Consider the following 55120-nt stretch of genomic DNA (forward strand, 5'->3'; position numbering starts at 1 on the left):
TTTTGCGACTGCTGCGCAGCCGTACGCAGCCTCGCACGCTCGACAGCGGCTACACGGTTCTCCACGGTTCTCCACGGTTCTCCCCGGCTCTCCACGTTTTGTAGTCGCTGACGAGTAACACGAGGCTGCGATCGAGCGCGAAGCGGTCAATGGTTTACGCGTCAGCCGTTACGGGTCTCAGCGGCTTTTTCCACCAGCCAGTGCATCAGTTCACGCAAGGGCGCGGACGGTTCGCTGCGGGGCGGGCACACCAGGTAATACGCCGCGCCGGTTTTTACCTTCAAATCAAACGGTATGGCCAATCGGCCTGCCTTTACATCGTCCCCCACCAACGACCAGTCGCCAATCGCGACACCATTGCCTTGCGCCGCTACGGTCATGGCCAGGTCCAGGGTGTCGAAATACTGCCCTTTACGCGTTGTCGCAACATCCGCGCCCGCCGCACTCAACCACAGCGCCCAATCGCGTTGGTCCCGGCTGGGGTGCAGTAAGGTGTGTTGCTCCAGGTCACGCAGGCTGTTGAGCGATGCGCTGCCCTCTAACAACTGTGGGGCGCAAACCGGGGTGAGCTGTTCGTCGAACAAGTGTTGGCCTTGGCGCTTTGGCCCCGGTAAAGGGCTGTAGACCACCGCAGCATCAAACGCCTCATGCCGAAAATCTACCCCGTGGTGCACGCTGCTGGTGAGTTCGACGGGTACGTCGGGGCGCAGGGTTTGCCAGTCCTGCAACTTGGGCATCAGCCAGCGCAACAGGCAGCTCGGGGCTTTGAGTTGCAGCGGTGTGCGACGAATGCTGGCGTGTTCGATGGCTTCGTCGATCAGGTTAAAGGCTTGCTCAATACGCGGCAGTAATGCCTGGCCCTGTTCGGTGAGGCTCAAACCTCGCGCCTGACGGTGGAACAGCGCAAACCCTAATTGATCTTCAAGCCCGGCGATTTGTCGACTGACGGCGCCCTGGGTGATGTGCAAGTGCTCGCCCGCCCGGGTGAAGTTGCAGTGGTGGGCCGTGATCAAAAATGTGTGCAATGCGGGAAGAGGCGGTAAGCGTTTCATAGGGGCTGAGCCATGCGTGCAGGACATGGCCAGTATGAGCAGGTTTACGTTGTGCGCGCTACCTGCGCTCGCTTCAATGGTTGCCATCGGGACCCCGTCGTCCAGGCTGCGATGTCCAGTCCCAGGCACAACAAGAGAGGGCGTAATTGATGGCTACCTGCGGCGAAGTGTTGGTCAAGTTATTGGAAGCCTACGGCGTTGAGCACGTTTTCGGTATTCCCGGGGTGCACACCATTGAGCTGTACCGGGGGCTGGCAGGTTCCAGCATCCGGCACATTACCCCGCGTCATGAGCAGGGCGCAGGTTTTATGGCCGACGGCTATGCGCGCAGCAGCGGCAAACCGGGCGTGTGTTTCATCATCACCGGGCCGGGCATGACCAATATCGCCACGGCGATGGGCCAAGCCTACGCGGACTCGATCCCGATGCTGGTGATCTCCAGCGTGCAGTCGCGCAGCCAGTTGGGCGGGGGGCGCGGCAAACTGCATGAGTTGCCCAATCAGGGTGCGCTGGTGGCGGGTGTGGCTGCGTTTTCCCACACCTTGATGTCGGCGGCCGAGTTGCCCGGCGTGCTGGCGCGAGCATTTGCGCTGTTTCAGGCCGCACGGCCAAGGCCGGTGCATATCGAGATCCCGCTGGATGTGCTGGTTGAAAATGCAGACGCGCTGCTCCACAGCCCGCCGATGACCCTTGCGCGCCCCGGCCCTTCAGTTGCTGCTATTGAGCAGATGAGCGAGCGCCTGATGCACGCCAGGCGTCCGCTGATTCTGGCCGGAGGCGGCGCCATTGACGCGGCCCCGGCGCTTACCTTATTGGCTGAACGCTTAGGCGCCCCCGTCGCATTGACCATCAACGCCAAAGGCATGCTGCCCACCGCGCACCCGTTATTGATCGGCTCGGTGCAATCGCTGGCGGCCACCCGGGCATTGGTGGCTGAGGCCGATGTGGTATTGGCCATCGGTACGGAGCTGGCGGAAACCGACTACGACGTATTTTTTGGCGGAGGGTTTGAGATCCCCGGCGCTTTGCTGCGCATCGACATTGATAGCGACCAGACGGTGCGCAACTATCTGCCGACGCTGGCGCTGGTGGCCGATGCGCGGTTGGCCGCCGAGGCGTTACTGGCTGCGCTCAGTCAACGTTCGCTGGCCCCACGCGAAACCGCTTGGGGGGCTGCACGCGCGCAACGCTTGCGGCTTGACGTGGATGCTCAATGGGACGCGCCGACTCGCGCGCAAACGCACTTCATACACTGCGTATTCGACGTCTTGCCAGACGCGGTCTGCGTGGGCGATTCCACCCAACCCGTCTATACCGGCAATTTCACCTTCAACCCTGCGCAGCCACGGCGCTGGTTCAACTCGGCCACCGGCTACGGCACGCTGGGTTATGCGTTGCCTGCCGCTGTTGGCGCCTGGTTGGGGCGGCGTGCCGCAGGCAAGGCGGGTGGCCCGGTGGTGTGTCTGATCGGTGATGGCGGTTTGCAGTTCACCTTGGCGGAGCTGGCCAGCGCGGTGGAAGCGCGCACGCCCATCATCGTGCTGCTGTGGAATAACCAGGGGTATGGCGAAATCAAAAAATACATGCTCAACCGCGGTATCGAGCCAGTCGGTGTCGACATCTACACTCCCGACCTGGTGGGTGTCGCCAGAGCGTTGGGCTGCGCGGCGGAATCTGTGGCGGATGAAGCGCAATTACGCACGGCGCTGGCCACGGCGGCAGGCCGACAGGGGCCTAGCGTGATCGAGATTGATCAACACCAATGGCAGCAATCGTTGGGCTTATAAACGCATGCGCAGGCGCGCCAGATCCCTGACCGGTGGCGCGCCGAATTGGCGGCTGTACTCGCGGCTGAATTGCGACGGGCTTTCATACCCCACGCGATAGCCTGCCGCTGACGCGTCGAGCCCTTCGCAGAGCATCAAGCGGCGAGCTTCATTGAGGCGCAGTTGTTTCTGGTATTGCAGCGGGCTCATGGCCGTCATTGCCTTGAAGCGGTGATGCAGCGTCGACACGCTGAGATTGGCTTCACGGGCCAGGCTATCAATACGCAACGGTTGCTCAAAATTACCGTTGAGCCATGACACGGCCCGGCTCACACGGTGGGTTTGGCTGTTTTCGGTAGCAATTTCATACAGCCGGTAGCCCAGCGGGCTACGCAGCAAGCGGTAAAGAATTTCGCGGCGAATCAACGGCGCGAGCATGGCGATGTCACGCGGGGTGTCCAGAAGCCGGGTGAGGCGCAAAAGGGCGTCAAGCATGACTTGATCGATTGGCTCGACGTACAGGCCGCGTCCGGCCGTGCGCGACGGCATCCCTATGGGCCCGGCATCGCTGATCAGCGTTTTGATTTCCATCGGGTCGATGTCCAGGCGCAGGGCCAGGACCGGGCGTTCGGGTGATATCTCCACCACCCGGCCACTGATGGGCATCGACACGCTCACCACCAGATAATTAAGCGGATCGTAGGCGAAATACTCATCGCCCAGCCGCACTTCTTTGCGGCCCTGGGCGAGGATGCACAAGGCCGGTTGCGGCAAGCTGGGCGAAAAGTCGCTGGAGTAGCTGTAGCGCGACATGAACAGCGCGCCGACAGCGCTTTGGACGGTGCCGTCCTCGCGCGTATGGCGATAGATAAGGTCAGCCAACTCCACGCGTTTTTCTTCGAGGGCAGCGTCGAGTGTGGCCTGGGGCGGTTCCAGCAGTGACATCGGCACGTCCTGATTCAGCGGTGATGGGACCCTAGCTTAAGTTTGTGCAAGGCAGGGGGGTAGCCAATTTCTGCCGCACACTTGCCTGATCCTGTCAGGCCACACCGCAAGTGACGTGCAGACGGCGTTTCAGGGCAGGGAGATTGCTTGAAACGGCCGCTGAGAGTGAGGTGAGTGCATGGGCGATGAGTTTTTCGCGAGTGGGCTGTTTGGCACAATTGTGCAATCCAGGGGCAGGAATCGACTAACGGTCAGGTGACGGTGGCCCCTAAGCTTTGAACCTCCCCTCACGCCACTTTCTTTTGTGGAGGCCACCATGCCCCAGTCCCCTGTTGTCAGTCACACGACCTTGGTACGCGCCCGCATTGGCTGTGCGGCGCAAGTCCAGACATGCCTGAACCAACTGATTGAACCTACGCTGCAAACGCCCGGTTGCCTGCATTTTGCCTTGCAACATTCCCACAGCGACCCGTTGCTGTGGCACGTCGCAGGGTATTGGCAAGATGAGCCGTCGATGCAGGCGTACTTCCACTCACCGGTGATGCAGGTTTACAGCGAGCTGGTGCATGAACAGGTTGTCGATCACCTGGATTTTCAGACCTTCAGCGAGGTGGCCTGCGCAGGTTTGCGCCAGCGCACCGGTTAAGCGGGTAGAATGCCGCTTTTTCACAGGCCGGAATTTGAAACATGGCACGTAAGGAATTTGCACAGTTTGAAGCCGTCTCGGCAGTGGTTCCGGTGGAACCTGGGGTTTACCACGCAGCGATAGCCGTTAAAGCCTTGTACGAAGGTGGTGCACCGCGCTTTCACACGATTTTGCCGGGCCAGACCTTCAGCACCGCGACGGCAGCCGATGCTGCCGCCGAGCAGCAACTTCACGCCCTGCAAGGCGTGAGCGAAGACGCTGAACTGGTCTGGTAGTTATTGGGGGCGGTGCATCTTGAACAGTGCTTCAGGGCCAAGCTGGAAGTAATCTGCCGGGCCGCCGCCGCGCAAGATCGGTTCGGCGGCGGCCGTGTCGTAAATCCCGTCTTTGAGCAGATGTTTGGCGATGTGCACCGCCACCACTTCACCCAAAATCAGCCAACTGGGCACTAATGCCTTGTCTGCACGTTGCAGCTGAATAATCTGCGTCACCTTGCATTCGAATGACACTGGTGTTTCAGCCACCCGCGGCACACTCACCACCCGCGACGCGACAGTCGTCAGCCCCGCCAGCTCAAATTCATTCACATCCGGCCCGACTCTGGCGCAGCTCTGGTTCATGGCCTCGGCCAGTGGACGCGTGGCCAGGTTCCAGACGAACTCGCCGGTTTGCTCAATGTTGTTGAGGCTGTCTTTGCGCCCCACACTGCAAAAACCAATGATCGGCGGGATGTAGTTGAACGCGTTGAAAAAACTGTAAGGCGCAAGGTTCAGCCGGCCTTGGGCATCCTGTGACGAAATCCAGCCTATCGGGCGCGGCCCGACAATGGCGTTGAACGGATCGTGGGGCAGACCGTGGCCCAGGGATGGTTCGTAGAAATGGATATCGTCAGGCATCAGAAGTGTCCGTAAACAGCTGAATTAGAAGGCCCTATAGTGCAAGGCAATGGGGCGAAAGACAAAGTTTGTCTCAACCGGTTGTGAGTGATTGGCCTTGATTTGAATCAGCTCGCAGCCCTCGGCAGCGACGGCAGGTTTTGCGTCCCCAAAAATGACTAAGCCCGGCCGAGGCCGGGCTGATGTGCCGCGTTCAGGTGTTAGCTGAAGCGGGCACCTTGCGTGCGGTCATAGCCATCTTCAGCAAAGGTCGCCGAGTGAGTGCGATCAAAACCGTCGGCAGCAAACGTGGCTGAGTGGGTGCGGCTGTAGCCGTCCTCTGCAAAGGTCGCCGAGTGAGTGCGATCAAAACCGTCAGCGGCAAAGGCGTTGAGGGCCAGGGCAGAGAGGGCAGTGGCGAGGATCAGTGAGGTTTTCATGGTGGTGCTCCGTGTTGCGTGTAAGGGGTGTTAAGTGGGTATGGCTCTAAGGTTACGCCGATCAATTCGATTAAAAAGCGCAAAAAATAGCACTAAAGAATCGTTTTGTTCGATGTATTAAGGCACGGCTTCGCCGATTCACGTTGCGATCATTCGGGCGTTAAGCCTTCGATCAAAACGCGTATCGCTTCAGGGGCTTTATTGAGGTTGAGCGTGAGCTTTTGGAATTAACGGACAATTAATTCCGAAAAATCTTACGCAATTAATGGCGGGGGGAGTTGCAGGGGCAGGTTGCTCAGGACTCAACGCAACCGGTAAAGCGACCGCTAAACCCTTTGACGGGGTGCCTTACAGGCACCGCCGTCATTGGGTCCAGGACCGCTTCGCATTGAAGCCGCGGCTACGCAGCCTTGGCAGACGACGTTTAGTCGGTCTCGATGCGCGAGTGTTTACGGGTGTCTTTCATGGTGGCGTACACCAGCAGCGAGCAGGCGATACACGCCGTGACGTACCAGTAGTAACCGGTTTCCATGCCAGCGCTTTTGAACCACAGTGCGATGTATTCGGCCGTGCCGCCAAAGATCGACACGGTCAGGGCATACGGCAGGCCCACACCCAGTGCGCGAATTTCAGTCGGGAACAGCTCTGCTTTAACCACCGCGTTGATCGAGGTATAGCCGCTGACGATGATCAGTGCCGCCATGATCAGGAAAAACGCGCCCCACCACGTAGTGATGGTGTGCAGCGTGGTGAGGATTGGCACGGTGAACAAGGTGCCCAGCACGCCGAACGCGATCAGGATCGGACGACGCCCCACTTTGTCTGAGAGCGCGCCTACCAGCGGTTGAATGCACATGAACAGGAACAGCGTGGCAGCCGAAATCGTGGTCGAGTCCGAAATGCTCATGCCCACCGTGTTCACCAGGTATTTCTGCATGTACGTGGTGTAGGTGTAGAACGCCAGCGTACCGCCCATGGTCAGGCCGACCACCGTCATCAGCTCTTTGGGATGGCGCAGCAAGGTGCGCATGGCACTTTCTTTAGGCTTGACCTTGGTCTTTTTGAAGGACTCGGTTTCTTCCATGCCGCGACGCAGGTAGAGCGCGACCACTGCACACAGCGCACCGATCACAAACGGCACACGCCAGCCCCAGCTGTAGAGTTGCTCTTCGGTCAGGGTTTGTTGCAACACGATCAACACGCCCAGCGCGATGAGCTGACCCGAAATCAGGGTCACGTACTGGAAGCTGGAGAAGAACCCGCGGCGCTCCTTGGTGGCCATTTCACTCAGGTAGGTTGCCGAGGTGCCGTATTCGCCACCCACCGACAAGCCTTGCAGCAAGCGGGCAAAGACCAGCAGCACTGGCGCCCAGACGCCGATGCTTTCGTAACCCGGCGACAGCGCGATGATCAGTGAGCCGAAGCACATCAGCAGCACCGAAGCCATCAGCGCGGCCTTGCGGCCTTTGCGGTCAGCGTACAGGCCCATCAGCCAGCCGCCGATGGGGCGCATCAAAAAGCCCACGGCAAAAATCGCGGCGGTGTTGAGCAGTTGTGCAGTGGTGTCGCCTTTAGGGAAAAAGGCCTTGGCGAAGTACAGCGAGAAAGCCGCGTACACATACCAGTCGTACCACTCGACCATGTTGCCGACGGAACCACTGAAAATGGATTTGATGCGACTGGAGGTGGTCTTTTCTGGTGGGGTCGTAGAGGCCGACCCGGCAGGCAGGGAACTGGCGTTATCCATTAAATGGATCCTTCTATTTTTGGTTTTGTTATAGCGCGTCAAAACGCGTGCTTACGGGGCAATAGCAGGAGTTGTGCCAAGATGTGAACCCCCGGTTTATAAGGGGTTCAATTGATAAGTGAGCGGAAATCCGCTGATTCACACTTTGCGGTGAGCGGATTTCCGCCGATGCGGCTGAGCCAGCGTCTGCGAACCGATATCAAGCGTCATTCAAAAACGCTTCTCGCACCAAGCCATGACGCTGCATTTTTTCGTTGAGCGTGCGGCGCGGCAGTTGCAGCTCGGCCATCACTGCCTTGATATCGCCTTTGTGCCGGGTCAAGGCTGAGCGCAGGCATTGGGCCTCAAAGGCTTCTTGTTGGGCCACCAGCGATTGCCCCACCTCAGGTTCATCCCATTGCGGTTCACCCAGGCCCAACACCTGACGCTCGGCCACGTTGGCCAGTTCGCGCACGTTGCCTGGCCAGTCGTGGCTGAGCAGTGTGGTCAATTGCACGCCGCTCATCGGTTGCACGCTACGGCCCAAGCGTTCAGCGGCGCTGCGCGAGAAATATTCGTACAACAGCGGGATGTCTTCGCGGCGCTCGCGCAAGGGTTGCAGGCGCAATTCGGCCACCGTCAGGCGGTAGGCCAGGTCTTCGCGAAACCGCCCGGCGCGGGCTTCTTCCAGCAAGTCCGGTTTGGTGGCGGCAATCACCCGCAAGTCCACATGAATGCTTTGGTTGGAGCCTAGCCGCTCCAGTTTTTGCTCCTGCAATACCCGCAGCAGTTTGGCTTGTTGAGCCAGTGGCATGCTTTCGATCTCGTCGAGAAACAAGGTGCCGCCATCGGCGTATTCGAGCTTGCCGATACGCTTGCCTTGCGCCCCGGTAAAGGCGCCGCTTTCATGCCCGAACAATTCTGCTTCGAATAATTGCTCGGGGATGGCGGCACAGTTGAGCGCCACAAACGGTTTGTCGGCACGCGGGCCAAAGTCATGCAGGCAACGGGCAACCAGCTCCTTGCCGCTGCCGGTCTCACCGCGAATCAATACATTGACCGGCAACGGTGCCAGGTCCATGACTTGGCGGCGCAAGGTGTGCAAGCTGCGGGACACGCCCAAAAGGCGCCCCTCGATCTGTTCGCGCAGGTCGACCTGTTCATGCAAGCGCCGGTTTTCCAGCACCAGTTGACGCTTTTCCAGGGCGCGGCGCAGGCTGCTGAGCAGCGCATCCGGGCTGAAGGGTTTTTCCAGAAAGTCGTAGGCGCCGTCGCGCATGGCTTCGACGGCCATCGGCACGTCGCCGTGGCCGGTGAGCAAAATCACCGGCAAATCGGGGTCCAGTTGTTGCAAACGTGTGAGCAAGGCAAGCCCGCCCATGCCTGGCATGCGCACGTCGCTGACAATCACCCCGGCAAAGTGTGCGGGCAACTGGCTCAGGCAGTCTTCGGCGCAACTGTACAACTGCACCTCAAAGCCGCTCAGGCTCAGCCACTGTTCCACGGCAGACCGAATGCTGGCTTCATCATCGACCACGATTACCGAGTTGAGCATGGGTCAAAGTTCCTGTGCGATGGGCAGCGTCAGCGTGAACAGCGCGCCCTCGGCATGGTTGCAAGCGGTCAGGCGGCCGCCGAGTTCGTGAACAATGGCGTAAGACACCGCCAGCCCCAAGCCCAATCCATCCCCCACCGGTTTGGTGGTGAAGAAGGGGTCGAAAATTTTACCCAAATGTTCGTCGCTGATACCGCCTCCGCTGTCGCTGAGGGTCAAGTGCCACAGCTGTTGATCGGCTTCGATGCGAATCTCCAGGTGCTTGCGCGGGGTGTCGCGCATGGCATCCAGCGCGTTACGCAGCAGGTTGATCAGCACTTGCTCCAGACGGATGGCATCACCGCGCACCCAGGCCGGGCGTATGAGCTGGATGTCCAACTCAACCCCTTCCTCCTTCAGGCGTGGTTCTACCAGCTGTAAGGCCTGATCGACCACACTGGCCAGGTCCAGCCGTTCGCGCAGGCCGCTGGGGCTTTGCCGGGCGTAGGTCTTGAGGTGGCCTGTGAGCGCCGCCATGCGTGTCAACATGTGCTCAAGGGGTGTCAGCGCTTTATAGGCGTCCTCAATACGACCGTGGTCGAGCAGCAGGCGCAGGGTCGCCAATTGCATGCGCTGGGCGGTCAGAGGCTGGTTGATTTCATGGGCCAGCGCTGCTGACATCTGCCCCAACGCCGCGAGCTTGGCCGATTGCACCAGCCCGTCCTGCGCGGTACGCAAATCTTTGGTGCGGGCTTCAACCAGTTGCTCAAGCTCTTCGCGATTGCGCTGGCGCAACCTTCCAATGCGCCAGCGTTGCAGCAAAAAAAGCCCCAGGAAAACCAGTGTCAGCCACAGGCCGATGGCGGCCAGCGCCGCATTTCGCCCATCCTCGGCAGCAGTGGGCGGCTTGCGTAACAAGTGCAAGGTCCAGCCTTCGGCTTTGAGCGCCAGTGAACCCCACAAGTAATCGGCCGGGCCGCCGGGGCCGTCAACCCGGCTCAGGTAGCTGTTGTCGCCAAAGCTTTGCAGCGTGCGTGTGGCCATCAGGCTGAGCGGCTGTTTGTCGTATTGACGGGTGGTGGCAATCTCGCTGCGGTCAGTGTCGTTCAACGCGCGTAGATGGCGATAACGCCAGCCGGGCTGGTTGGCAATAAACACAATGCCTCGTGCATCACTGACCAGCAGCGTGTCGTTGCCCTGGCTCCATTCGCGCTCCAGCTCCGGGAATTCAAGCTTGACCACGATAGCGCCCAAAAACGCGCCGTTGGCATCGTGCAGTGCACTGGATAAAAAGTAGCCCGGAATCCCGCTGGTCACACCCACGGCAAAAAAGCGCCCGGTGCCCTGGCTGCGGGTTTGGCTGAAATAAGGCCGAAATCCGTAGTTATGGCCGACGTAACTGTTGGAGGTGTTCCAGTTACTGGCGGCAACTGCCAGGCCGGTGCTGTCGAGCAACTCCAGGGTCGAAGACTGCGCGGCGCCGTTGATACGTTCAAGTTTGCGGTTGAGCTGGGTCTGTATGTCGGCCGTGACCGGCCCCGCCAGCGCCGAAATCAACTCGGGGTCTTGTGCCAAAACAGCCGGTAATGCGCGGTAGCGTTCAATCAGGGTGTGCAGCGAGTTGGCATACAGGTTCAACTGCTCGGGGCCGCGTCGGGCGCTTTCTACTAATGCCTGCTGCTTGGCCTGCTGCATGGCCCAACTGCCAACCACCGCCGCTCCCATCAGGATTAACACGGTGTACAGCGCCAAACGCAGATAACGGGACGTCACGGGCATAGTGGCCATACGCTCGATTAGGGGGCGCAAACGATAGCATGCAGGCATGCCGGGCCAATAATGGCGTTTGCGCAAAGCCGCATAAAGCATGACGCAGGTCTATGTCATGAGCGGGTGAAGCGATTGCGCAGGGCGCACTCGGGCGTGGCGTCAGGGGCGCTGATGCGGCACGCCGTGAATGGCCACCAGGCTCAACAACTGACCGTCAGTCAGCGCAAATTGGCCGTCGATTTCGCGCCCGTGTTGCCAGTGCTCAGAGAGATCAGTCAGCAGGCGCAAGCGCACCTGCCCGTTCGGCGTCCAACTGAGGACTTCGGCGTGTTCAAAATAAAAGCGCGTGTTCACCAGCGGATACAGGGCTTTGAACAAGCTTTCCTTGATCGAAAACGTCAGCGTGACCCCCAGCGCCATGTGCTCAGGAGGGCTGGCGGCCATGCGCTCCAGCTCGGCCGGGGTCAGGATCTCTTTGGCCAGACGCTGCGCGCGTTCTGCACTGAGCAGGTTTTCAAGGTCGATGCCAATGCCTTGCCAGTCACGCTTGAGCGCTACCACCGCCGCGGCGCGGCCGTTGCTGTGGGTGATGGCACCGCTGATGTGCGCGGGCCACACGGGCGCCCGGTCTTCGCCGATGGCGGGTGCGCCAAGGGTGCCGTCCAATTGCAGCAAGGCGGCGCGAGCGCACAGGCGCCCGGCCAGAAATTCGGCTTGGCGTTTGGCCACCGAGCGTTGAATACTGGCGGGCATATCGATGGCACTGCGCGCAAAGTCATCCACGCCAAGCTGTGCCGGAACGAAGTCTGTGCTGCGCCATACGCTGCCGGGCAGTGGCTGGGGCATGGGCCAGTCGGCACGCAAGGGCGTGCAGCAGGCGGGCAAGGCGGGGAGTCGGGTCATGCCGCGCATTTTGCCGGGTCTGGGCCGAGCTGGGTAGGGGGCCGGTACTCTTGGACTATTGTTCAGAGTGTGTTCAGGGCCAAACCCGTAGAGTGCGGGTGTGTTTTATGCCTTTGCAGGCGCGATCAAGCGTGGGAGAGCGCGATGAAATTGCTGGTGGTTGAAGATGAGGCGCTGTTGCGTCATCACTTGCAAACCCGCCTCACGGAAAAGGGGCATGTGGTCGAGGCGGTGGCCAATGCTGAAGAAGCCTTGTACCAGAGCGAACAGTTCAACCACGACTTGGCGGTGATCGACCTGGGCTTGCCCGGTTTGGGCGGGCTGGAGCTGATCCGCGAGTTGCGTAAACGCGGCAAGACCTTTCCGATCCTGATCCTCACGGCGCGCGGGAACTGGCAGGACAAAGTGGAAGGGCTGGCGGCGGGTGCCGACGATTACGTGGTCAAGCCCTTTCAATTTGAAGAGCTGGAAGCGCGATTGAATGCCTTGTTGCGCCGCTCCTGCGGTTTTACCCAATCGACCATTACTGCGGGCGAACTGGTGCTGGACATCAATCGCAAGCAAGCGAAGCTTGAGGATGAGCCGCTGGCGCTGACGGCCTATGAATACCGGATTCTGGAATACCTGATGCGTCATCACCAACAGGTGGTGGCCAAGGACCGACTGATGGAGCAGCTGTACCCGGATGACGAGGAACGTGATCCGAATGTGATCGAGGTGCTGGTCGGGCGCCTGCGACGCAAGTTGGAGGGGGCAAACGGCTTTAAGCCAATCGATACCGTGCGCGGCTTGGGGTATCTGTTTACTGAGCGCTGCCGATGATTCGATCGCTGCGCGTCAGATTGATGCTCGCGGCCACGTTGCTGGCCGTGTTGTTCATGCTGGCGCTGTTACCGGCCATGCAGGGGGCTTTCAGTCTGGCGCTCAAAGACGCCATCGAGCAGCGTTTGGCTTCAGATGTCACCACCCTGATTTCTGCCGCACGGGTCGACAAAAATCACCTGAAAATGCCGGCCCTGTTGCCGGACGAACAATTCAACCTGCCGGACAGCCGCCTGCTCGGCTACATCTATGACCGCGAGGGGCACCTGGTGTGGCGCTCGCGGGCCACGCAAGAAGAAACCATCAACTACAAGCCGCGCTACGACGGGCGCGGCAACGAGTTTGCGAGCATTCGCGAGGACAACGGCGAAGAGTTCTTCGTCTATGACGTGGAGGTCAAGCTGCTGGGCGGCAAAAGCGCGGCCTTCAGCTTCGTCGCGTTGCAGCCCATGCGCGAATACAACATGACCCTCGCCGGGCTGCGTGAAAATCTTTACCTGGGATTTGGCGCGGCATTGTTTGTGTTGCTGGCGCTGTTATGGATTGGTTTGACGTGGGGGTTACAAGCCTTGCGACGTTTGAGTCAGGAACTGGACCAGATTGAAACCGGCGAGCGCGACAGCCTCAGCGAGCAACACCCGCGTGAATTGCTGCGGTTGACCGGCTCCTTGAACCGCCTGCTGCAAAGCGAGCGCGAACAACGCGCGCGGTACAGGGATTCGCTGGATGATCTGGCCCACAGCCTGAAAACACCGCTGGCGGTGTTGCAGGGGGTCAGTGAAAGCATGGCGCAACGTCCGCAAGACCGTGAACAGGCGTGGGTGCTGCAAACCCAGATCGAACGCATGAACCAGCAGATCAGCTACCAGTTGCAGCGGGCCAGCTTGCGTAAAAGCGGTTTGGTGCGCCATCAGGTTGAGCTGATCCCGGTGGTTGAAAGCCTGTGCAACACCCTTGAGAAGGTCTATCGCGACAAACGGGTCAACGTCAGCTATGACATCCCGGCCTTGAGCCATGTGCCGATTGAGCAAAACGCGCTGCTGGAATTGCTCGGCAACTTGCTGGAAAACGCCTGGCGGCTGTGTTTGAGCCAAGTGCGCATCAGCCTGCATCGCACTCAAGCAGGTATCGACGTCTGCGTGGAAGATGACGGTCCCGGTGTACCGCCCGATCAGCGCGCGCGTATTCTGCAACGCGGCGAACGCCTTGATCGTCAGCACCCGGGGCAGGGCATCGGCCTGGCAGTGGTCAAAGACATCATTGAGAGCTACGACGCACAACTGACCCTCGATGATTCACCCTTGGGCGGGGCAGCATTCCGCATCCATTTTCCGGCGCTATGAAGCACCTGTAGTCGCTGTCGAGGTACGAGGCTGCGATCGGCTGCGCCGCAGTCGCACCCTTGTACCTGAGCAGCGACCTGTCAACCTCGAAGGCGGAAACCCGCCATCTGCTGTGTTCATTTACGCCAAATGGGCGGAAACCCGCCAAAGTTGTCCTACAAGATTTATCTGCAATTTCCTACAAGGCTGGGTGCTGCCGGGCGTTGGCGAGGTTTAGTCAACATTGGCCCGCGCCTTGCAATAAGTGCGAGAGGTCTGCCGTTAGAGCAGCTCGACACAACAAATCCCTCCAAGTACAGGAGGGTTCGCGCTTTGGGCGTTGCCGGTCTCAGATGGAATGATGGCCGAGTGATGCACTTGAGGAACTTTGCAATGACGACTCGTCAGCCACTGTACAAATCCCTGTATGTGCAAGTGATCGTAGCGATCACCATCGGCATTTTGCTGGGCCACTACTACCCGGAAACCGGCGTAGCACTCAAACCGTTGGGTGATGGCTTTATCAAATTGATCAAAATGGTCATTGCCCCGATCATTTTCTGTACGGTGGTGAGCGGTATTGCCGGTATGCAGAGCATGAAGTCGGTCGGTAAAACCGGCGGTTATGCACTGCTCTACTTTGAAGTGGTCTCCACCATTGCGCTGTTGATCGGTCTGGTCGTTGTCAACGTGGTGCAGCCGGGCGCTGGCATGCACATCGACGTGTCTACCCTGGACGCCTCCAAAGTCGCGGCTTACGTGACCGCGGGTGCAGACCAGAGCATCGTTGGCTTCATCCTGAACGTGATCCCGTCGACCATCGTCGGTGCCTTCGCCAATGGCGACATCCTGCAAGTGCTGATGTTCTCGGTGCTGTTCGGTTTTGCCCTGCACCGCCTGGGCGCCTACGGCAAGCCGGTGCTGGACTTCATCGACCGCTTCGCCCACGTGATGTTCAACATCATCAACATGATCATGAAGCTGGCCCCGCTGGGTGCGCTGGGTGCGATGGCCTTCACCATCGGTGCTTACGGCGTCGGTTCGCTGGTGCAGCTGGGTCAACTGATGATCTGCTTCTACATCACCTGCGTGCTGTTCGTGCTGGTGGTGCTGGGTGGTATTGCCCGCGCTCACGGTTTCAGCGTAATCAAGCTGATCCGCTACATCCGTGAAGAACTGCTGATCGTGCTGGGCACCTCCTCATCCGAGTCCGCACTGCCACGCATGCTGGTGAAGATGGAGCGTCTGGGCGCCAAGAAGTCTGTTGTAGGCCTGGTGATCCCGACCGGTTACTCGTTCAACCTTGACGGCACCTCGATCTACCTGACCATGGCTGCGGTGTTTATCGCGCAAGCCACCGACACGCACATGGACATCACGCACCAGATCACCCTGTTGCTGGTGCTGTTGCTGTCGTCCAAAGGGGCGGCGGGCGTGACGGGTAGCGGCTTTATCGTACTGGCGGCCACGCTGTCGGCGGTTGGCCACTTGCCGGTGGCTGGCCTGGCGTTGATTCTGGGTATCGACCGTTTCATGTCCGAAGCCCGTGCCCTGACCAACCTGGTGGGTAACGCGGTCGCGACTCTGGTGGTTGCCAAGTGGGTCAAGGAGCTGGACGAAGACACGCTGCACGCTGAGCTGGCTTCTGGCGGTCGTCCGCTGGAAGAAACCCGCCCTGAAGACGATTTGGGTGTGGCTGAAGGCCCAACCCCTTCGCTGATGAAGTAACGCGCAGCGCATTAAAAAACCCATCTTCGGATGGGTTTTTTATTGCGCGTTATTCGACGCGGGTCAGGCCGCTGAATATCAGGGTTTCGCGGCATTTACGGCACAGGTAGCGCCGTCCTTTTTTTACCAGCCCGTGGCGTTGCGCGGTGAACGCAAAGTCGCTGTCGGGGCAGGGGCAGCGGTAAATGTAGCGGGTGACGCTGCGGCGCTTGATGTCGTAGGTGTGGCAGCGGTTGGGCGGCAGTTCGTACACGCCGCGCATGATCAGTTGCCATTCTTCGCCATGGGCCGCGATGCGTTCGCCAAACAGTTGATGGGCGATCAGGTGCGCGACCTCGTGGGCCACGGTCTGCTTGAGAAAGTCTTCACTGTTTTCGCGGTACAGCTGGGGGTTAAAGCGCAGCAGGTTTTCATGCAGATGGGCGACGCCAGCCTTTTGGCCGCGCAATTTGAAACTGACCACGGGGCGTTTGAAGGGGCGCTTGAAAAACACTTCGGCCTGTTTGAAACAGTCTTCGACGCGGGTATTGAGCAACTCGGGCATGCGGTTCGGTTCTCCAGAAGCCGCGATTATGCCGCAAGTGCAAAGGCTTCCGAACCGCTTACTGCTCAATGGTCACGCACCCGGTAGGCGCTGGCGAAGGCTGCGAGCGGTTAAAAGACTCAAAGCTCGCAACCTTTGGCAACGCCTACCGGGTGGGGCGGGCGCGTTAATTGGTGTAGACGGGGCCGACCCCCAAGCCCCATACGATCACGGTGAAGGCCATGATCGCGACGAGCACCACCAGGCCGACCGCAAGCACCGAGCTTGAAAACAAAAAGCCTTCATCCGGGTCGATGCTCATGAAGGTTGGCAAGCCGACGTACAGCAAGTAAACGGTGTAGCAGATCGCTGCGGTGCCCACGGCCATGCCCAGCCACATGTGCGGATACAGCGCGGCCAGCCCGCCGATAAACAGCGGCGTGGCGGTGTAGGTGGCGAATGCCACGCAGCGCGCCATGCTCGGTTGCGCGTCATAGGTGCGGGCCATCCAGTGAATGAAGGCGCCCATCACGCCCACGCCCACCAGCATGGACAGGTAAGACATCACGGTCATCCACAGCGCACTTTCAGTGGTCAGCATCACCGGGGCACGGCTGCCGATGACCCAGCCGACCTGAGTGGTGCCAATAAAGGCGGAAATGGCCGGGATCGCGGCCAGGATCAACGTATGGGTGAAGTACATGTGGCTGATGCTTTCTTCGGCATCGCCACGGATCTGGCGCCACTCTTTATCGGGGTGGGTGAAAAGGCCCACAACGTGATGGATCATGGCTGTCGCTCCTGTAGTAAGACGCATCGCCCCCAGTGGGACGCGTGCCGGTCGCGCAGCCTGAATAGGTGATCAAGTGAGAGGGCTTGCGGCCTTATGTCGCAGTATAGGAAACCTGCCGCCCAATAGAGCCGGTGCTTTAGAGCATATTGTGCTGTCAGGCCGGGGGTTAATCGCTTTGGCGTCTTAAGCCTTGCACAGGGGGTTCGTGCGTCGCGAATTTAGGGGTAAAATCGCCAGCTTTTGTCTTAACTCGCGGAATTGAAGCGCTATGGGCACTCTGTCGGTCTCTCAAATAAAACTCCAGAAACGCCTGCGCCGATTGACCGGTGAGGCCGTTGCCGATTTCAACATGATTGAGCATGGCGACAAGGTGATGGTCTGCCTGTCGGGCGGCAAAGACAGCTACACGCTGCTCGATGTGCTGCTGCATTTGCAGAAAGTGGCGCCCATTCGCTTTGAAATCGTCGCCGTGAACATGGACCAAAAACAGCCGGGCTTCCCTGAAGACGTGCTGCCGGCCTACCTCAAAGCGTTGGGCGTTGAGTACCACATCGTCGAAAAAGACACCTATTCGGTGGTCAAGGAACTGATCCCGGAGGGCAAGACCACCTGTTCGCTGTGCTCGCGCCTGCGCCGTGGCACGCTGTACACCTTCGCTGACGAAATCGGGGCGACCAAGATGGCTTTGGGGCATCACCGCGACGACATCGTTGAGACCTTCTTCCTCAATATGTTCTTCAACGGTCACCTCAAGGCGATGCCGCCCAAGCTGCTGTCCGATGACGGGCGCAACGTGGTGATCCGCCCGCTGGCGTACTGCAAAGAAAAAGACATTCAGGCCTACGCCGATGTGCAGCAGTTCCCGATCATCCCGTGCAACCTGTGCGGTTCTCAGGAAAACCTGCAACGCCAAGTGGTCAAGGACATGCTTCAAGAGTGGGACCGCAAAACGCCGGGCCGCACCGACAGCATCTTCCGCAGTTTGCAGAATGTGAACCCGTCGCAATTGGCCGATCGCAACCTGTTTGACTTTGCCAGCCTGAAAATCGATGACACGGCAGCTTCGCGTTTCGTCAATGTGCTGAACCTCTGAGCCGTTCGCAGGCTCTGATCCCACACGTAACACCCCAACTGCCAAGAGGAGAGGGCATGCGCGACTACAAATGGCTGCACGAGTATTGTTTGAACCGTTTTGGTTCTGCCGCCGCGCTCGAAGCCCACTTGCCTGTGCCGTTAAACGCAGCCCAGTTGCGGGCGATTCCAGACGACCGTTACCTCTCGACCCTGGCCTTGCGCGTATTTCGCGCCGGGCTCAAACACAGTGTGGTTGATGCCAAGTGGCCGGTGTTTGAAACCGTTTTTTTTGGCTTCGACCCGGAAAAAGTAGTGCTGATGGGCGCCGAACACCTGGAGCGCCTGATGCAGGACGCCCGGATCATTCGGCATTTGGGCAAGCTTAAAAGCGTGCCACGCAATGCGCAGATGGTGCTCGACATCGCTCACGAGCACGGCAGCTTTGGTGCATTTATCGCTGACTGGCCGGTGACCGACATCGTGGGCTTGTGGAAGTACCTGGCCAAGCACGGGCACCAATTGGGCGGGCTTTCGGCCCCGCGTTTTTTGCGCATGGTGGGCAAAGACACCTTCGTGCCGAGCTATGACGTGGTGGCGGCGTTGAATGCGCAAAAGCTGGTGGACAAAGCGCCGACCAGCCTGCGGGATTTGGCCATTGTGCAAAACGCGTTCAACCAATGGCATGCCGAGAGCGGGCGGCCGATGTGCCAGCTGTCACAAATGCTGGCCTTCACCGTCAATCACTGATTAACCCCTGTAGTCGCTGCCGCAGGCTGCGATCAATCTTCAGCGATCTCGCAGCCTGTGGCCGCGACTACAAGGGCGTCGATAACCCAGCGTCGCAGCCTCGTCTTACTCGCCCGCCAGCCGCCGGTCCAACTGATGGCGCCAGCGCACAAACAGCATCGCGCTGACAAACACCGCCACACTGCCGGCAATTTCCAGCACACCGAACAGCTGACGGTTGGGGTCGAAGGCGGCCAGTGCGCCTTTGATCAGGTACAAATTGATCACATAACAGGTGAAGGAGTGCCCGCGCGGGTTGCCGAGCAGCATGCCGGGCACCAGAAACATCAGCGGCACCAACTCGATCAGCAAAATCACCCAGGGACGGGCGCCATGCAAGTTGGCGAACATCAGGTAGTACACGCACAGCAAGCCGATAAAGCCAAAGAAGCACACCAGGCTTAGCGCCCGCATGAGGCGCACGCGCGGCTGTAGCCACTCGATGGACGGCAGCACTTTGGGCTGTTTAGCCACGGGTGTTCTCCAGTTTCAGCGCGATGCTGGCGAGGCGTTGGCCCAGTGCACGACACAACGCGATTTCGTGTTCGTCCAGCCCGCGTTTACCGTCGGCGCCCGCATGGTGGCTTGGCCCGTAAGGCGTGCCGCCTGCGGTGGTCTGTAGCAAGGCCGATTCGCTATAAGGCAGGCCGGTGACGAGCATGCCGTGGTGCATCAGTGGCAACAGCATCGACAGCAAGGTGGTTTCCTGACCGCCGTGCAAGCTGGCGGTGGAGGTGAACACGCCAGCCGGTTTGCCCACCAGGGCACCGGTCAGCCACAGGTTGCTGGTGCCATCCAAAAAGTATTTGAGAGGCGCGGCCATGTTGCCGAAGCGGGTCGGACTGCCCAATGCCAGGCCCGAGCAGTTTTTCAAGTCATCGAGGCTGGCGTACAGCGCGCCTTCAACTGGAATCGCAGGGGCCACGGCTTCGCATTCAGTGGAAATCGCTGGCACGGTGCGCAAGCGTGCCTCCATGCCGCCTTGCTCAATGCCGCGGGCGATTTGGCGTGCCATTTCGCTGGTCGAGCCATTGCGGCTGTAATACAGCACCAGAATGTAAGGCGTGCTCACGGCAGAATCTCCAGGACTTTTTCGGGCGGGCGACCGATCACGGCGTGGTTGCCGACGACCAGAATCGGGCGCTCGATGAGTTTGGGGTGAGCGGCCATCGCGTCGATCAACTGTGCATCGCTCAGGTTGCTGTCAGCCAGGTTGAGGGTTTTGTATTCCTCTTCACCGGTGCGCAGCAGTTGGCGGGCGCTGATCTTCAGTTTGGCCAGCAGATCGCTCAGTTGGGCTGCGTTGAGTGGCGTTTCGAGGTAACGCACCACGTTGGGCGTCAGGCCCTGGGCCTGGAGGAGTTCGAGCGCACCGCGCGATTTCGAGCAGCGCGGGTTGTGATAAAGCGTCAGATCGGTCATGTGCGGGTCGCATCTTGCGTAAGGTGGCGGCTATTCTACCCGCCTGACGGCCGCGCCTGAACCGTGTGCGGTAAATGGCCGCCGTCCCGTGGTTTTTTGTGGGTATTCATTGAGAAGGATCAACGCATGTTTAAGCGACTCATGGCGCTCGCCGCCGTCACTGCGACGTTAATGCTGGCGGGGTGCGGCAATGATTACGGGGTTGACCAACACGGTCAAAAAGTTGCGTCCGAGCGTTTGGACAAGCAGTGGAAGGTCATTAATTACTGGGCTGAGTGGTGCGGGCCGTGCCGGGTAGAAATTCCAGAGCTCAATGCGCTGGAAAAACAGCTGCAAGGGCAGTCGGTGGGCGTGTTCGGGGTGAACTTCGATGGCTTGCAGGGCAAGGAGCTGAGCGATGCGGCGACTGCGCTGGGCATCACCTTTACCGTGCTGGCGCAAGACCCGGCCGAGGTGTTTGATCTGCCACGCAGTGAAGCGCTGCCGGTGACGTTCATTCTCGATGAGAAAGGCAAAGTGCGGGCGCAGTTGCTGGGCGAACAGACCGCGGCGGGCGTGTTGGCCAAGCTCAAGGAATTGAAGGGGTCGTAATCACATCGGTGTACAGGAGCGAACACGCTCGCTCCTGTACCAGGGGATCAGCTCTCTTCGGGCCACAGGCGCAGGGGCTTGCCTTCGGCCGGCCAGAACCGCACTTGCTCGATGGGCGAGATGTCCCAGCGTTCAACGGTTTGCAGGGCCTTGAAGAAGCGTTGCTCCTGCTCCATCAGCGCCGGAGCGCAGGCCTTGCGGGTGCTGCCTACGCCACCGAAGGTCAGTTTATGGCCGTCCAGGGTGTAAGGCGCGAACCAGTGGTTGCAACCACCGCTGCCATACGCGCGGCCTGCATCGTCCAACGTCACGGTCAAGTGGCTGCGGTCAATCAGCGGGCGTTCGCCAATCCACTCCAGTACGTAGGTGTGGTTTTGCTGCAATTTAACCGGATCACCCGCGCAGCCCATCAGGCTTGCGCCTAGCAGGGCCAGTAAGGTCAGGCGTTTCATGCGCGTTCCTTTTGGCATTGGGGGCACAGGTGTTTGCTGCCTTCGGTGCTCCAGCCCAGCTCGGCAATGCGCGCGCTGGCAGCAGGCTTTTGCGCTTTGGTGCCCAGTTTGGCGTCGACCGCAAATTCAAACTTCAGCTCTTTGGCACACGCATCACAGTTAACCTGCCATTCGTGAATCGCCAGTTCGCCGAAGACCGGGCCGTGGGCCACGGCTACCCATTGACCGCGCGGGTTGATCAGGTGACGGACTTTTTCGACCGTCAAACGCATGGCCAAGTCCTTGCTGCCTTTGAGCGTCACAATCAGCACGTCATCGTTTTGAATCGAGCCGCCGTTGCCGGTCACTTGGTAGCGACCCGGCATCAAGGCACGGCATTCGATCAGGGTGTGCTGCGGGCTAAGCAGGTTGTAGCGGAAATCGTGTTCGACCATGGGTCCTCCAAATAGGCCGCTATGCTAGCACGCAGACCTCAAAGCTCCAGGCGTGAGCGCTCAACCTTCGATCAGGTTGTGTGGCGAGCCGCTTTTCCAGGCCTGGATATTGTCCAGCGTGGTGCCCGCAATTGCGCTGAGCGCCTCGCGGGTCAGGAACGCCTGATGCGCAGTGATGATGACGTTGGGAAAGGTCAGCAACCGTGCCAGTACGTCGTCTTGCAGCGGCAAGTCTGAGCGGTCCTCGAAAAACAGCTGGGCTTCTTCTTCGTACACATCCAGGCCCAAATACCCGAGCTGGCCGCTTTTGAGCGCGTCGATCAGGGACGGGGTGTGCACCAGCGCGCCACGCCCGGTGTTGATCAGCATTGCGCCGTGTTGCAGGGTGGCGAGGCTGTCGTGGTTGATCATGTGTTTGTTTTCGCTGGTCAGCGGGCAATGCAGGCTGATGATGTGCGAACCGGCAATCAATTCGGCCAGGCTCACGTATTCAGCGCCAAGTGCCAGCAAGGCGGGGTTGGGGTACGGGTCGAAGCACAGCAGCTTGCAACCAAAACCGGCCATGATTTTGCCGAACGTGGCACCGATTTGCCCGGTGCCGACCACGCCGACGGTCTTGCCCACCAGATCGAACCCGGTGAGGCCGTGCAGGGTGAAATCGCCTTCGCGGGTGCGGTTGTAGGCCCGGTGCAGACGGCGGTTAAGCGCCAGAATCAGCGCCACGGCATGTTCGGCCACCGCATGCGGGGAATACGCAGGCACGCGCACCACGCTTAACCCCAGACGCTTGGCGGCCAGCAGATCGACATGGTTATACCCCGCCGAACGCAGGGCGATCAGGCGCGTGCCCCCGGCTGCCAATTGTTCAAGCACCGGGGCGCTCAGGTCGTCATTGATAAAGGGGCACACTACCTCGTAGTCATGGGCCAGTGCGGCGGTGTCCAGGCTCAGGCGCGCCGGTTGAAAGTGCAGCTCAAAGCCTGCGTGCTGCGTGGCGGCGGTAAAGCTGTCGCGGTCGTAGGTTTGGCTGCTGAACAGAAGGATGCGCATGAGGGTCTTCCTTGGTTGAGGGTGGGGCTAGGCGGTGCTTCGCGCTTCATTGGACAGGCGCGTGATGGCCTGATCCAGTTCGTCCAGCGCGGCGTAAGCGTTAGGGTTGTCTTGCTTGAGTAAGGTCTCACTGCGCTGGCAGGCGGCACGCAATTGCGGCACACCGCAGTAACGCGTCGCGCCGTGCAAACGGTGGACCCGCTCAATCAGTGCGTTGTTGTCTCGCGCTTCACGGGCCTGGTGGATGGCCTGTCGGTCAGCTTCCAGGGATGCCAGCAGCATGGCGAGCATGTCGGCGGCCAGGTCAGCCTTGCCGGCCGCCAGACGCAGACCTTCGTCGTGGTCGAGGACCGGCAGTTTGGCGTTATTGCGCCCAGGCTCGGGGCTGCTTTCGCTGACTTGGTTGAGCAGCGCAAGCCCGGTCCACTTCAGCACTACCTGGCCCAGTTGGCGCTCACTGATGGGTTTGGTCAGGTAGTCGTCCATGCCGCTTTGCAGCAGCGCACGTTTTTCGTTGGCCATGGCGTGGGCCGTCAGGGCGACAATCGGCAGCGGGGTGGATTGCCCCTCGCTCTCCCATTGACGGATCACTTCGGTGGTCTCGCGACCGTCCATGCCAGGCATTTGTACGTCCATCAGCACCAGATCGAAGGCCTCGTTCTTGATCGCATCGACCGCGGCATAGCCACTGTCCAGTGCGGTGACCTTGGCACCCATGTCTTCCAGCAAGGTCTGTACCAGCAGCAGGTTGGCCGGGTTGTCGTCGACGCACAAAATGCGCGGCGCACGGCTGGCCAATAGCCCGATGGGTTCGTTGCGGGTTTGCCGAGGCTCGATCAAGTCCGCTAACGTACGGCGAAGTTTGCGTGTGCATGCCGGTTTTGACTGCAATTGGTCATGGGCGTTGGGCACCGATGCGCCGAACAACTGTTGTTCAGTGGTAGGGCACAACACCAGCACTTTGCAGCCCAGGTGTTCGAGATCCCAGATGTGCTGGTTCAGACGCTCTGGCGGAATGTCTTTGGCGGTGACGCCCAGCACCACCAGTTCGAATGCCTGCTCTGTCTGGTGTGCGCTGGTCACACTGTTGCAGAGGTTTTCCAGGGTGTTGAATGGCGTGACGTCCAGCCCGCAGTCTTCGAGCTGATGCTGCAAGGCCTGGCAGGCCAGATCGTGTTTTTCCAGCAGGGCCACGCGACGGCCCAGCAGCGGGGCGCCTGGCAGGTCTTCGACATCATCCCGGGCTTTGGGCAGGCTGACGCTGATCCAAAACACAGACCCTTCGCCGGGGGTGCTCTCGACGCCAATTTCGCCCCCCATCTGCTCCACCAGGCGCTTGGAAATCACCAGTCCCAGACCCGTGCCGCCGGGTTGGCGGGACAACGAGTTGTCGGCCTGGCTGAAAGCCTGGAACAGCGCGCGCACATCCTGACTGGTCAAGCCGATGCCGGTGTCCTGAACGCTGATGCGCAGTTGCACGCTGCCGTCATTTTCATCCACGTCTTCGAGCATGGCGCGCACGGCAATCGTGCCTTCACGGGTGAACTTGATGGCGTTGTTGACCAGATTGGTCAGGATTTGCTTGAGTCGCAGCGGGTCGCCAATCAACGACAGCGGGGTATCGCGGTACACCAGGCTCACCAGCTCCAGGCCTTTTTCGTGGGCGGAGGGGGCGAGGATGGTGAGCGTGTCTTGCAACAGGTCGCGCAGGTTGAACGGCGTGCTGTCGAGCACCAGTTTGCCGGCTTCGATTTTTGAGAAGTCGAGAATTTCGTTAATGATGCCCAGCAGGTTGTCGGCCGACTTTTCAATGGTGTGCAGGTAGTCGAACTGGCGCGGGGTCAACTCGCTTTTTTGCAGCAAGTGGGTAAAGCCCAGAATGCCGTTGAGCGGGGTGCGAATTTCATGGCTCATGTTGGCCAGAAACTCGGATTTGATGCGGCTGGCTTCAAGGGCCTCTTTGCGCGCCAGGTCCAGCTCAAGGTTCTGGATTTCGATGGTTTCAAGGTTTTGGCGCACGTCTTCGGTGGCTTGATCAACGCTGTGTTGCAGTTCTTCCTGAGCGTTTTGCAGGGTTTCGGCCATGCGATTGATGCCCGACGCCAGCTCATCCAGTTCGTGACTGCCCAAGGGCGGCAAGCGGGTTTGCAGTTGACCGTCTTTGAGTTGCGCGACTGCCTGTTTGATCTGCCCCAACGGTGCATTGATGGTGCGGCTCATGCGCAGCGCCAGCAGAGCGCTAAACACCAGGCCGCTGACAATCAGCAGCAAGCTGGCAAACAAACTGCGGTAGCCGCGCAGCAACATGCTGCTGTGGGACAGTTCAAGTTCGACCCAACCCAGCAGGCGATGCGCTTCGTTGGGAATGACGTCACCGGCCAGGTTGCGGTGGCGGCCAAACACCGGCAATAGATAGCGGGTGGCGTCGTTGTCGGTGCGTTGCAGCAAGTGCGTGCTGTTGCCCTGCGGGGCCTGATTGAGCATGACCGGCCCGGCATGGGCGAGGATTTCGTGATTGGCGTCGAGGAACGACACGGCACGCACATCTTGCTGCTCAAGCGACTCGGTGGCGATGCGCGCCAACAGGGCGGTGTCATGACGGCCCAGCGCGGGGGCCACCAGCGGCGCGAGTTGCTCGGCAATCATTTCACCGCGTTGCAGCAGTTGAGCCTGTAACTCCGATTGTTGCAGCCAGGTGAAATAGCCGCCGAGCAGCATCGCCATCAAGCTGACGGGCACTAACGTGAGCAACAATACGCGGCCTTTGATACCCAGATTTTTAAGCACGCAACTCTCCAGCTCCACGTCTTTCTGATTTTTTGCCCCGCGCATCCGGCGCGGGTTTGCTGGCAGTGTAGCGATTTGACTGTCACCCCACGCGCAGAAATTTCAAGTTCTGGCCCGGCCTTTGATCGACATCAGCCCCGCTTACCCCTGTGCCGGTTGCTCGCGCAGGCTCAATCTTGAATAATCGCCGATTGAGAATGACTTGCAGACGCTAATGAATCCCGTCGTAATCAGCTCCTCCCGCCTTTTGGCCATTGAAGATGACCCCGTGCTGGGGGCCTATCTGCACGAGCAGTTGCAGCGCAGCGGCTTTGAGGTGGTGTGGTGCCAAAACGGCCAGCAAGGTTTGGCCCTCGCGCAACACGAACACTTTGACGTGGTGCTGATGGACATTCTGTTACCCGGCATGAATGGCCTGCATGTGCTCACGCAATTGCGCCAGACCCACGCATTGCCGGTGATTCTGATGTCGGCGTTGGGCGCGGAGGCTGACCGTATCAATGGTTTTCAATTGGGCGCCGATGACTACTTGCCCAAGCCGTTCAGCATGGCCGAGCTTGAGGTGCGTATTGCCGCCATTTTGCGGCGGGTGGCGCTTGATCGCACGCCCCGAACCAGCGTTTTGTCCGTGTCGCCTGCGGTTGAAGACGAACTGTTTATGGATGACAGCGCCAGCGACGTGCGCTACGGCGCGCAGTGGGCCGGGTTGACGCGCAGTGAGTACCGCTTGCTCGACACCCTTAACCGTCATGGCGACGAAGTGCTGAGCAAAGCCTTTCTTTATCAGCATGTGCTGCAACGTGGCTACGCGCCGCATGATCGCAGCCTGGACATGCACATCAGCCAAATTCGTCGCAAGCTCAAAACCCTCGGCTACCACGCGCGTGAAGTGCGCACGGTGTGGGGCAAGGGCTACGTGTTGAGCGCCAATGATGCGCTATAAGGTGCCGGGCAAACACTCGGTGTTCTGGAAGCTGGCGTGCCTGCTGGTTGCGTTCTGCCTGCTGATGATCTGGCTCAGTTGGTCTTGGGGACGCTACATGGACAAGCGCACCGGGTTTCTGTCCCAGGAGGCGCGCAGCACGCTGCTGCGGTATGCGAGCGAGGCCGAAAGGGCCTGGGAAAGCGGCCAGCAAGCCGGTGTCGACCAATGGTTGCAAGCGCTGGGGCAGGTAGAGAGCGGCTGGATCGGGGTCATCGGCCAGGATTTGCAGTCGCTGAGCAGCTACCCGCTCAGAGATGCCGAAAGTCAGCGTTTGACCTTTTTGCGCGGTCTGGATTGGCCCGTCAGCCATTTGAAGGCCACGCGGCCGTGGATCAAGGTGCCGTTCCCGCGCGACTCATCGTTGGGGTATCTGGTCATCGAGTTGCCGCAACGTTTTATGCCGGGGCGCTCGCAGTTCATCTGGCGCATCATCACCAACGGCGTCATCCCCGGTTTATTCACGTTGCTGCTGTGCGTCGGCCTCTATCGGTTATTGATCGTGCCGCTCAATCATCTGCGCGAACAGGCCAATGCCTGGCGCGCCGATCAATTGGGCGCGCGGCTGTCGAGTCAGACCACCAGTCGTCAGGATGAGTTGGGCGATTTGGGGCGTGCGTTCGACCAAATGTCCGAGCGTTTGCAAAGTACCGTCAGCCAACAGCAACAGTTGCTGCGCGATTTGTCCCATGAATTGCGTACGCCTTTGAGCCGCTTGCGGGTGGCGTGTGACAGCGAGCAGGGCGAAGCCGCGTTGCGCGAACGCTTGAGCCGCGAAGTGGACGGCATGCAGCGGCTGGTTGAAGACACCCTGCAACTGGCGTGGCTGGATGCCGAGCGCGGGCCGTTGCCGCTGGAAGACATTCAAGTGCAGGCACTGTGGGAAATGATCAGTGAAAACGCGCGCTTTGAAAGTGGCTGGACCGAGGACCGTCTGCCCTGTTTCGTGGAGGCTGATTGCTGGGTGCAGGGCCATCTCAATAGCTTGGCGCAAGCCCTGGAAAACATCCTGCGCAATGCGATTCGTCACTCACCGCCTGAGGGCGTGGTCAGTTTGAGTGGGCAGCGTGAGGGCGATATGTGGCACTTATGGCTCGACGATCAGGGCGGCGGCGTGGCGCCACAAGAGCTGGAGCGAATTTTTGCACCGTTTATCCGCCTCGATGGCTCACGGCCCGGTGATGGCGGGTTTGGGCTGGGCTTGAGCATTGCGCGCAACGCCTTAAGGCTACAGGGCGGCAGTTTGTGGGCTGAGAATCACGGGCCTGGGTTGCGCGTGCATTTGCGTCTGCGAGTCTGTGAGCCTTCAGACCAAAAGCTTGCTTATAGCCTTTAGCCATAAGCTGCGCACTTTGCGTGATATGGGCAATTGGCGTTTGTCGGTATGATGTGCGGCCCCGCAGTCCGGATTGCGAATACGCCATGACCTTGCAGTACCCCACTATCGCCGACTGCGTCGGCAACACGCCGCTGGTGCGCTTGCAGCGCCTGGCCGGCAACACCACCAATACCTTGTTGCTCAAGCTCGAAGGGAATAACCCGGCGGGTTCGGTCAAGGACCGGCCTGCGCTGTCGATGATTGACCGTGCTCAAACGCGCGGCCAGATCCAGCCCGGCGATACCCTGATCGAAGCCACCTCGGGTAATACCGGTATCGCATTGGCCATGGCCGCCGCGATCAAGGGTTACAAGATGATCCTGATCATGCCCGACAACTCCAGCGCCGAGCGCAAGGCCGCCATGACGGCCTACGGTGCCGAGCTGATCCTGGTCTCCCAGGAAGAGGGCATGGAAGGTGCCCGCGACCTGGCCGACACGTTACAGGCCCAAGGCCGTGGCAAGGTGCTCGATCAATTTGCCAACGGCGATAACCCCGAGGCGCACTACACCAGTACCGGCCCGGAAATCTGGCGCCAGACCGAAGGCACCATCACCCATTTCGTCAGTTCGATGGGCACCACCGGCACCATCATGGGCGTGTCGCGCTTCTTGAAAGAGCAAAACCCGAACGTACAAATCGTCGGTTTGCAGCCGATGGAAGGCGCCGCCATCCCCGGTATCCGTCGCTGGCCGACCGAATACCTGCCCAAAATCTATCAGGCCGATCGTGTAGACCGCATCGTCGACATGGCTCAGCGTGAAGCCGAGGACGTGATGCGCCGACTGGCCCGCGAAGAAGGCATCTTCTGTGGTGTGTCGTCGGGCGGGGCGGTGGCAGCGATGTTGCGCTTGTCTGAGGAAGTCGAGAATGCGGTCATCGTCGCCATCATTTGTGACCGTGGCGACCGTTACTTGTCGACCGGCATTTACGATGCGCCTAACTGATGGCTAAGCAAGAGAGAGGCCTGCGTTTCCAGCCAACGGGCGGCACCAAAGCCGCGCAAGTGCCGACAGGCAAGAAACAACGTGTGCGCATTGAGCGTCTGGCCAACGACGGCCGTGGCATTGCCTTTATCGAGGGGCGTACCTGGTTTGTGTCGGGCGCCCTGGCCGGTGAAGAGGTTGAGGCGCGGGTGTTGGGTGCTCACGGCAAAGTGGTTGAGGCGCGCACCGAGCGCGTGTTCAGCGCCAGTGAGGTGCGCCGTGCCGCGCCGTGTGCCCATGCCGGACGATGTGGCGGATGCAGCGTGCAACATATGCCCCACGAAGAGCAGCTCGCACTGAAACAGCGCATGCTCACCGAGCAATTGTCGCGTGTGGCCGGGGTAGAACCCGACGAGTGGGCGGCGCCCTTGACCGGTCCCGAGTTTGGCTATCGCCGTCGCGCCCGCATTGCGGTGCGTTGGGACGTGCGGGCCAAGCATCTGGAGGTCGGTTTTCGGGCTGCCGGCAGTCAAGACATCGTGGCAATTGATCACTGTTTAGTGCTGGTACAGGCTTTGCAACCTATCATGACCGGGCTGCCCGCCATGTTGCGTCAGTTGAGCAATCCCAAGGCGCTGGGCCATGTCGAGTTGTTCAGTGGCTCGGCGATTGCCGTGTTGTTGCGGCACATGGCGCCCCTCAACGAGGCAGACATGCAGGTGTTGCAGGCGTTTTGTGCAGCCCATGACGCTCAATTGTGGCTGCATGGCGACGGCGATCCACAGCCGGTCGATGCGCAGCAACGCTTGGGCTACCGTTTAGAGCAATGGGATTTGGAGTTGGCGTATCGGCCCGGTGATTTTGTTCAGGTCAACGCAGGCGTCAACGAAGCCATGGTGGCGCAGGCGCTGACATGGCTTGCGCCACAGGCCGAGGAGCGGGTGCTTGACTTGTTTTGCGGGCTGGGTAATTTCGCCTTACCTCTGGCCAAGCAGGTTCGCGAAGTGGTGGCCGTTGAGGGGGTTACGACGATGGTCGAACGCGCCGGGCAAAACGCGGTCACTAACAACCTGCATAATGCAGCGTTTTTTCAGGCTGACCTGTCGCAGCCGCTGGCGAACGCACAATGGGCCAAACAAGGGTTTGCTGCTGTGTTGCTCGACCCGCCCCGCGACGGCGCTTATGAAGCAGTACGCACGTTGTCTGGCCTGGGGGCCAAACGTTTGGTGTATGTGTCGTGCAACCCGGCCACGCTGGCGCGCGACACGGTTGAGCTGATGAAACAGGGTTATCGGTTAAAACGTGCCGGAATCCTCGATATGTTTCCGCAAACCGCGCATGTCGAGGCAATGGCGTTATTTGAAGCAGACTAGGACGGTCTGTCTATTTCGACGGGCCCGCAGTTCCACGCGACTTGGCCCAGTGGCGTGGAGTTGGGATTCGGGTCGGTGATTTCGGCGCATTGAATGTGCGCCGTAGGGAAGGTAAGCAAGATGGTACAGGTCAGAGCACACCAGCCGATCAACACTGACGGCAGTCTCAACCTTGAGGCATGGCTTGACCATGCCGTGAGCGTTGACGTCGCGCTGGACCGTGAAGCCTTGAAAGAAGCCTGTGAGTTTGCACGCGAGGCCGAACAACAAGCCAATGCGGCGAAAAACCTGTGGACCGAGGGCACGTCGAGCTTTCGGACCGGGTTGGAAATCGCTGAAATCCTGGCGGATCTCAAGCTGGACCAGGATTCGTTGGTCGCCGCGATTTTGTATCGCGGCGTACGTGAAGGGCAGATTCAACTGCCCGCCGTCAGTCAGCGTTTTGGTCCGGTGGTGGCCAAGCTGATTGATGGCGTGCTGCGCATGGCGGCCATCAGCACCAGCCTCAGCCCGCGCCAGTCTATGGTGCTGGGCACGCAGGGACAGGTTGAAAACCTGCGCAAAATGCTGGTGGCCATGGTCGATGACGTGCGTGTGGCGCTCATCAAGCTGGCTGAACGTACCTGCGCCATACGGGCGGTCAAGAATGCCCCGGACGAGAAGCGCAATCGCGTCGCCCGTGAGGTGTTCGATATTTATGCGCCACTGGCGCATCGCTTGGGCATTGGCCATATCAAGTGGGAGCTGGAGGACTTGTCCTTTCGCTACCTTGAGCCTGAGCAATACAAACAGATCGCCACCTTGCTGCATGAGCGTCGCCTTGATCGCGAGCGCTTTATCAGTGATGTGATGAACCAGTTGCGCACCGAACTGGTGGCCACCGGGGTGGACGCTGACATCAGCGGTCGGGCCAAACATATCTATTCCATCTGGCGCAAGATGCAGCGCAAAGGCCTGGCCTTCAGCCAGATCTATGACGTGCGTGCCGTGCGCGTGCTGGTGCCCGAAATGCGCGATTGCTACACCGCGCTGGGGATCGTCCACACGTTGTGGCGCCACATCCCCAAAGAATTCGACGACTACATCGCCAACCCTAAAGAGAACGGCTATCGCTCGCTGCACACCGCCGTCATCGGCCCTGAGGGCAAAGTGCTTGAGGTGCAGATTCGCACCCACGCCATGCACGAAGAAGCTGAACTGGGCGTGTGTGCACACTGGCGTTACAAGGGCACCGACGTTAAAGCCGGCTCCAACCAGTACGAAGAAAAAATCTCGTGGTTGCGCCAAGTGCTGGAGTGGCACGAGGAACTGGGCGACATCGGTGGTCTGGCCGATCAGTTGCGGGTCGATATCGAACCGGACCGGGTCTACATCTTCACGCCCGACGGGCATGCCATCGACTTGCCCAAAGGCTCGACGCCACTGGACTTCGCGTATCGGGTACACACCGAAATCGGCCATAACTGCCGGGGCGCGAAGATCAACGGGCGCATTGTGCCGCTCAACTACAGCCTGCAAACCGGTGAACAGGTCGAGATCATCACCAGCAAACACGGCACGCCGAGCCGCGACTGGCTGAACCCCAACCTGGGCTACATCACCACCTCGCGGGCGCGGGCCAAGATTGTTCACTGGTTCAAGTTGCAGGCGCGTGATCAAAACGTCGCGGCGGGTAAAACCCTGCTTGAACGTGAACTGGGGCGCTTGGGCCTGCCTGCCGTCGATTATGAGAAGCTGGCCGACAAAGCCAACATGAGAACCGCCGAGGACATGTATGCGGCGTTGGGCGCGGGTGACTTGCGTTTGGCGCAGTTGATCAACCTCGCGCAGCAAATGGTCGAGCCGGAACGCGGCAACGAGCAAATGGAGCTGATCCCGCGCAAGGCCACGGGTTACAAACCGGGCAAGCGCGGCGACATCCAGATCGAAGGCGTGGGCAACTTGCTGACGCAAATGGCTGGCTGCTGCCAGCCGCTGCCGGGCGATGCGATTGTCGGTTACATCACCCAGGGCCGTGGTGTGAGCATTCACCGCCAGGACTGCCCTTCGGTGTTGCAACTGGGCAGTCGCGAGCCGGAGCGAATCATTCAGGTCAATTGGGGCCCGATTCCGGTGTCGACCTACCCGGTGGATATCGAGATTCGTGCGTACGACCGTTCTGGTTTGCTGCGTGATGTGTCGCAGGTGCTGCTCAACGAACGCATTAACGTACTGGCCGTCAACACCCGCTCGAACAAAGAGGACAACACGGCGTTGATGTCCCTGACCATCGAGATTCCGGGGCTGGATGCGCTGGGGCGTTTGCTGGGGCGTATTTCGCAACTGCCCAACATCATCGAAACCCGCCGCATCGGGCGCAGCGAGCCACGCTGATGCGCAGCCGCTGGCGCAGGCTTTGAATACCGCCTGCGCCAGCGCTACGGGGTTTGAGTGCACATTAGAAGAGATCCGCGATGTACAACCTCGACGACTTGCTCCATCTCATGGCCCGGTTGCGTGACCCGCAGTACGGTTGCCCGTGGGACATCAAACAAACCTACAAGACGATCGTGCCCTACACCCTTGAAGAGGCCTACGAGGTCGCCGATGCCATCGAGCAAGGTGACTTTGAGCACCTGCAAGGCGAGTTGGGCGATTTGTTGTTTCAGGTGGTGTATTACAGCCAGTTGGCGCGCGAAGAAGGGCGTTTTGAATTTGCCGGGGTGATCGACAGCATCACCCGCAAGCTGATCCGCCGTCATCCCCATGTGTTCCCGACCGGTGATTTGTATGCGCCGCTCGACGTTCCGCGCCTGAGCGAAGAACAGGTCAAGCTGCGCTGGGAGCAGATCAAGGCCCAAGAGCGGGCAGAGAACGCCGAACGTCCTGAGCAGCTGTCATTGCTCGATGACGTGCCGGTCGCGTTACCGGCCTTGTCGCGTGCCGCCAAATTGCAGAAGCGCGCCGCGCAGGTCGGTTTTGACTGGCCTGCGGCCTTGCCGGTGCTGGACAAGGTGCGCGAAGAACTCGACGAAGTGCTTGAAGCGATGGCGGACAACGATAGTGCTGCGATTCACGATGAAATCGGCGACCTGCTGTTCTCGGTGGTCAATCTGGCCCGGCACCTTAAAGTTGACCCTGAAACCGCCCTGCGCGGCGCTAACGCCAAATTTGACAGACGTTTCCGGTTTATCGAACAGGCATTGCGCGATACCCTGCGTCCCATTGAAAATTGCACCCTTGAAGACCTGGACGCCCTGTGGGGCGAAGCCAAGCGCCAGGAAAAGAATTTACCCAGCTGCGGCTGAGTTTGCCTAAGTGAGTAAGTAGATGAGCATTTCCCTACGCGACCAGTTGCTCAAAGCCGGACTGGTCAACGAGAAGCAGGCCAAGCAGGCCGGCAAAGAAAAGCAAAAACAGCAGCGCCTGGCCCACAAAGGCCAGATCGAACTTGACGACACTCAGCAGCGCCTGGCGGCAGAAGCCAAGGCCGAGAAGATCAAGCGTGATCAGGAACTCAATCGTCAGCAGCAAGAAAAGGTCGAGCAAAAGGCCCGCGCTGCCCAGATCAAGCAATTGATCGAAGTGTCGCGCTTGCCCAAGTTGACCACTGAGGACTACTACAACTTCGTGGACGACAAGAAGGTCAAGCGCCTGTCGGTCAACACGTTGATGCGCAACAAGCTGGCCAATGGTTCGCTGGCGATTGTGCAGCATCAGGGGGGCTACGAAGTGATCCCGCGCGAGGCCGCGCTGAAGATTCAGGAACGTGATCCGCGCCGTATCGTGCAACTGAACATCCTGGTCGAACCGAAAACACCGGAAGAAGACGACCCGTACGCGGCTTACCAGATCCCTGACGACCTGATGTGGTAACGGGGCGCTCGGTACACGGTAAGTTGGTGTAGCCGTTGCCGTAGGCGACGTCCGGTTGCGCAGCAATCGTTAACGTGCGAAGGCGGTGTTTATGAAGGACCGCGTTGCATGGCTTGACGACCGCTTCGCGCCCGGACGCAGCCTCGCATTACTCGTCAGCGACTACACGGTCAGTTGGTGTAGCCGTTGCTGAAGGCGACGTCCGGTTGCGCAGTAATCGTTAACGTTCGGACGGCGGTGTTTATGAAGGACCGCGTTGCATGGCTTGACGACCGCTTCGCGCCCGGACGCAGCCTCGCGTTACTCGTCAGCGACTACACGGAACGTTGGTGTAGCCGTTGCTGAAGGCGACGTCCGGTTGCGCAGTAATCGTTAACGTTCGGACGGCGGTGTTTATGAAGCACCGAGTTGAATGGCTTGACGACCGCTTCGCGCCCGGACGCAGCCTACATGGAAAGTTGGTGTAGCCGTTGCTGAAGGCGACGTCCGGTTGCGCAGCAATCGCAGGCCTGAGGGTCGCGGTGCATCAAATACAACAAACCCCGCTTCGGCGGGGTTTGTGTTTTCAAGACAGTAGTTTCAGTACTTCAGGCCTGACGTTTCTGCGCTTCTAGCTGTTCCAGCTCGGCTTTGTAGTTGTGAGCGTCGCTTTCGCGGTGAAACATACCGACCAATATGTCTTCCTGGTGAACATCCCACAGGTGTACGCCGTGGGCGACAAGTTGGTGAAACATACGTGAATCGTCGCGCTCAGTTACTTTGATAGTCATCTGCTTGCTCCAAATTCTGATGAGGTATGCGGCAAGTCGTCGCAGGCCTTCTTTATAGAATCTGTTAGCTTCCTAAGTAAATAGGTAGTGCACAGGGTGTCATCTGCCGGGAATTCGTGAAATCCACGCAGGCCACGGTTGGCGCGGTGTTTAGCGATTTGGCCAATAGTTTTATGACAAAAGCTTCATCTTGCGCGGGTATATCCGGGCAAAAAAAACCTCGCCGAAGCGAGGTTTTTTGCAGCCCGAAGACGGTCGTGACTCAGTTGCCTTTGACCGACTGGCCGTTCACCGTGCCGTCGAGCAGCATGATGTTGTATTCCTTGCCGTCTTTTTCGACCTGACGCAGTTTGACCAGCAGGCCGTCCCATTTTTTGGCGAACCACATTTCGGTGATGCGCTTGTTTTGGGACGGATCACGCACACGCTCGACCTTGATCGCGTCTACTTTGCCTGCTTTGGTGTCGACCACTTCAGGCCCAATGACGCGAAAGTCATAGGTGTCCACGTCGTTGCCATCAACCACTTGATAGCTCATGGACTTTTTACCCGCCAGAACATCGCGCTGGAGAGCCAACTGGTAGGTGGACTTGTCGAGCATGCCGGTCAGCAGCTTTACGTTTACCGCTTCGCTGTTGTCGGTGCCGGTCACCGTCATGTCCGACCAGTCAAACTTGAGGTCGATGTTTTTGCTTTTACCCAGCCCGCCACGCTTGAAGTGGTAGGTCAGGGGAACCGGTTTGTCTTTGTCCAGCTTGAGGGTGCTTTCTTCGTTCAGGCTGGCCACCAGCATCGACGCCTGGAAGTTCAGGGTCCAGACGTTGTCGGCGCCTTTGGTCAGGCTGCGCTCTGCCGAACCGCTCATGGGTAACTGTTTCCAGTCGGCGGTGTAGCTGGCTTTGAAAGGCTGAAGATCGGCCGCTTGCACTGCTGGGATGGCCAGCAAGCTAAGGGCAAGGAGCAGGGCACGACGCATAAAATCTCCTAGATTTGTATCTGGTGGCCGCTGGCCGGGAGTAATTGACCGTCCAATAATGCGCCTTGTTCGTTGAGAGACAAACGACCCTCGGCAAACCAGCGCACTGCAAGCGGGTAAATCAGGTGCTCTTGGGTGTGAACCCGTTGCGCCAGACTGCTTGGCGTGTCCTCGGACTCTACCGGTATCACTGCCTGTACGACCAGTGGGCCGCCATCGAGTTCCTCGGTAACAAAGTGCACGCTGCAACCGTGCTCACGATCACCCGCTTCCAATGCGCGCTGATGCGTGTGCAGGCCTTTGTATTTGGGCAATAAGGAGGGATGGATATTGAGTAGCCGCCCTGAGTAGTGACGCACGAAATCAGCGCTGAGGATGCGCATGAAGCCGGCCAGGACCACCAGGTGCGGATTGAATTGGTCGATGATTTTGATCAGTGCAGCATCGAAGGCCTCGCGGCCCTCGAATGCTTTGTGATCCAGTACGCGGGTGTCGATACCCGCGTCTGTGGCGCGTTGCAGGCCGTAGGCATCGGCGCGGTTGGAAATCACCGCGCGAATCGTGGCCGGGCTGCCCTTGACGTCATCGCTGTCGATCAAGGCCTGCAAGTTGCTGCCGGTGCCGGAAAGCAGCACCACTACATCACAGGTATCAGGCATTAGTGCGCCTTGAGGTTTTGCAGCTCAACTTGTGCAGCGCCTTCAGCGGCTGTTGCAATGCTGCCGATGACCCAAGGCTGCTCGCCGGCTTCACGCAGTACGTTCAGCGCGGTTTCAACGTCGGCCTGAGCCACGCAGATCACCATGCCGACGCCGCAGTTGAGCACGCGGTGCATTTCGTTTTCGTCCACGTTGCCTTGCGCTTGCAGCCAGTCGAAGACGGCCGGGCGCTGCCAGCTGGCCACGTCAACCAGGGCTTGAGCGCCTTTTGGCAGCACGCGCGGGATGTTGTCCAGCAGGCCGCCACCGGTGATGTGGGCCATGGCTTTGACCACGCCGGTTTCTTTGATCAGCTTGAGCAACGGCTTCACGTAGATACGGGTCGGGGCCATCAGCAGGTCGGTCAGTGGCTTGCCGTCCAGCTGGGTGTTTTCGATGTCGGCGCCCGACACTTCGATGATCTTGCGGATCAGCGAGTAGCCGTTGGAGTGCGGGCCAGAAGATGGCAGGGCGAGCAGGGCATCGCCAGCAGCCACTTTGGAGCCGTCGATGATTTCGGATTTTTCGACCACACCGACACAGAAACCGGCCAGATCGTAGTCTTCGCCTTCGTACATGCCTGGCATTTCAGCGGTTTCGCCGCCTACCAGCGAGCAACCGGACAGTTCGCAGCCCGCGCCGATACCGGTAACCACTTGGGTCGCGGTTTCTACGTTGAGCTTGCCGGTGGCGTAGTAGTCGAGAAAGAACAATGGCTCGGCGCCGCATACGATCAAGTCGTTCACGCACATGGCAACCAGGTCGATGCCGATGCTGTCGTGCTTGTTCAGGTTCAGTGCCAGACGCAGTTTGGTGCCTACACCGTCGGTGCCGGAAACCAGAACAGGCTGCTTGTAGCCAGCAGGAATTTCGCAGAGGGCGCCAAAACCGCCGAGGCCGCCCATCACTTCCGGGCGTGCAGTGCGCTTGGCCACGCTCTTGATGCGTTCGACCAATGCTTCACCGGCGTCGATGTCTACACCGGCGTCTTTGTAGCTCAGGGATGGTTGCTTGCTCATTAATCCAGGCCTTTAGGGGGGATTCGGGGAGGTCGACCGATCTCAGAGGGCCCGCTGGCAAGTGCTCATCGTTGGGGATAGAGCATTTGCCGGGTGCCCGGCTGTCGCCGGTCTGCGAAGGCGCGCGATTTTATCAGGCTTGAAGGGCAGCGGCCATCCTCGGGCCGACGGGCAGGGTTATATAGCGCGAAAAAAACCTTTTTTAGTCGTACTGGCCGCTGCGCGCAGCCCTGTATAAGGTATACGGGTTCACTTTTGATTTTTTATGGCTGGATGAAAACCGCTGTGGCCGGGTGAATGATTGGGCGCGTGCCCTGTCTGAAGCCTGCTTGCGTATTTTTCTCGGGTCTTTCAAGACTACTTTTTTGTCGTCAGGAATCTTTCATGCGTTTTCATCATTTTTTAGCGGCGGGCTGCTTGTCATTTTTCAGTCTGGCGAGCCATGCCGAAATTCTGACCAATCTGTATCAGGTGCGTGAGCCGGTGAGCAGTCAATCACCCGAAGAGCGCACTCAGGCGACACAAAAAGCGTTAGAAACCTTGGTGCTGCGCCTGACCGGCGATGCCAAGGCGGTGCAAAGCCCGGCACTTGAGGCGGTGCGCAAAGACCCGCAGCAGATCATCAGCCAATACGGCTACGACGCAGGGCCACCTGAAAGCCTGCAAGTGGATTTCGACCCGATGAGCACGGAGCGTGCGTTGCGTCAGGCCGGTTTGTCGCTGTGGGGCAGCAACCGTCCGGCGTTGCTGAGCTGGTGGCTTAACGATTCGGTCGACGGCTCAAGCCTGGTGGGCGACGGGCAATCGGCCGCCGAACCCTTGCGCCGCGCCGCACAGCACCGAGGTTTGCCGTTGCGCCTGCCGCTGGCGGACTTGAACGAACAGTTGGTGGGCACGGTCGAAAATCTGGAAGGCACTAATCCTGCACCTTTGCGCGAAGCGTCTGAGCGTTATGGGGCCGATGCCCTGCTGGCGGTGCATGCGCGTGAAGAGGGCGGCCAATGGCAAGCCAAATGGCGTCTGTGGCTGGGCGATCAGCAGGAGCAAGGCAGTGCGCAGGCAGCTGATCAGGCAGCGTTGGCCGATGCGGTGATGTTGGCGGTGAGCGAGCGTCTGGCGCCGCGCTACGTGGTCAAGCCGGGTGTCTCGAGCGACCAGTTGCTTGAAGTGCAGGGCATGACCCTTGAGCGCTATGCCTCGCTGGGCCGTTTGCTCGAACCGTTTGGCGGACAGCTCAAGCGTGTCGAGGGTGACCGGATTGTGTATCAGGTAAACGGCAGCGCCGAGCAGTTGCGCTCGCAACTGGGGTTGGCGCATTTGCAGGAAGTGTCAGCGCAAGAAGTGCCCGCTGTGACGGACGCCGGACAGCCGCCTGCGGATAACCCGGCCGTGCAGCTACGTTTTCGCTGGTAGGTTTTTTCTTCTCTATAAAGGATGGGTGCTTGATGACGGATTCGCGGCGATGGGTATGGTGGGGTGTGGCGCTGGTGTTCGCCCTGTTTGTGTATTTTCTGCATCCGATACTCACGCCGTTTCTGGTCGCGATTGTGCTGGCTTACATGTTCGATCCGGTGGTTGATCGTCTTGAAAGGGTGGGTTTTTCCAGGACCTGGGGCGTGGTCACGGTGTTTGCGCTGTTCACCATCATCGTGACAGCGCTGGTACTGGTGCTGGTGCCGCTGTTGGCCAAACAGCTGATGAAGCTCTATCAACTGGCGCCGCAAGTGCTCGACTGGTTGCAGAACACCGCGATGCCGTGGGCACAGAGCAAGTTTGGCCTGAGCGACGGGTTCTGGAAGTTCGACAAGATCAAGGCTGCGATCACCGGGCACATGGGCCAGGCCTCAGACATCGTGGGCATTGTGCTGTCACAGGCAACGGCATCGAGTCTGGCGCTGATCGGTTTTATGGCCAATCTGGTGCTGATCCCGGTGGTAGCGTTTTACCTGCTGCGTGACTGGGATGTGCTGCTTAACAAGATCCGCAGCTTGCTGCCGCGTGATCGCGAAACGCAAATTGTGTCCCTGGCCAAGGAATGTCATGACGTGTTGGGGGCGTTTGTGCGTGGCCAGTTGCTGGTGATGCTGGCGCTGGGTGTCATCTACTCGGCGGGCTTGATGCTGCTGGGCCTGGAGTTGGGGCTGTTGATCGGCTTGATGGCGGGCATCGCCGCCATCGTGCCGTATATGGGTTTTATCGTCGGCATTGGTGCGGCGTTGATCGCGGGGTTGTTCCAGTTTGGTGGCGATCTGTACCCGATGCTCGGGATCGTGGCGGTGTTCATGGTCGGTCAGGCGCTCGAAGGCACGGTGCTCACGCCATTGCTGGTGGGCGACAAAATTGGCATGCACCCGGTGGCGGTGATTTTTGCGATTTTGGCGGGCGGTGAATTATTCGGTTTCACCGGTGTGTTGCTGGCCTTGCCCGTGGCCGCCGTGATTATGGTGCTGGTGCGCCATGTGCAAGATATCTACAAGGATTCGCAGGCTTATAAGGGCACCGAAGACCCTGAGTTGTAAGTGTTTGTTGCGTTAATAAAGGCAGGTCAGTCAACGCGCTGGCCTGCCTTTTTGTTTAGCGTGGCGTGCGCGAGGGCGCAAAAAAACTTGATCTAATCCAAGGTCTTAACGCAAACCTTTGATTTTGCTCGTGGTCTGTTACATTGTGCGCCCGGCTACACGGGTATAAACTTTGCAAACTTTACACAGAGGCCACTAACGGTTCGTTTGAACTGTTCAGTCAGCATGAAACCGATTCAGCTGCCCCTAGGTGTGCGTCTGCGTGATGACGCTACCTTCATAAACTACTATCCAGGCGCCAATGCCGCTGCACTCGGCTATGTCGAGCGTCTATGCGAAGCCGACGCCGGCTGGACAGAAAGTCTGATCTATCTTTGGGGTAAACACGGGGTAGGGCGTACGCACTTGCTCCAGGCAGCCTGCTTGCGTTTTGAACAGATGGGTGAGCCTGCTGTTTATCTGCCGCTGGGCGAGCTGATGGACCGTGGCATCGAAATCCTCGACAACCTTGAGCAATACGAGCTGGTGTGCCTGGACGACCTTCAAGCCGTGGCCGGTCGTGCTGATTGGGAAGAGGCCTTGTTCCACTTGTTCAACCGTCTGCGTGACAGCGGTCGGCGTTTACTGATTGCCGCTTCGGCCTCGCCGCGCGAATTGCCGATCAAGCTGGCTGACCTCAAGTCGCGCCTCACGCTGGCGTTGATTTTCCAGATGCGCCCCTTGTCTGACGAAGACAAACTGCGAGCCTTGCAGCTGCGCGCCTCACGCCGTGGCCTGCACCTGACCGACGAAGTCGGGCACTTCATCCTGACCCGCGGCACCCGCAGCATGAGTGCATTGTTTGACCTGCTTGAGCAGCTCGATCAAGCCTCGTTGCAAGCCCAGCGCAAGCTGACCATCCCGTTCTTGAAAGAAACATTGGGCTGGTAAAGGCGGCACTTCACCTCTGTTTGGCAAGTTTCAGGCGCCAGAAAACCTGCGGGCCAGAAGGGCTGCGCGCGCAGAATCTATCGTCAGGGGTGTAAAACCTTAGATGTCATGAGAAAACTGGCGAGTCACATTTAGATCGATTGAATTTGCAAATGAGGATCATAGTTGGCATAGTCGCGACTACTTTTCCTACAAGCCACGGTCGTGCCCATGCTAAATCGCTTCGCACCCCTCGTGCCTCTCGCACTCGTTACCCTGTTGTTTGGTTGCGCTGCGCACTCGCCAGTGTCTGAGCAAGTGGTCGATCAACAGGTTCAACCGTCATCTTCGTCCCAGGCTTCCGCTATTTATCAGGAAGAGTTGGCGACCGAAAAAGAACTGGCTCAATTCTCCGAGAACAGCAAGCCTTACGAACTGCCAGCCCTGGCTGACAGCATCCTTGAGCGTGGCATGTCCTTGATCGGTACCCGCTACCGTTTTGGCGGCACCTCTGAAGCAGGCTTTGATTGCAGCGGCTTTATCGGTTATCTGTTTCGCGAAGAGGCGGGCATGCAATTGCCGCGTTCCACGCGAGAAATGATCAACGTAAAAGCACCGCTCGTCGCGCGCAACAAACTCAAGCCGGGTGACTTGCTGTTCTTCAGCACCAACGGCCGTGGCCGCGTCAGCCATGCCGGCATTTACCTGGGCGATGACCAGTTCATCCACTCCAGCAGCCGCCGCAGCGGGGGCGTACGGATTGACAACCTGGGTGACACCTACTGGAGCAAAACCTTTATTGAGGCCAAACGGGCCTTGGCGATGGCGCCTACGAGCGTAGTAGCCCGCAAGTAAAGTTAAAGCTTCACTTGAAGTTTGGCCTCTAAGGGCTAGAATTCAGTCGCATTGTTAAATTCTTGAAGCCGCGAAGGTGCTCCCTCTCGCGGCTTCAGGTTTCGCGGCCGAGTTGCCGTATCCAGAATCAGGAACGTTCTGTTTATGTCGATCATCGCCCGCGTTGCCGTTTTAACTCTAGCTGCCTTGCTCAGTGCTTGCGCCAGCAACCCGCCACCAGCCCCCGTGGCCAAAAAACCGGTGGTATTTACCAACCCCTCTGAAGACTTTTCGCCGGTCGCGGCCGATGTGCTGTTTCGCGCCTTGGGTTTGGTCGGTACGCCTTATCGCTGGGGCGGTAATACCCCGGATTCGGGCTTTGATTGCAGCGGTTTGATCAAGTACGTCTATAACGACGCCGCGGGTATTTCGTTGCCGCGCTCAACCCGCGAAATGATCGTGATGAGCGCGCCGAATGTGGGCAAAGACAAACTGCAAACCGGTGACTTGCTGTTCTTCGCCACCAGCGGTGGTACGCAAGTCAGCCATGCAGGGATTTATGTAGGTGAAGGGCGCTTTGTGCATGCGCCTGCCACGGGCGGCACCGTCAAGCTCGACAGCCTGTCCAAAGCCTATTGGCAAAAAGCCTACCTGAATGCCAAGCGCGTCTTGCCGACCGAGCAGCACCTGGCGCGTAATCCTTAAGCATTCTGCGCGCTTCTTAAAAGCTCGCAACCTGTGCCAGCTCCTACGGGACGTCTGTAGGAACTGGCGAAAGCTGCGAGCCTCAGGTTACTTGGCTGACACCCGCCAAATCTTGTTGCCGACGTCATCGGCCACCAGCAAATCCCCCTGTTTATCAATCACTACCCCCACCGGGCGGCCCATGGCTTTTTCGTCGGCGTTGAGAAAGCCGGTGAGCACGTCCATCGGCATGCCGGTGGGTTTACCGTCAGCAAAGGGCACGAAGATCACTTTGTAGCCACTGTGCGGTTTGCGGTTCCAGGAGCCGTGCTGGCCAATAAAAGCCCCTTCAGTGAAGTTCGGCAACTTGCTGCCATCGGCAAAACTCAAACCCAGTGAAGCGGTGTGCGGGCCGACGGCATAGTCAGGCGCGATGGCTTTGGCCACAAGCTCGGGGTTTTGCGGATCAACCCGCACATCGACATGCTGGCCGTAATAGCTGTAGGGCCAGCCATAAAAGCCGCCGTCTTTGACAGAGGTGATGTAGTCCGGCACCAGATCGCTGCCGATCTCGTCACGTTCGTTAACCGCCGTCCAGAGTTTGCCGGTCGCAGGTTCCCAGTCCATGCCGTTGGGGTTGCGCAGCCCGGAGGCGAAAATGCGGTGGCTGCCGGTCGCCGGGTCAACTTCCCAAATGGCGGCGCGGCCTTCTTCCTTGTCCAGGCCGTTTTCACCCACGTTGCTGTTGGAGCCGACGGTTACGTAGAGCTTTTTGCCGTCGGGGCTGGCGATGACGTTTTTAGTCCAGTGATGGTTCAGCGGCCCACCCGGCAAGTCGACCACTTTGGTCGGTTGGGCGCTGATGGAGTCTTGGCCGGCTTGATAGGGAAAGCGCAGCAGCTTGTCGGAGTCGGCCACGTACAGGTCGTTGCCCACCAGCGTCATGCCGAACGGCGAGTTGAGGTTTTGCAAAAACACGGTGCGGGTCTCGGCGATGCCGTCATGGTTGGCGTCGCGCAGTAACGTGATGCGGTTTGCGCTGGGTACGCCGGCACCGGCTTTGCCCATGACCTTCTCCATCACCCAGCCGCGAATGCCTTTGCTGTCATCGGGTTTGGGCGGGGCGTTGGTTTCGGCCACCAGCACGTCGCCATTGGGCAGTACGTAGAGCCAGCGCGGGTGGTCGAGGTCTTCAGCAAATGCGCTGACGTTCAAGCCTTGAGCTGCAATCGGCTTGGCGCCTTGGCTCCAGCCCACGGCGGGGGCGATGTTAACGGTGGGGATCAAGGTTTTATTGGGTTCAGGCAGCTTGGGCGAGGGGCCGGTGCCATCCGCCACTTGCAGTGACGAACTCTCACCACAGGCGGCTAAACCGGCCGCAAGGACGATGACGACGGCGTGTTGGCGCTTGAGCATGTGAATCTCCATGAGTTCAGGGGGCGTAAGTGATAGAGAAGCCTAGTCGCTTAAAGGTTCAGGGCAATGCGAAGCGAGCCGATATGCGCACCACCTTTAATTGACGCTCCACCCCCAACCCTCTAACCTTTGGCGCTTGTTTCAGGTGCCCTGCAATCCACGGTTCGCAGGGTGAAACAGGGAAGCCGGTGAGGGCGCGTGCATTTCGCACAGCCGCCACGATCCCGGCGCTGCCCCCGCAACGGTAAATGAGTCAACGCCGCGCTGAGTGCCACTGTGTTTATTCACGGGAAGGCGCGCGGTCAGGGCTGCCCCGCGTCAGGGCCGCCTGCTTGTGAGCCCGGAGACCGGCCTGAGCCATCCAGCACCTTCGCGGCGGGCGAGTGTGTGTCGTTATTGACCTATTCCCCCCGCCTCCCGTTTGCTTAATTCAGCCCCGACGGAGAGCTGCCATGAATGAATCCCCCGAACGCGACGAACGTCATCAGGCGCGCATGCTGCGCAAAAAAGCCGTCATGGATGAGCGCATTGCCAGCGCCCCCAACGAGTGTGGCTTGTTGCTGGTATTGACCGGCAATGGCAAAGGCAAAAGCAGCTCGGCTTTTGGCATGTTGGCCCGTGCCATGGGGCACGGCATGCAATGTGGCGTAGTGCAGTTCATCAAGGGTCGCAACAGCACCGGCGAAGAGATTTTTTTCCGCCGCTTCCCCGAGCAAGTGCGTTACCACGTGATGGGCGAAGGCTTTACCTGGGAAACCCAGGACCGCCAGCGTGACATCGCCGCAGCTGAAGCGGCGTGGGAAGTGTCGCGCGAGATGCTGCGCGACCCCTCCATCGGGCTGGTGGTGCTGGATGAGCTGAACATTGCGCTCAAGCACGGCTATCTCGACCTGGAGCAGGTGCTCAGTGACCTGCAAGCCCGTCCGCCCATGCAGCATGTGCTGGTCACCGGCCGTGGCGCCAAACCCGAACTGATTGATCTGGCCGACACCGTGACGGAAATGAACGTGGTCAAACACGCGTTTCAGGCCGGCATCAAAGCCCAGAAAGGCATCGAATTGTGAGTGTTCAAGCATGAGAGAGTCGCGTCATTGCCCGGCGGTGTTGATCGCCGCACCGGCTTCCGGTCAGGGCAAGACCACCGTTACCGCCGCTTTGGCCCGATTGCATCGCAATCAAGGGCGCAAGGTGCGGGTATTTAAATGTGGCCCGGATTTTCTCGACCCCATGATTCTGGAGCGCGCCAGCGGTGCGCCGGTGTATCAGGTTGATTTATGGATGGTGGGCGCGGACGAAAGCCGACGCCTGTTGTGGGAAGCCGCAGGCGAGGCCGACCTGATTCTGATTGAAGGGGTCATGGGCCTGTTCGACGGCACCCCGTCCAGCGCTGATCTGGCGCGCCATTTTGGTGTGCCCGTACTCGGGGTCATTGATGGCACCGCAATGGCGCAGACCTTTGGTGCGTTGGCGTTGGGGCTGGCGATGTATCAGCCTGATTTGCCATTTGCCGGGGTTCTGGCCAACCGCGTCGGCACGGTACGCCACGCGCAATTGCTCGAAGGCAGCTTGACCCAAGGCTTGCGCTGGTACGGCGCGCTGTCGCGTGAAACCGGTATCGAACTACCCAGTCGTCACTTGGGGCTGGTGCAGGCCAGCGAGTTGAACGATCTGGACGCACGTCTCGATGCCGCCGCCGATGCGCTCGCCAGCACCTGTGAGGTAGCGCTGCCACCGGCGGTTGAGTTTGCCGCGCCGCAGCCGGTCGCGATTGAACCGCTGTTGGCCGGTGTGCGCATTGCCGTGGCCCGCGATGAAGCGTTCGCCTTCACCTACGGCGCGAGCCTGGCCTTGTTGCGAGACATGGGGGCTGAGTTGCTGTTTTTCTCGCCGATTCGCGACACGCAACTGCCGCAGGCGCACAGCCTGTATTTACCAGGCGGCTATCCCGAGTTGCATCACCTTGAGTTGTCGCGTAACCGCCCGATGCTGGAGGCCATTCGTGCCCACCACGCCGCCGGTAAACCGCTGCTGGCCGAGTGCGGCGGCATGCTGTATTTACTCGATGCGTTGACCGATGTTGAAGGCCAGCGGGCTGAACTGGTGGGGTTGTTGAAAGGCGAAGCCACCATGCAGAAACGCCTGGCGGCATTGGCGTTGCAGGCGGTGGACATGCCCGAAGGCCTGCTGCGTGGTCACACCTACCATCACTCGCTGACCAGCACCGAGCTGCTCCCCATCGCCCGTGGCCTTAGCCCCAATGGCGGGCGCGGCGCCGAAGCGGTGTATCGCGAAGGCCGGATGACGGCGTCTTATGTGCACTTTTACTTTCCCTCCAACCCCCAGGCCGTGGCTGCGCTGTTCGCACCGTGTGCCGTGAAGGTGCCATGAGCGACAACGCATTTAGTCCCCAAGAACGCGCAGCGGTGTACCGCGCCATCGCAGAACGCCGCGATATGCGTCATTTCAGCGGCGGTACGGTAGCGCCCGAGCTGTTGGCGCGCCTGCTCGAAGCCGCGCATCAAGCCCCCAGCGTGGGTTTGATGCAGCCGTGGCGGTTTATCCGCATCACAGATCGTGCATTGCGCGGCAAGATTCAACGTTTGGTCGAAGCGGAGCGCGTGCGCACCGCCGAGGCGCTGGGCGAGCGTTCGGATGAATTCATGACGCTCAAGGTCGAAGGCATCAACGACTGCGCCGAGGTGTTGGTGGCCGCGTTGATGGATGACCGTGAAAAGCACATTTTTGGCCGTCGCACCTTGCCGGAAATGGACATGGCGTCGTTGTCCTGTGCCATTCAAAACCTGTGGCTGGCCGCGCGGGTTGAAGGGTTGGGCATGGGGTGGGTGTCGTTGTTCGAGCCGCAGGCGCTGGCAGATTTACTCGGCCTGCCCCCCGGCGCCAAGCCTCTGGCGGTGTTATGCCTGGGGCCGGTTGCGGCGTTTTACCCGGCGCCGATGCTGGTGCTGGAAGGGTGGGCGCAAGCGCGACCACTGAACGAATTGGTGTACGAGAACTATTGGGGAGTGAGTCCATGAGTGTGGCGTTACTGTGCGTCGCCGGTGTGGCGTTGGATGCGCTACTGGGTGAGCCAAAACGCTGGCATCCGCTGGTTGCGTTTGGCCGTATGGCTGAGCGTATCGAGCAACGTTTTAACTCCGGCGGGCGGGGTTGGCGCAGTCATGGGGTGACGGCCTGGGTGCTGGCGGTCGTCCCGCTGACGATCCTGGCCACGGCGCTGTCGTGGCTGCCCTATATCGGCTGGTTGGTGGAGATCGCGGCGCTGTATTGCGCGCTGGGCATGCGCAGCTTGGGCGAGCATGTGCAGCCGGTGGCCGAGGCGTTGCGCAGTGATGACCTGGAGACCGCACGCACCCGCGTCGGGTATCTGGTCAGTCGCCAAACCAGTGAACTGGACGCCACCGACGTCGCGCGCGCCGCCACCGAGTCGGTGCTCGAAAACGGCAGTGACGCTGTGTTTGCCGCCATCTTCTGGTTTGCCGTGGCAGGCGCGCCGGGCGTGGTGCTCTACCGTTTGAGCAACACGCTGGACGCCATGTGGGGCTATCGCAACGAACGCTTTGAGCGTTTTGGCTGGGCCGCTGCGCGCATCGACGATGTACTCAATTACATCCCGGCACGTCTGGTGGCGTTAACGTACGCCCTGTTGGGCAAAACGCGGCTGGCCTTGCAGTGCTGGCGCAAACAGGCGCCGCAGTGGGACAGTCCCAATGCTGGCCCGGTGATGGCGGCGGGTGCCGGTGCGCTGGGTGTGGAGCTGGGAGGCCCGGCGATTTACCACGGTGAGCTGCACCAACGCCCGCCGTTGGGTGAAGGCGCGCCCGCCGACGCCGACGCCATTGGGCGCGGCTGGCAGTTGGTACAGCGCGGTGTGTGGCTGTGGTTGTTGATCTTGTGCGTGTGGAGTGAATTCTATGCTTGAGCACGGTGGGCGTTTACGTCAGGCGGCGCTGCAATACGGTATTGGTGAAACCGACTGGCTGGACTTGTCCAGCGGTCTGGCGCCCTGGCCTTTTGCGGTGCCTGCGATTGCTGAACGGGCCTGGGCGCGTCTGCCTGAAACCGACGACGGGCTTGAGCACGCCGCGTGCGCCTATTACGGCGCGCCGAACGTGCTGCCCGTGCCGGGTTCGCAATGTGCCATCCAGTTGCTGCCACGCCTGCGCCGTACGGGCAAAGTCGGGGTGTTGTCCCCATGCTATGCCGAGCATGCCGAAGCCTGGCGGCGTAACGGGCACGTCGTGCGTGAAGTCATGGAGCAAGAAGTCGACTTCTACCTCGATACGCTGGACGTGCTGGTGGTGGTCAACCCCAACAACCCGACCGGCCTGAGCCTGTCGCCAGAGCGCTTGCTGGAGTGGCATGCGCGGTTGGTGCAGCGTGGCGGTTGGCTGGTGGTGGACGAGGCGTTCATGGACAACACCCCCGATTTGAGTCTGGCAGCGCAGAGCCATCGCACCGGTCTGATTGTGTTGCGTTCATTCGGCAAGTTTTTTGGCCTGGCGGGCGTGCGTCTGGGCTTTGTGCTGGCTGAACTTAAATTACTCAAATTGCTCGCCGAGCAAGTCGGACCGTGGGCCGTCAGTGGCCCGACGCGGGTGCTGGGGCAGGCGTGCCTGCTCGACTACGAGGCGCATGCGCGTCAGCGCGAACGCAGCGAGCGGGCCAGTGAGCGTTTGGTTGCGCTGTTAAGCCAATACGGGCTGCCGCCTTTGGGCGGTTGTGCGCTGTTTCAGTGGCTGATCACGCCGCATGCCGAACGCTTGTACGACTTCATGGCGCGGCGCGGCATTTTGTTGCGCTTGTTCCCCCACAACAGCAGCGTGCGTTTGGGCCTGCCTGGCGACGAGGCAGACTGGCTCAAACTTGAACACGCCTTGCAGGCTTATGCCCAGGAAACCCCATGAGCACATTGATGGTGCAAGGCACGACGTCTGACGCCGGTAAAAGTACGCTGGTGACGGCGTTGTGTCGCTGGGTGACCCGCCAGGGCGTCAGCGTGGTGCCTTTCAAGCCGCAGAACATGGCGCTCAACAGTGCCGTGACCCCCGAGGGGGGCGAGATCGGTCGCGCACAAGCGGTTCAGGCGCAGGCCGCGGGGCTGGCGCCACACACCGACATGAACCCGGTGCTGCTCAAACCTAACAGCGACACCGGTTCGCAAGTGATTATTCACGGCCGCGCCGTGACCAGCATGAACGCGGTGGCTTACCACGATTACAAAGCCATCGCGATGCAAGCGGTGCTGGCCTCGCATCAACGCCTGAGCGCGGCCTACCCGGTGGTCATGGTCGAGGGGGCCGGCTCGCCCGCCGAGATCAATTTGCGCGCCGGTGACATTGCCAACATGGGGTTTGCCCAAGCTGTAGATTGCCCGGTGATCCTGATTGCCGACATCAATCGCGGCGGGGTCTTTGCGCATTTGGTCGGCACCCTTGAGCTGCTGTCCGAGAGCGAGCAGGCGCGGGTCAAAGGTTTCGTCATCAACCGTTTTCGCGGTGATATCGCGCTGCTGCAACCGGGTCTGGACTGGCTGGAGCAGCGCACCGGCAAACCGGTGATTGGCGTGCTGCCGTACGTGATGGACTTGCACCTTGAAGCCGAAGACGGCATTGATCAGCGTCAGATCGAGAAACACGCGCACGTGCTCAAGGTGGTGGTGCCCGTGCTGCCGCGCATCAGCAATCACACCGACTTCGACCCGCTGCGCCTGCACCCGCAGGTGGACTTGCAGTTTGTGGGGCCGGGGCAGCCGATACCGCCTGCGGACTTGATCATCCTGCCGGGTTCCAAAAGCGTGTGCAGTGACTTGGCCTACTTGCGCGCCAATGGCTGGGACACGGCCATCAGCCGTCACCTGCGCTATGGCGGCAAAGTGCTGGGGATTTGTGGTGGTTTGCAGATGCTCGGCGAGCACGTCCACGACCCGCTGGGCCTTGAAGGCCCGTCGGGTTCGAGTGCCGGTTTGGGTTTGCTGGCGTTCAGCACCCGGCTTGAAGCCGAAAAACAACTGCGCAACGTGCGCGGGCGTTTGACTCTGGAAAACGCAGAGGTCAGCGGTTATGAAATCCATGCAGGCGTTACGACCGGGCCTGCGCTTGAGCTGCCCGCGGTGCAGTTGGATGACGGGCGCTGCGATGGCGCGTGCAGTGCCGACGGGCAGATTTTGGGCACCTACCTGCACGGTGTGTTCGAGTCCCCGGCCGCCTGTAGCGCGCTGTTGCGCTGGGCCGGATTACACACCGTGCAAACCGTGGATTACCACGCCCTGCGTGAGCGTGACATTGAACGGCTGGCCGACCTGGTAGAAAACCATCTCGACACCGCCTTCCTGCGCGAACTCTGTGGGCTTGCCTAACCGCGTGATGACAGGCGCAGAGTGCTGCGTCTTTTAGAGGTGGACGAACATGTTGCAACTGATTTTGGGCGGTGCCCGCTCGGGTAAAAGCCGCTTGGCCGAGAAGCTTGCGGCCGACTCGGGCTGTGCGGTGACCTACATTGCTACCAGCCAACCGCTGGACGGCGAGATGAATGAGCGCGTGCGCCACCACCGTGAACGCCGTCCGCCCCATTGGGCATTGATTGAAGAGCCTATCGAACTGGCCCGTGTGCTGCGTGAAAACGCGCGCGTCGATACCTGCCTGCTGGTCGACTGCCTGACGCTGTGGCTGACCAATCTGCTGATGCTCGAAAACCCGCAGCGACTGACTGAGGAGCGTGATGCATTGCTGCAATGCCTGGGCGAGCTACCGGGTGAAATCCTGTTTGTCAGCAACGAGACCGGCATGGGCGTTGTCCCGCTGGGCGAGCTGACCCGTCGCTTTGTCGATGAAGCCGGCTGGCTGCATCAAGCGTTGGCCGAGCGTTGCCAGCGCGTTGTGCTGACCGTTGCAGGCTTGCCCCTCACCTTGAAAGGAACTGCTTTATGAACACGCCGTGGTGGCTGCTGCCCTGCAAAACCGTTGACCTTGATGTGCAACAGGCGGCAGCCGAGCGTCAACAGCAATTGACCAAACCTGCCGGTTCGCTGGGTCAACTGGAAGCGGTGGCGATTCAATTGGCCGGGCTGCAAGGCCAGCTCAAGCCGCGTGTCGATCACCTGTGGATTGCCATTTTTGCGGGCGATCACGGCGTGGTGGCCGAAGGTGTTTCGGCGTATCCGCAAGCTGTGACCGGGCAAATGCTGCATAACTTTGTCAACGGCGGTGCGGCGATCAGTGTGCTGGCACGGCAATTGGGCGCGCAGCTGGATGTGGTGGACCTGGGCACGGTTTCGCCGATGCTCAACCTGGCAGGCGTGCGCCATGTGCAATTGGGCGCAGGCACGGCGAACTTTGCGAACGGCCCGGCGATGACCGACGCGCAAGGGTTGAAGGCGTTGCAGGCGGGGCGCGACAGCGTTTTGCGGGCACGGGAGCAGGGCTGCGAATTGTTTATCGGTGGCGAAATGGGCATCGGCAACACGGCGTCCGCCAGTGCCGTGGCCAGCGCGCTGCTGCAATGCCCGGCCTCTTTATTAACCGGGCCGGGCACCGGGCTGGATGCAGCCGGTGTCAGCCATAAAGCGCGGGTCATCGAGCGGGCGCTGGCGTTTCATGCCGGGCTGCTCGACGACCCGTTGCAAGCCTTGTTTCGTCTGGGCGGCTTCGAAATTGCTGCCTTGGCGGGCGCCTACGTGGCGTGCGCGCAAGCGGGTGTCGTTGCGCTGGTGGATGGTTTTATCTGCACCGTTGCCGCAATGGTGGCTGTGCGTTTGAACCCTGAGTGCCGCCAGTGGTTGATCTTTAGCCATCGCGGTGCCGAGCAAGGGCATCGTCATGTGCTTGAAAGCCTTGAAGCTGAGCCTTTGCTCGACTTGGGCTTGCGTTTGGGCGAGGGCAGCGGCGCTGCGTTGGCGGTGCCCTTGCTGCGTATGGCCTGCGACCTGCACGCGCAGATGGCGACGTTTGCTGAGGCGGCCGTGGCGGATCGTCCGGCATGAGCGTGCACCTGGACCTGCTGCGTCATGGCGAAACCGAGTTGGGCGGCGGCTTGCGCGGCAGCCTGGATGATGCGCTGACCGAACTGGGCTGGTCGCAAATGCGTAAGGCGGTGATCGGACAGGGGCCGTGGGATCGTATTGTCAGCTCTCCTTTGCAACGCTGCCGTTTATTTGCTGAAGAATTGGCGGCCTCACTCAACCTGCCGCTGAGTCTGGAAAAAGACCTGCAAGAGCTGCATTTCGGGGCGTGGGAAGGGCAGAGCGCGGCGGCGCTGATGCAAACCGATGAGCAGGCGCTGGGGCTGTTTTGGGCCGACCCCTACCGCTTTACCCCGCCTGATGGTGAGCCGGTGGTGGAGTTCGCCGAGCGGGTGTTGGCGGCAGTGCTGCGTTTGCAGCGCAGTTGTGCGGGTGAGCGGGTGTTGGTGGTCTGTCACGGTGGCGTGATCAAGCGACTGCTTGCACAGGCCCGAGGCTTGCCACGCGAGCAGTTACTTAACGTTGCAGTCGCGCATGGGGCTTTGTTTGGCCTGCAAGTGATGGCGGACGGTCAGTTGCATGAGGTGATGGACTGATGCTGCCCTTCTGGATTGCTTTGCAGTTTCTGAGCAGTTTGCCGGTGCGGTTGCCGTGCATGCCGCAGCCTCAGGAACTTGGGCGTTCGTTGCTGTTTTATCCATTAGTGGGCGTGCTGTTCGGTGCCGTGCTGTGGGGGGTTAATGGTGTGTTGGCAGGTGCTCCGGCCATGCTCCATGCCGCCTTGCTGCTGACGGTGTGGGTGCTGCTCAGTGGCGGGTTGCACCTGGACGGTCTGGCCGACAGTGCCGACGCCTGGCTGGGCGGGTTTGGTGACCGCGAGCGCACCCTGACCATCATGAAAGACCCGCGCAGCGGGCCGATAGCCGTGGTGGTGTTGGTGCTGGTACTGCTGCTGAAATTTTGCGCGCTGCTGGCGTTGATTGAGCAGCGACAGTGGGCGGCATTGTTGATCGTGCCGCTGATCGGGCGCAGTGCGTTGCTTGGGATATTCCTGACCACGCCTTATGTGCGCGCCGGTGGGTTGGGGCAGGCGTTGGCCGACCACTTGCCGCGTCACGCGGGGTGGTGGGTGCTGGGGTTCAGCGCGCTGGCTTGTGTGTTATTGGCAGGCGTGAGCGGTGTGTGGGCGTTGGCGTTGGCCGTGCTCGGGTTTGCGTGGTTGCGCCAGATGATGATGCGCCGGTTGGGCGGCACCACCGGCGATACAGCGGGCGCCATGCTGGAGCTGCTGGAAGTGCTGATGCTGGTAGGCCTGGCACTGGTGGGCTGATCTTTCACCTTGATTCTCTTTTATTGCGGGTATATACATACAAAATGTTACCGACCCAGTGTTTATGCACCAACCTGCGACGCGCCGCCCGTGGCGTCAGCAAACATTACGACGGCGCCCTCGATGGCTTCGGGATCAACGTTGCCCAGTATTCACTGCTGAGCAATCTTAAGCGTCTTGATCAACCGAGTATTTCCAGCCTGGCAGAAGCTATGGGGCTGGACCGCAGCACCTTGGGCCGTAACTTGCGTGTGCTTGAGGGCGTAGGGCTGGTGAAGCTGTCCGAGGGCGCGGACCAGCGTAATCGTCTGGTGTGCCTGACCAAGACAGGAAATGAGCGTCTGGCTGCTGCCTTGCCTGCGTGGGAAGCCGCACAGCAGCGTTTGATGGATCGCTTGGGTGAAGAGCGACGCTCACAGTTGTTAGCGCTATTGGATGAATTGGCCGGCCCTGACTGAAGGTCAGTCGCCTGGGCTTAAATGGGTATATACCCGCTCCCGGAGAACAACAATGACAACGGTGTGGCGTAACAGCGGTTGGGTGCTGCTGGGCAGTGCTTTGATTTTGGCGCTGTCTTTAGGGGTCAGGCACGGTTTCGGGCTGTTTCTGCCGCCCATGAGTGCGCAGTTCGGTTGGGGCCGTGAAGTGTTTGCCTTCGCCATCGCCCTGCAAAACTTGATATGGGGCTTGGCTCAGCCGTTTACCGGCGCCTTGGCAGACCGCTTTGGGGCCGCCAAAGTGGTGATTGTCGGCGGGTTGCTGTACGCCGTCGGGTTATTGCTGATGGGCTTGTCGGATTCGCCGCTGTCGTTGTCGCTGAGCGCGGGTCTATTGATTGGTATTGGCCTGTCTGGCACCTCGTTTTCAGTCATTTTGGGCGTGGTTGGTCGCGCTTTGCCGCCGCAAAATCGCAGCATGGGCATGGGGATCGCCAGTGCGGCAGGTTCGTTCGGTCAATTCGCCATGCTGCCCGGTACGCTGGGGCTGATTGGCTGGCTCGGCTGGTCGGCGGCGCTCTTGGTATTGGGCTTGTTGGTCGCGCTGATTGTGCCGCTGGTGAGCATGCTCAAGGATCGCCCCCTGCCCAATTTGGGCGGTGAGCAAACGCTTAAAGAAGCCTTGCACGAAGCGTGTAGCCACTCGGGTTTTTGGTTGCTGGCGTTTGGTTTTTTTGTGTGTGGTTTTCAGGTGGTGTTTATCGGTATTCATCTGCCAGCGTATCTGGTGGACCAGCATTTACCGGCCACCGTGGGCACTACGGTGCTGGCGCTGATCGGGCTGTTCAACATTTTTGGCACTTACACGGCTGGCTGGCTTGGCGGGCGTATGTCCAAGCCGCGCTTGTTAACCGGGTTGTATCTGGCCCGCGCGGTGGTGATTGTGCTGTTTTTGTGGGCGCCGATTACCCAGTTCAGTGCTTACGTGTTTGGCATGGTCATGGGCTTTCTCTGGCTGTCGACGGTGCCGCTGACCAACGGCACGGTGGCGACGATGTTTGGCGTGCGTAACTTGTCGATGTTGGGCGGGATCGTGTTTCTGTTTCACCAGCTCGGGGCCTTCCTCGGTGGCTGGCTGGGCGGCGTGGTCTATGATCAAACCGGCAGTTATGACCTTATCTGGCAGGTTTCGATTGGCCTGAGCCTGTTGGCGGCGGCGCTTAACGTGCCGGTACGCGAACGACCGGTGGCGCGCTTGCAGGCACAGGAGGGGATGGCATGAGTTCAACCTGGCTATGGCTGAGCGGCGTAAGTGTTGGGTTCGCGTTGCTTGCATGGGCGTGGTGGGGCTGGCATCAGGGCGCTCTGGCACTCATGCAACTGGGCATGGGGGTTTGCTAGATGGCAACCTGGGCGCGTAAATTCAGAACCGGTTCTTTTATTCAAGGATAGCGATGATGCTCAAACGCTGGATTGGGATGCCCGTGCTGCTGTTAGCGTGCGCAGGTTCTGTTTGGGCGGCCGATTGCCCCCCGCTGCTTGAAGGCTCATTGCCAAAGTTGCGCGCCAAAGAATCAATCGATATGTGTCAGCGA

At 59.9% G+C, this 55120-nt stretch carries 57 protein-coding genes and 1 riboswitch (1 of these 58 cut by a window edge); of the genes, 35 read left to right on the forward strand and 22 right to left on the reverse strand.

The window, feature by feature from the left end; translation table 11 throughout:
* Positions 1-161 precede the first annotated feature (161 nt).
* Positions 162-1052, reverse strand: a complete 891-nt coding sequence (locus tag AP059_RS02770) for a LysR substrate-binding domain-containing protein (protein WP_059761834.1) — start codon at positions 1050-1052, stop codon at positions 162-164.
* A gap of 149 nt (positions 1053-1201) precedes the next feature.
* Between AP059_RS02770 and AP059_RS02775 the strand changes: the two genes are divergently transcribed.
* Positions 1202-2839 (forward strand): 5-guanidino-2-oxopentanoate decarboxylase, encoded by a 1638-nt coding sequence (locus AP059_RS02775; RefSeq protein WP_059761793.1) that lies wholly within the window; start codon positions 1202-1204, stop codon positions 2837-2839.
* Here AP059_RS02775 and AP059_RS02780 read toward each other — a convergent pair.
* Complete coding sequence (locus AP059_RS02780; RefSeq protein ID WP_059761794.1) at positions 2834-3763, reverse strand: AraC family transcriptional regulator; 930 nt, start codon at positions 3761-3763, stop codon at positions 2834-2836. The two genes, AP059_RS02775 and AP059_RS02780, sit on opposite strands and share 6 nt — an antisense overlap.
* Before the next feature lie 316 nt (positions 3764-4079).
* On the opposite strand from AP059_RS02780, the gene AP059_RS02785 reads away from it, so the two are divergent.
* Positions 4080-4409 (forward strand): putative quinol monooxygenase, encoded by a 330-nt coding sequence (locus AP059_RS02785; protein WP_059761795.1) that lies wholly within the window; start codon positions 4080-4082, stop codon positions 4407-4409.
* 41 nt (positions 4410-4450) lie between these two features.
* Positions 4451-4684: a hypothetical protein gene (locus tag AP059_RS02790; protein ID WP_048362829.1), complete on the forward strand. Its 234-nt coding sequence runs from the start codon at positions 4451-4453 to the stop codon at positions 4682-4684.
* On the opposite strand, the gene AP059_RS02795 is transcribed toward AP059_RS02790, so the two are convergent.
* The 6 genes from AP059_RS02795 to AP059_RS02820 form a co-directional block, all read right to left on the reverse strand.
* Positions 4685-5305, reverse strand: coding sequence for a flavin reductase family protein (locus AP059_RS02795; RefSeq protein ID WP_048362830.1), 621 nt, complete (start codon positions 5303-5305; stop codon positions 4685-4687).
* Between the two features lie 200 nt (positions 5306-5505).
* Positions 5506-5724: a hypothetical protein gene (locus tag AP059_RS02800; protein ID WP_059761796.1), complete on the reverse strand. Its 219-nt coding sequence runs from the start codon at positions 5722-5724 to the stop codon at positions 5506-5508.
* Positions 5725-6148: 424 nt separating this feature from the next.
* A complete protein-coding gene (locus AP059_RS02805) occupies positions 6149-7471 on the reverse strand; it encodes an MFS transporter (RefSeq protein ID WP_048362832.1) in 1323 nt (440 codons plus the stop codon).
* 199 nt (positions 7472-7670) lie between these two features.
* Complete coding sequence (locus AP059_RS02810) at positions 7671-9005, reverse strand: sigma-54-dependent transcriptional regulator (RefSeq protein ID WP_048362833.1); 1335 nt, start codon at positions 9003-9005, stop codon at positions 7671-7673.
* Positions 9006-9008: 3 nt separating this feature from the next.
* Entirely contained in the window at positions 9009-10763 is a 1755-nt protein-coding gene (locus AP059_RS02815; RefSeq protein WP_059761835.1) for an ATP-binding protein, read from the reverse strand.
* A 150-nt stretch (positions 10764-10913) separates the two neighbouring features.
* The gene (locus AP059_RS02820; protein WP_059761836.1) at positions 10914-11657 is read right to left on the reverse strand and encodes a 4'-phosphopantetheinyl transferase family protein; all 744 of its coding nucleotides are present in this window, start codon (positions 11655-11657) and stop codon (positions 10914-10916) included.
* Between the two features lie 144 nt (positions 11658-11801).
* Between AP059_RS02820 and AP059_RS02825 the strand changes: the two genes are divergently transcribed.
* From AP059_RS02825 to AP059_RS02835, 3 genes are all read left to right on the forward strand, one after another.
* The gene (locus AP059_RS02825; RefSeq protein WP_059761797.1) at positions 11802-12479 is read left to right on the forward strand and encodes a response regulator; all 678 of its coding nucleotides are present in this window, start codon (positions 11802-11804) and stop codon (positions 12477-12479) included.
* Entirely contained in the window at positions 12476-13822 is a 1347-nt protein-coding gene (locus AP059_RS02830; RefSeq protein ID WP_059761798.1) for an ATP-binding protein, read from the forward strand. Before AP059_RS02825 ends, AP059_RS02830 begins: the two co-directional genes overlap by 4 nt.
* A 372-nt stretch (positions 13823-14194) precedes the next feature.
* On the forward strand, positions 14195-15529 hold the full coding sequence (locus AP059_RS02835; protein WP_048362837.1) for a dicarboxylate/amino acid:cation symporter: 1335 nt from the start codon (positions 14195-14197) through the stop codon (positions 15527-15529).
* 49 nt (positions 15530-15578) lie between these two features.
* Here AP059_RS02835 and AP059_RS02840 read toward each other — a convergent pair whose 3' ends face one another.
* Together AP059_RS02840 and AP059_RS02845 are read right to left on the reverse strand one after the other, a co-directional pair.
* Positions 15579-16073: a SprT family zinc-dependent metalloprotease gene (locus AP059_RS02840; RefSeq protein ID WP_048400987.1), complete on the reverse strand. Its 495-nt coding sequence runs from the start codon at positions 16071-16073 to the stop codon at positions 15579-15581.
* 166 nt (positions 16074-16239) lie between these two features.
* A complete protein-coding gene (locus tag AP059_RS02845; RefSeq protein WP_048362839.1) occupies positions 16240-16842 on the reverse strand; it encodes a Yip1 family protein in 603 nt (200 codons plus the stop codon).
* Between the two features lie 271 nt (positions 16843-17113).
* Between AP059_RS02845 and ttcA the strand changes: the two genes are divergently transcribed.
* Both ttcA and AP059_RS02855 read left to right on the forward strand, forming a co-directional pair.
* The gene (gene ttcA / locus AP059_RS02850; RefSeq protein ID WP_048362840.1) at positions 17114-17938 is read left to right on the forward strand and encodes a tRNA 2-thiocytidine(32) synthetase TtcA; all 825 of its coding nucleotides are present in this window, start codon (positions 17114-17116) and stop codon (positions 17936-17938) included.
* A 56-nt stretch (positions 17939-17994) separates the two neighbouring features.
* Complete coding sequence (locus tag AP059_RS02855) at positions 17995-18666, forward strand: DNA-3-methyladenine glycosylase I (protein ID WP_059761799.1); 672 nt, start codon at positions 17995-17997, stop codon at positions 18664-18666.
* Positions 18667-18771: 105 nt separating this feature from the next.
* Here AP059_RS02855 and AP059_RS02860 read toward each other — a convergent pair whose 3' ends face one another.
* From AP059_RS02860 to arsC, 3 genes are read right to left on the reverse strand one after another with little or no spacing between them, the layout of a single operon-like run.
* The gene (locus tag AP059_RS02860) at positions 18772-19179 is read right to left on the reverse strand and encodes a DUF2069 domain-containing protein (RefSeq protein ID WP_059761800.1); all 408 of its coding nucleotides are present in this window, start codon (positions 19177-19179) and stop codon (positions 18772-18774) included.
* Complete coding sequence (gene wrbA / locus AP059_RS02865; RefSeq protein ID WP_059761801.1) at positions 19172-19777, reverse strand: NAD(P)H:quinone oxidoreductase; 606 nt, start codon at positions 19775-19777, stop codon at positions 19172-19174. The genes AP059_RS02860 and wrbA overlap by 8 nt, the downstream gene beginning before the upstream one ends.
* A complete protein-coding gene (arsC, locus tag AP059_RS02870) occupies positions 19774-20127 on the reverse strand; it encodes an arsenate reductase (glutaredoxin) (protein WP_059761802.1) in 354 nt (117 codons plus the stop codon). Before arsC ends, wrbA begins: the two co-directional genes overlap by 4 nt.
* A 126-nt stretch (positions 20128-20253) precedes the next feature.
* Between arsC and AP059_RS02875 the strand changes: the two genes are divergently transcribed.
* Positions 20254-20718: a TlpA disulfide reductase family protein gene (locus AP059_RS02875; protein ID WP_048362845.1), complete on the forward strand. Its 465-nt coding sequence runs from the start codon at positions 20254-20256 to the stop codon at positions 20716-20718.
* Positions 20719-20765: 47 nt separating this feature from the next.
* Here the strand turns inward: AP059_RS02875 and AP059_RS02880 are convergent, their stop codons facing one another.
* From AP059_RS02880 to AP059_RS02895, 4 genes are read right to left on the reverse strand one after another with little or no spacing between them, the layout of a single operon-like run.
* On the reverse strand, positions 20766-21170 hold the full coding sequence (locus AP059_RS02880; protein WP_048362846.1) for an META domain-containing protein: 405 nt from the start codon (positions 21168-21170) through the stop codon (positions 20766-20768).
* On the reverse strand, positions 21167-21604 hold the full coding sequence (locus tag AP059_RS02885) for a hypothetical protein (protein ID WP_048362847.1): 438 nt from the start codon (positions 21602-21604) through the stop codon (positions 21167-21169). Before AP059_RS02885 ends, AP059_RS02880 begins: the two co-directional genes overlap by 4 nt.
* Before the next feature lie 60 nt (positions 21605-21664).
* Positions 21665-22654: a 2-hydroxyacid dehydrogenase gene (locus tag AP059_RS02890; protein ID WP_059761803.1), complete on the reverse strand. Its 990-nt coding sequence runs from the start codon at positions 22652-22654 to the stop codon at positions 21665-21667.
* A gap of 27 nt (positions 22655-22681) precedes the next feature.
* Positions 22682-25441, reverse strand: a complete 2760-nt coding sequence (locus tag AP059_RS02895; protein ID WP_059761804.1) for a response regulator — start codon at positions 25439-25441, stop codon at positions 22682-22684.
* 214 nt (positions 25442-25655) lie between these two features.
* On the opposite strand from AP059_RS02895, the gene AP059_RS02900 reads away from it, so the two are divergent.
* The 7 genes from AP059_RS02900 (at position 25656) to AP059_RS02930 (ending at position 33955) form a co-directional block, all read left to right on the forward strand.
* Complete coding sequence (locus AP059_RS02900) at positions 25656-26384, forward strand: response regulator transcription factor (RefSeq protein ID WP_059761805.1); 729 nt, start codon at positions 25656-25658, stop codon at positions 26382-26384.
* Complete coding sequence (locus AP059_RS02905; RefSeq protein ID WP_120752309.1) at positions 26374-27759, forward strand: sensor histidine kinase; 1386 nt, start codon at positions 26374-26376, stop codon at positions 27757-27759. Before AP059_RS02900 ends, AP059_RS02905 begins: the two co-directional genes overlap by 11 nt.
* Positions 27760-27845: 86 nt before the next feature.
* Entirely contained in the window at positions 27846-28748 is a 903-nt protein-coding gene (cysM, locus tag AP059_RS02910) for a cysteine synthase CysM (RefSeq protein ID WP_059761807.1), read from the forward strand.
* Positions 28748-30100, forward strand: a complete 1353-nt coding sequence (rlmD, locus tag AP059_RS02915; protein ID WP_059761808.1) for a 23S rRNA (uracil(1939)-C(5))-methyltransferase RlmD — start codon at positions 28748-28750, stop codon at positions 30098-30100. The genes cysM and rlmD overlap by 1 nt, the downstream gene beginning before the upstream one ends.
* A 120-nt stretch (positions 30101-30220) precedes the next feature.
* Positions 30221-32473, forward strand: a complete 2253-nt coding sequence (gene relA, locus AP059_RS02920; protein ID WP_048362854.1) for a GTP diphosphokinase — start codon at positions 30221-30223, stop codon at positions 32471-32473.
* Positions 32474-32553: 80 nt separating this feature from the next.
* Entirely contained in the window at positions 32554-33387 is an 834-nt protein-coding gene (mazG, locus tag AP059_RS02925) for a nucleoside triphosphate pyrophosphohydrolase (protein ID WP_059761809.1), read from the forward strand.
* Positions 33388-33409: 22 nt separating this feature from the next.
* Complete coding sequence (locus AP059_RS02930; RefSeq protein WP_048362856.1) at positions 33410-33955, forward strand: DUF2058 domain-containing protein; 546 nt, start codon at positions 33410-33412, stop codon at positions 33953-33955.
* Between the two features lie 587 nt (positions 33956-34542).
* On the opposite strand, the gene AP059_RS02935 is transcribed toward AP059_RS02930, so the two are convergent.
* From AP059_RS02935 to purM, 4 genes are all read right to left on the reverse strand, one after another.
* Positions 34543-34725 (reverse strand): hypothetical protein, encoded by a 183-nt coding sequence (locus AP059_RS02935; RefSeq protein WP_048362857.1) that lies wholly within the window; start codon positions 34723-34725, stop codon positions 34543-34545.
* Positions 34726-34987: 262 nt separating this feature from the next.
* A complete protein-coding gene (locus tag AP059_RS02940) occupies positions 34988-35701 on the reverse strand; it encodes a DUF3108 domain-containing protein (protein ID WP_048362858.1) in 714 nt (237 codons plus the stop codon).
* An 8-nt stretch (positions 35702-35709) separates the two neighbouring features.
* Entirely contained in the window at positions 35710-36360 is a 651-nt protein-coding gene (gene purN / locus AP059_RS02945) for a phosphoribosylglycinamide formyltransferase (protein ID WP_059761810.1), read from the reverse strand.
* Positions 36360-37418 (reverse strand): phosphoribosylformylglycinamidine cyclo-ligase, encoded by a 1059-nt coding sequence (purM, locus tag AP059_RS02950; RefSeq protein WP_059761811.1) that lies wholly within the window; start codon positions 37416-37418, stop codon positions 36360-36362. The genes purN and purM overlap by 1 nt, the downstream gene beginning before the upstream one ends.
* Positions 37419-37802: 384 nt before the next feature.
* On the opposite strand from purM, the gene AP059_RS02955 reads away from it, so the two are divergent.
* From AP059_RS02955 to AP059_RS02975, 5 genes are all read left to right on the forward strand, one after another.
* Positions 37803-38831, forward strand: a complete 1029-nt coding sequence (locus AP059_RS02955) for a DUF2066 domain-containing protein (protein ID WP_059761812.1) — start codon at positions 37803-37805, stop codon at positions 38829-38831.
* A gap of 32 nt (positions 38832-38863) precedes the next feature.
* Entirely contained in the window at positions 38864-39937 is a 1074-nt protein-coding gene (locus tag AP059_RS02960; RefSeq protein WP_059761813.1) for an AI-2E family transporter, read from the forward strand.
* Positions 39938-40162: 225 nt separating this feature from the next.
* Positions 40163-40867: a DnaA regulatory inactivator Hda gene (gene hda, locus AP059_RS02965; protein WP_047276383.1), complete on the forward strand. Its 705-nt coding sequence runs from the start codon at positions 40163-40165 to the stop codon at positions 40865-40867.
* Between the two features lie 210 nt (positions 40868-41077).
* Positions 41078-41701 carry a C40 family peptidase gene (locus AP059_RS02970; RefSeq protein WP_059761814.1) on the forward strand — a complete coding sequence of 208 codons (624 nt, stop codon included), beginning with the start codon at positions 41078-41080 and terminating at the stop codon, positions 41699-41701.
* 144 nt (positions 41702-41845) lie between these two features.
* Positions 41846-42385, forward strand: coding sequence for a C40 family peptidase (locus AP059_RS02975; protein ID WP_059761815.1), 540 nt, complete (start codon positions 41846-41848; stop codon positions 42383-42385).
* A gap of 87 nt (positions 42386-42472) precedes the next feature.
* Here the strand turns inward: AP059_RS02975 and AP059_RS02980 are convergent, their stop codons facing one another.
* Complete coding sequence (locus AP059_RS02980) at positions 42473-43780, reverse strand: PQQ-dependent sugar dehydrogenase (protein ID WP_059761816.1); 1308 nt, start codon at positions 43778-43780, stop codon at positions 42473-42475.
* A 126-nt stretch (positions 43781-43906) separates the two neighbouring features.
* Positions 43907-44150, forward strand: a riboswitch (cobalamin riboswitch).
* 82 nt (positions 44151-44232) lie between these two features.
* On the opposite strand from AP059_RS02980, the gene cobO reads away from it, so the two are divergent.
* The 14 genes in view from cobO to AP059_RS03045 are tightly spaced (at most 56 nt apart) and all read left to right on the forward strand, a layout consistent with a single transcriptional unit that may run on beyond the window.
* Positions 44233-44844, forward strand: a complete 612-nt coding sequence (cobO, locus tag AP059_RS02985) for a cob(I)yrinic acid a,c-diamide adenosyltransferase (RefSeq protein WP_048362866.1) — start codon at positions 44233-44235, stop codon at positions 44842-44844.
* A gap of 10 nt (positions 44845-44854) precedes the next feature.
* The gene (locus AP059_RS02990) at positions 44855-46168 is read left to right on the forward strand and encodes a cobyrinate a,c-diamide synthase (RefSeq protein ID WP_059761817.1); all 1314 of its coding nucleotides are present in this window, start codon (positions 44855-44857) and stop codon (positions 46166-46168) included.
* Entirely contained in the window at positions 46165-46815 is a 651-nt protein-coding gene (gene bluB, locus AP059_RS02995) for a 5,6-dimethylbenzimidazole synthase (protein WP_048400958.1), read from the forward strand. The genes AP059_RS02990 and bluB overlap by 4 nt, the downstream gene beginning before the upstream one ends.
* On the forward strand, positions 46812-47720 hold the full coding sequence (gene cbiB / locus AP059_RS03000) for an adenosylcobinamide-phosphate synthase CbiB (RefSeq protein WP_059761818.1): 909 nt from the start codon (positions 46812-46814) through the stop codon (positions 47718-47720). The genes bluB and cbiB overlap by 4 nt, the downstream gene beginning before the upstream one ends.
* A complete protein-coding gene (cobD, locus tag AP059_RS03005) occupies positions 47713-48705 on the forward strand; it encodes a threonine-phosphate decarboxylase CobD (protein ID WP_059761819.1) in 993 nt (330 codons plus the stop codon). The genes cbiB and cobD overlap by 8 nt, the downstream gene beginning before the upstream one ends.
* A complete protein-coding gene (locus tag AP059_RS03010; RefSeq protein ID WP_059761820.1) occupies positions 48702-50156 on the forward strand; it encodes a cobyric acid synthase in 1455 nt (484 codons plus the stop codon). Before cobD ends, AP059_RS03010 begins: the two co-directional genes overlap by 4 nt.
* Positions 50157-50205: 49 nt before the next feature.
* Positions 50206-50727 (forward strand): bifunctional adenosylcobinamide kinase/adenosylcobinamide-phosphate guanylyltransferase, encoded by a 522-nt coding sequence (gene cobU, locus AP059_RS03015; RefSeq protein ID WP_048362872.1) that lies wholly within the window; start codon positions 50206-50208, stop codon positions 50725-50727.
* Complete coding sequence (gene cobT / locus AP059_RS03020) at positions 50724-51779, forward strand: nicotinate-nucleotide--dimethylbenzimidazole phosphoribosyltransferase (RefSeq protein ID WP_059761821.1); 1056 nt, start codon at positions 50724-50726, stop codon at positions 51777-51779. Before cobU ends, cobT begins: the two co-directional genes overlap by 4 nt.
* Entirely contained in the window at positions 51776-52354 is a 579-nt protein-coding gene (gene cobC / locus AP059_RS03025) for an alpha-ribazole phosphatase family protein (protein ID WP_059761822.1), read from the forward strand. Before cobT ends, cobC begins: the two co-directional genes overlap by 4 nt.
* The gene (locus AP059_RS03030; protein ID WP_059761823.1) at positions 52354-53088 is read left to right on the forward strand and encodes an adenosylcobinamide-GDP ribazoletransferase; all 735 of its coding nucleotides are present in this window, start codon (positions 52354-52356) and stop codon (positions 53086-53088) included. The genes cobC and AP059_RS03030 overlap by 1 nt, the downstream gene beginning before the upstream one ends.
* 44 nt (positions 53089-53132) lie before the next feature.
* Positions 53133-53546, forward strand: a complete 414-nt coding sequence (locus AP059_RS03035; protein ID WP_059761824.1) for a MarR family winged helix-turn-helix transcriptional regulator — start codon at positions 53133-53135, stop codon at positions 53544-53546.
* 52 nt (positions 53547-53598) lie between these two features.
* Positions 53599-54807, forward strand: coding sequence for an MFS transporter (locus tag AP059_RS03040; protein ID WP_059761825.1), 1209 nt, complete (start codon positions 53599-53601; stop codon positions 54805-54807).
* Positions 54804-54926 carry a hypothetical protein gene (locus AP059_RS22640; RefSeq protein WP_256209668.1) on the forward strand — a complete coding sequence of 41 codons (123 nt, stop codon included), beginning with the start codon at positions 54804-54806 and terminating at the stop codon, positions 54924-54926. The genes AP059_RS03040 and AP059_RS22640 overlap by 4 nt, the downstream gene beginning before the upstream one ends.
* Before the next feature lie 56 nt (positions 54927-54982).
* Positions 54983-55120, forward strand: the 5' end (the start) of a protein-coding gene (locus AP059_RS03045) for a glutathione peroxidase (protein WP_059761826.1). The gene runs 414 nt beyond the window's last position; only the first 138 of its 552 coding nucleotides appear in the window; the start codon lies at positions 54983-54985; the stop codon falls past the right edge of the window.

The sequence above is a fragment of the Pseudomonas sp. TAA207 genome (assembly GCF_001529285.1).
GTDB lineage: Bacteria > Pseudomonadota > Gammaproteobacteria > Pseudomonadales > Pseudomonadaceae > Aquipseudomonas > Aquipseudomonas weihenstephanensis.

Excerpts from the sequence above, each read along its gene's own strand:
- AP059_RS02990 (WP_059761817.1), top strand. The coding sequence starts at position 44,855 with ATGAGAGAGTCGCGTCATTGCCCGGCGGTGTTGATCGCCGCACCGGCT.
- mazG (WP_059761809.1), top strand. The coding sequence starts at position 32,554 with ATGTACAACCTCGACGACTTGCTCCATCTCATGGCCCGGTTGCGTGAC.
- AP059_RS02890 (WP_059761803.1), bottom strand. The coding sequence starts at position 22,654 with ATGCGCATCCTTCTGTTCAGCAGCCAAACCTACGACCGCGACAGCTTT.
- cobO (WP_048362866.1), top strand. The coding sequence starts at position 44,233 with ATGAATGAATCCCCCGAACGCGACGAACGTCATCAGGCGCGCATGCTG.
- AP059_RS03035 (WP_059761824.1), top strand. The coding sequence starts at position 53,133 with ATGTTACCGACCCAGTGTTTATGCACCAACCTGCGACGCGCCGCCCGT.
- AP059_RS02970 (WP_059761814.1), top strand. The coding sequence starts at position 41,078 with ATGCTAAATCGCTTCGCACCCCTCGTGCCTCTCGCACTCGTTACCCTG.
- AP059_RS02805 (WP_048362832.1), bottom strand. The coding sequence starts at position 7,471 with ATGGATAACGCCAGTTCCCTGCCTGCCGGGTCGGCCTCTACGACCCCA.
- AP059_RS02900 (WP_059761805.1), top strand. The coding sequence starts at position 25,656 with ATGAATCCCGTCGTAATCAGCTCCTCCCGCCTTTTGGCCATTGAAGAT.
- relA (WP_048362854.1), top strand. The coding sequence starts at position 30,221 with ATGGTACAGGTCAGAGCACACCAGCCGATCAACACTGACGGCAGTCTC.
- AP059_RS02775 (WP_059761793.1), top strand. The coding sequence starts at position 1,202 with ATGGCTACCTGCGGCGAAGTGTTGGTCAAGTTATTGGAAGCCTACGGC.
- cobU (WP_048362872.1), top strand. The coding sequence starts at position 50,206 with ATGTTGCAACTGATTTTGGGCGGTGCCCGCTCGGGTAAAAGCCGCTTG.
- AP059_RS02955 (WP_059761812.1), top strand. The coding sequence starts at position 37,803 with ATGCGTTTTCATCATTTTTTAGCGGCGGGCTGCTTGTCATTTTTCAGT.
- AP059_RS02935 (WP_048362857.1), bottom strand. The coding sequence starts at position 34,725 with ATGACTATCAAAGTAACTGAGCGCGACGATTCACGTATGTTTCACCAA.
- AP059_RS02815 (WP_059761835.1), bottom strand. The coding sequence starts at position 10,763 with ATGCCCGTGACGTCCCGTTATCTGCGTTTGGCGCTGTACACCGTGTTA.
- AP059_RS02780 (WP_059761794.1), bottom strand. The coding sequence starts at position 3,763 with ATGTCACTGCTGGAACCGCCCCAGGCCACACTCGACGCTGCCCTCGAA.
- cobT (WP_059761821.1), top strand. The coding sequence starts at position 50,724 with ATGAACACGCCGTGGTGGCTGCTGCCCTGCAAAACCGTTGACCTTGAT.
- cbiB (WP_059761818.1), top strand. The coding sequence starts at position 46,812 with ATGAGTGTGGCGTTACTGTGCGTCGCCGGTGTGGCGTTGGATGCGCTA.
- AP059_RS02980 (WP_059761816.1), bottom strand. The coding sequence starts at position 43,780 with ATGCTCAAGCGCCAACACGCCGTCGTCATCGTCCTTGCGGCCGGTTTA.
- AP059_RS02810 (WP_048362833.1), bottom strand. The coding sequence starts at position 9,005 with ATGCTCAACTCGGTAATCGTGGTCGATGATGAAGCCAGCATTCGGTCT.
- AP059_RS02825 (WP_059761797.1), top strand. The coding sequence starts at position 11,802 with ATGAAATTGCTGGTGGTTGAAGATGAGGCGCTGTTGCGTCATCACTTG.
- AP059_RS02930 (WP_048362856.1), top strand. The coding sequence starts at position 33,410 with ATGAGCATTTCCCTACGCGACCAGTTGCTCAAAGCCGGACTGGTCAAC.
- AP059_RS02830 (WP_059761798.1), top strand. The coding sequence starts at position 12,476 with ATGATTCGATCGCTGCGCGTCAGATTGATGCTCGCGGCCACGTTGCTG.
- AP059_RS02785 (WP_059761795.1), top strand. The coding sequence starts at position 4,080 with ATGCCCCAGTCCCCTGTTGTCAGTCACACGACCTTGGTACGCGCCCGC.
- AP059_RS02875 (WP_048362845.1), top strand. The coding sequence starts at position 20,254 with ATGTTTAAGCGACTCATGGCGCTCGCCGCCGTCACTGCGACGTTAATG.
- AP059_RS02790 (WP_048362829.1), top strand. The coding sequence starts at position 4,451 with ATGGCACGTAAGGAATTTGCACAGTTTGAAGCCGTCTCGGCAGTGGTT.
- AP059_RS03030 (WP_059761823.1), top strand. The coding sequence starts at position 52,354 with ATGCTGCCCTTCTGGATTGCTTTGCAGTTTCTGAGCAGTTTGCCGGTG.
- AP059_RS03040 (WP_059761825.1), top strand. The coding sequence starts at position 53,599 with ATGACAACGGTGTGGCGTAACAGCGGTTGGGTGCTGCTGGGCAGTGCT.
- AP059_RS03010 (WP_059761820.1), top strand. The coding sequence starts at position 48,702 with ATGAGCACATTGATGGTGCAAGGCACGACGTCTGACGCCGGTAAAAGT.
- AP059_RS02975 (WP_059761815.1), top strand. The coding sequence starts at position 41,846 with ATGTCGATCATCGCCCGCGTTGCCGTTTTAACTCTAGCTGCCTTGCTC.
- AP059_RS02940 (WP_048362858.1), bottom strand. The coding sequence starts at position 35,701 with ATGCGTCGTGCCCTGCTCCTTGCCCTTAGCTTGCTGGCCATCCCAGCA.
- bluB (WP_048400958.1), top strand. The coding sequence starts at position 46,165 with ATGAGCGACAACGCATTTAGTCCCCAAGAACGCGCAGCGGTGTACCGC.
- AP059_RS02905 (WP_120752309.1), top strand. The coding sequence starts at position 26,374 with ATGCGCTATAAGGTGCCGGGCAAACACTCGGTGTTCTGGAAGCTGGCG.
- hda (WP_047276383.1), top strand. The coding sequence starts at position 40,163 with ATGAAACCGATTCAGCTGCCCCTAGGTGTGCGTCTGCGTGATGACGCT.
- purM (WP_059761811.1), bottom strand. The coding sequence starts at position 37,418 with ATGAGCAAGCAACCATCCCTGAGCTACAAAGACGCCGGTGTAGACATC.
- AP059_RS02770 (WP_059761834.1), bottom strand. The coding sequence starts at position 1,052 with ATGAAACGCTTACCGCCTCTTCCCGCATTGCACACATTTTTGATCACG.
- AP059_RS02840 (WP_048400987.1), bottom strand. The coding sequence starts at position 16,073 with ATGCCCGAGTTGCTCAATACCCGCGTCGAAGACTGTTTCAAACAGGCC.
- AP059_RS02835 (WP_048362837.1), top strand. The coding sequence starts at position 14,195 with ATGACGACTCGTCAGCCACTGTACAAATCCCTGTATGTGCAAGTGATC.
- AP059_RS02795 (WP_048362830.1), bottom strand. The coding sequence starts at position 5,305 with ATGCCTGACGATATCCATTTCTACGAACCATCCCTGGGCCACGGTCTG.
- cobC (WP_059761822.1), top strand. The coding sequence starts at position 51,776 with ATGAGCGTGCACCTGGACCTGCTGCGTCATGGCGAAACCGAGTTGGGC.
- AP059_RS02885 (WP_048362847.1), bottom strand. The coding sequence starts at position 21,604 with ATGGTCGAACACGATTTCCGCTACAACCTGCTTAGCCCGCAGCACACC.
- arsC (WP_059761802.1), bottom strand. The coding sequence starts at position 20,127 with ATGACCGATCTGACGCTTTATCACAACCCGCGCTGCTCGAAATCGCGC.
- cobD (WP_059761819.1), top strand. The coding sequence starts at position 47,713 with ATGCTTGAGCACGGTGGGCGTTTACGTCAGGCGGCGCTGCAATACGGT.
- AP059_RS02800 (WP_059761796.1), bottom strand. The coding sequence starts at position 5,724 with ATGAAAACCTCACTGATCCTCGCCACTGCCCTCTCTGCCCTGGCCCTC.
- AP059_RS02845 (WP_048362839.1), bottom strand. The coding sequence starts at position 16,842 with ATGATCCATCACGTTGTGGGCCTTTTCACCCACCCCGATAAAGAGTGG.
- AP059_RS22640 (WP_256209668.1), top strand. The coding sequence starts at position 54,804 with ATGAGTTCAACCTGGCTATGGCTGAGCGGCGTAAGTGTTGGGTTCGCG.
- AP059_RS02960 (WP_059761813.1), top strand. The coding sequence starts at position 38,864 with ATGACGGATTCGCGGCGATGGGTATGGTGGGGTGTGGCGCTGGTGTTC.
- cysM (WP_059761807.1), top strand. The coding sequence starts at position 27,846 with ATGACCTTGCAGTACCCCACTATCGCCGACTGCGTCGGCAACACGCCG.
- AP059_RS02855 (WP_059761799.1), top strand. The coding sequence starts at position 17,995 with ATGCGCGACTACAAATGGCTGCACGAGTATTGTTTGAACCGTTTTGGT.
- purN (WP_059761810.1), bottom strand. The coding sequence starts at position 36,360 with ATGCCTGATACCTGTGATGTAGTGGTGCTGCTTTCCGGCACCGGCAGC.
- AP059_RS02820 (WP_059761836.1), bottom strand. The coding sequence starts at position 11,657 with ATGACCCGACTCCCCGCCTTGCCCGCCTGCTGCACGCCCTTGCGTGCC.
- AP059_RS02880 (WP_048362846.1), bottom strand. The coding sequence starts at position 21,170 with ATGAAACGCCTGACCTTACTGGCCCTGCTAGGCGCAAGCCTGATGGGC.
- ttcA (WP_048362840.1), top strand. The coding sequence starts at position 17,114 with ATGGGCACTCTGTCGGTCTCTCAAATAAAACTCCAGAAACGCCTGCGC.
- rlmD (WP_059761808.1), top strand. The coding sequence starts at position 28,748 with ATGGCTAAGCAAGAGAGAGGCCTGCGTTTCCAGCCAACGGGCGGCACC.